General features: G+C 71.2%; 57 protein-coding genes and 1 tRNA gene (1 of these 58 running past the window's edge). 29 read left to right on the forward strand and 29 right to left on the reverse strand.

The window, feature by feature from the left end; translation table 11 throughout:
• Positions 1–66: 66 nt before the first annotated feature.
• Positions 67–888 carry a trehalose-phosphatase gene (gene otsB, locus PWG71_RS05270; protein ID WP_274808367.1) on the forward strand — a complete coding sequence of 274 codons (822 nt, stop codon included), beginning with the start codon at positions 67–69 and terminating at the stop codon, positions 886–888.
• A 16-nt stretch (positions 889–904) separates the two neighbouring features.
• On the opposite strand, the gene PWG71_RS05275 is transcribed toward otsB, so the two are convergent.
• Positions 905–1,936 (reverse strand): serine hydrolase domain-containing protein, encoded by a 1,032-nt coding sequence (locus PWG71_RS05275; RefSeq protein WP_274808368.1) that lies wholly within the window; start codon positions 1,934–1,936, stop codon positions 905–907.
• 171 nt (positions 1,937–2,107) lie between these two features.
• Here PWG71_RS05275 and argJ point away from each other — a divergent pair, with 171 nt between their 5' ends.
• A complete protein-coding gene (argJ, locus tag PWG71_RS05280) occupies positions 2,108–3,268 on the forward strand; it encodes a bifunctional glutamate N-acetyltransferase/amino-acid acetyltransferase ArgJ (RefSeq protein WP_274808369.1) in 1,161 nt (386 codons plus the stop codon).
• A gap of 49 nt (positions 3,269–3,317) precedes the next feature.
• Here argJ and PWG71_RS05285 read toward each other — a convergent pair whose 3' ends face one another.
• A complete protein-coding gene (locus tag PWG71_RS05285) occupies positions 3,318–4,895 on the reverse strand; it encodes an MFS transporter (protein WP_274808370.1) in 1,578 nt (525 codons plus the stop codon).
• Between the two features lie 163 nt (positions 4,896–5,058).
• Here PWG71_RS05285 and PWG71_RS05290 point away from each other — a divergent pair, with 163 nt between their 5' ends.
• Positions 5,059–5,742 (forward strand): TetR/AcrR family transcriptional regulator, encoded by a 684-nt coding sequence (locus PWG71_RS05290; protein WP_274808371.1) that lies wholly within the window; start codon positions 5,059–5,061, stop codon positions 5,740–5,742.
• Positions 5,743–5,776: 34 nt separating this feature from the next.
• Here the strand turns inward: PWG71_RS05290 and PWG71_RS05295 are convergent, their stop codons facing one another.
• Positions 5,777–7,000 carry an MFS transporter gene (locus PWG71_RS05295; protein WP_274808372.1) on the reverse strand — a complete coding sequence of 408 codons (1,224 nt, stop codon included), beginning with the start codon at positions 6,998–7,000 and terminating at the stop codon, positions 5,777–5,779.
• Positions 7,001–7,107: 107 nt separating this feature from the next.
• On the opposite strand from PWG71_RS05295, the gene PWG71_RS05300 reads away from it, so the two are divergent.
• Positions 7,108–7,746 (forward strand): TetR/AcrR family transcriptional regulator, encoded by a 639-nt coding sequence (locus PWG71_RS05300; protein WP_274808373.1) that lies wholly within the window; start codon positions 7,108–7,110, stop codon positions 7,744–7,746.
• Positions 7,743–8,621, forward strand: coding sequence for an alpha/beta fold hydrolase (locus PWG71_RS05305; protein ID WP_274808374.1), 879 nt, complete (start codon positions 7,743–7,745; stop codon positions 8,619–8,621). Before PWG71_RS05300 ends, PWG71_RS05305 begins: the two co-directional genes overlap by 4 nt.
• A gap of 132 nt (positions 8,622–8,753) precedes the next feature.
• On the opposite strand, the gene PWG71_RS05310 is transcribed toward PWG71_RS05305, so the two are convergent.
• Positions 8,754–9,569, reverse strand: coding sequence for an SAM-dependent methyltransferase (locus tag PWG71_RS05310; protein WP_274808375.1), 816 nt, complete (start codon positions 9,567–9,569; stop codon positions 8,754–8,756).
• A gap of 191 nt (positions 9,570–9,760) precedes the next feature.
• Between PWG71_RS05310 and PWG71_RS05315 the strand changes: the two genes are divergently transcribed.
• Positions 9,761–10,123 (forward strand): ArsR/SmtB family transcription factor, encoded by a 363-nt coding sequence (locus tag PWG71_RS05315; RefSeq protein WP_274808376.1) that lies wholly within the window; start codon positions 9,761–9,763, stop codon positions 10,121–10,123.
• A gap of 123 nt (positions 10,124–10,246) precedes the next feature.
• Positions 10,247–10,567: a DUF899 family protein gene (locus PWG71_RS05320; RefSeq protein WP_274808377.1), complete on the forward strand. Its 321-nt coding sequence runs from the start codon at positions 10,247–10,249 to the stop codon at positions 10,565–10,567.
• A gap of 145 nt (positions 10,568–10,712) precedes the next feature.
• On the opposite strand, the gene PWG71_RS05325 is transcribed toward PWG71_RS05320, so the two are convergent.
• From PWG71_RS05325 to PWG71_RS05340, 4 genes are all read right to left on the reverse strand, one after another.
• On the reverse strand, positions 10,713–10,961 hold the full coding sequence (locus tag PWG71_RS05325; protein WP_274808378.1) for a hypothetical protein: 249 nt from the start codon (positions 10,959–10,961) through the stop codon (positions 10,713–10,715).
• Between the two features lie 10 nt (positions 10,962–10,971).
• Positions 10,972–11,715, reverse strand: coding sequence for a class I SAM-dependent DNA methyltransferase (locus tag PWG71_RS05330; protein ID WP_274808379.1), 744 nt, complete (start codon positions 11,713–11,715; stop codon positions 10,972–10,974).
• 368 nt (positions 11,716–12,083) lie between these two features.
• Positions 12,084–12,326: a hypothetical protein gene (locus tag PWG71_RS05335; protein ID WP_274808380.1), complete on the reverse strand. Its 243-nt coding sequence runs from the start codon at positions 12,324–12,326 to the stop codon at positions 12,084–12,086.
• 119 nt (positions 12,327–12,445) lie between these two features.
• Entirely contained in the window at positions 12,446–12,838 is a 393-nt protein-coding gene (locus PWG71_RS05340; RefSeq protein ID WP_274808381.1) for a MerR family transcriptional regulator, read from the reverse strand.
• An 870-nt stretch (positions 12,839–13,708) separates the two neighbouring features.
• Between PWG71_RS05340 and PWG71_RS05345 the strand changes: the two genes are divergently transcribed.
• On the forward strand, positions 13,709–14,119 hold the full coding sequence (locus PWG71_RS05345) for a hypothetical protein (RefSeq protein ID WP_274808382.1): 411 nt from the start codon (positions 13,709–13,711) through the stop codon (positions 14,117–14,119).
• Positions 14,120–14,527: 408 nt separating this feature from the next.
• Here the strand turns inward: PWG71_RS05345 and ptsP are convergent, their stop codons facing one another.
• From ptsP to PWG71_RS05375, 6 genes are all read right to left on the reverse strand, one after another.
• Entirely contained in the window at positions 14,528–16,213 is a 1,686-nt protein-coding gene (gene ptsP / locus PWG71_RS05350) for a phosphoenolpyruvate--protein phosphotransferase (RefSeq protein WP_274808383.1), read from the reverse strand.
• Positions 16,214–16,301: 88 nt separating this feature from the next.
• On the reverse strand, positions 16,302–17,342 hold the full coding sequence (locus PWG71_RS05355; RefSeq protein ID WP_274808384.1) for a zinc-dependent dehydrogenase: 1,041 nt from the start codon (positions 17,340–17,342) through the stop codon (positions 16,302–16,304).
• 136 nt (positions 17,343–17,478) lie between these two features.
• The gene (locus PWG71_RS05360; protein ID WP_274808385.1) at positions 17,479–17,934 is read right to left on the reverse strand and encodes a PTS sugar transporter subunit IIA; all 456 of its coding nucleotides are present in this window, start codon (positions 17,932–17,934) and stop codon (positions 17,479–17,481) included.
• Positions 17,924–18,232, reverse strand: a complete 309-nt coding sequence (locus PWG71_RS05365; protein WP_274808386.1) for a PTS lactose transporter subunit IIB — start codon at positions 18,230–18,232, stop codon at positions 17,924–17,926. Before PWG71_RS05365 ends, PWG71_RS05360 begins: the two co-directional genes overlap by 11 nt.
• On the reverse strand, positions 18,229–19,344 hold the full coding sequence (mtlA, locus tag PWG71_RS05370) for a PTS mannitol transporter subunit IICB (protein WP_274808387.1): 1,116 nt from the start codon (positions 19,342–19,344) through the stop codon (positions 18,229–18,231). The genes PWG71_RS05365 and mtlA overlap by 4 nt, the downstream gene beginning before the upstream one ends.
• A gap of 133 nt (positions 19,345–19,477) precedes the next feature.
• Positions 19,478–20,239: a DeoR/GlpR family DNA-binding transcription regulator gene (locus tag PWG71_RS05375; protein WP_274808388.1), complete on the reverse strand. Its 762-nt coding sequence runs from the start codon at positions 20,237–20,239 to the stop codon at positions 19,478–19,480.
• Between the two features lie 319 nt (positions 20,240–20,558).
• Between PWG71_RS05375 and pfkB the strand changes: the two genes are divergently transcribed.
• Together pfkB and PWG71_RS05385 are read left to right on the forward strand one after the other, a co-directional pair.
• Entirely contained in the window at positions 20,559–21,512 is a 954-nt protein-coding gene (gene pfkB, locus PWG71_RS05380; protein ID WP_274808389.1) for a 1-phosphofructokinase, read from the forward strand.
• Positions 21,513–21,544: 32 nt separating this feature from the next.
• The gene (locus PWG71_RS05385) at positions 21,545–21,811 is read left to right on the forward strand and encodes an HPr family phosphocarrier protein (protein ID WP_274808390.1); all 267 of its coding nucleotides are present in this window, start codon (positions 21,545–21,547) and stop codon (positions 21,809–21,811) included.
• Between the two features lie 109 nt (positions 21,812–21,920).
• Here the strand turns inward: PWG71_RS05385 and PWG71_RS05390 are convergent, their stop codons facing one another.
• Positions 21,921–22,685: an SDR family NAD(P)-dependent oxidoreductase gene (locus tag PWG71_RS05390; RefSeq protein WP_274808391.1), complete on the reverse strand. Its 765-nt coding sequence runs from the start codon at positions 22,683–22,685 to the stop codon at positions 21,921–21,923.
• Between the two features lie 319 nt (positions 22,686–23,004).
• On the opposite strand from PWG71_RS05390, the gene PWG71_RS05395 reads away from it, so the two are divergent.
• The 3 genes from PWG71_RS05395 (at position 23,005) to PWG71_RS05405 (ending at position 26,065) form a co-directional block, all read left to right on the forward strand.
• Positions 23,005–23,487 carry a peptidase inhibitor family I36 protein gene (locus PWG71_RS05395; protein ID WP_274808392.1) on the forward strand — a complete coding sequence of 161 codons (483 nt, stop codon included), beginning with the start codon at positions 23,005–23,007 and terminating at the stop codon, positions 23,485–23,487.
• Between the two features lie 218 nt (positions 23,488–23,705).
• Positions 23,706–24,932 (forward strand): MFS transporter, encoded by a 1,227-nt coding sequence (locus PWG71_RS05400; RefSeq protein WP_274808393.1) that lies wholly within the window; start codon positions 23,706–23,708, stop codon positions 24,930–24,932.
• 95 nt (positions 24,933–25,027) lie between these two features.
• Complete coding sequence (locus tag PWG71_RS05405; protein ID WP_274808394.1) at positions 25,028–26,065, forward strand: nitronate monooxygenase; 1,038 nt, start codon at positions 25,028–25,030, stop codon at positions 26,063–26,065.
• Positions 26,066–26,198: 133 nt separating this feature from the next.
• On the opposite strand, the gene PWG71_RS05410 is transcribed toward PWG71_RS05405, so the two are convergent.
• Positions 26,199–26,645, reverse strand: coding sequence for a MarR family winged helix-turn-helix transcriptional regulator (locus PWG71_RS05410; RefSeq protein ID WP_274808395.1), 447 nt, complete (start codon positions 26,643–26,645; stop codon positions 26,199–26,201).
• A 492-nt stretch (positions 26,646–27,137) separates the two neighbouring features.
• Here PWG71_RS05410 and PWG71_RS05415 point away from each other — a divergent pair, with 492 nt between their 5' ends.
• A complete protein-coding gene (locus PWG71_RS05415; RefSeq protein WP_274808396.1) occupies positions 27,138–29,693 on the forward strand; it encodes a penicillin acylase family protein in 2,556 nt (851 codons plus the stop codon).
• 64 nt (positions 29,694–29,757) lie between these two features.
• Here PWG71_RS05415 and PWG71_RS05420 read toward each other — a convergent pair whose 3' ends face one another.
• Positions 29,758–30,633, reverse strand: coding sequence for an oxidoreductase (locus PWG71_RS05420; RefSeq protein ID WP_274808397.1), 876 nt, complete (start codon positions 30,631–30,633; stop codon positions 29,758–29,760).
• A gap of 80 nt (positions 30,634–30,713) precedes the next feature.
• On the opposite strand from PWG71_RS05420, the gene PWG71_RS05425 reads away from it, so the two are divergent.
• From PWG71_RS05425 to fusA, 3 genes are all read left to right on the forward strand, one after another.
• Positions 30,714–31,298: a TetR/AcrR family transcriptional regulator gene (locus tag PWG71_RS05425; protein ID WP_274808398.1), complete on the forward strand. Its 585-nt coding sequence runs from the start codon at positions 30,714–30,716 to the stop codon at positions 31,296–31,298.
• A 292-nt stretch (positions 31,299–31,590) separates the two neighbouring features.
• Positions 31,591–31,785, forward strand: a complete 195-nt coding sequence (locus PWG71_RS05430; RefSeq protein ID WP_274808399.1) for a DUF1918 domain-containing protein — start codon at positions 31,591–31,593, stop codon at positions 31,783–31,785.
• A gap of 191 nt (positions 31,786–31,976) precedes the next feature.
• On the forward strand, positions 31,977–34,085 hold the full coding sequence (fusA, locus tag PWG71_RS05435) for an elongation factor G (protein ID WP_274808400.1): 2,109 nt from the start codon (positions 31,977–31,979) through the stop codon (positions 34,083–34,085).
• Between the two features lie 95 nt (positions 34,086–34,180).
• Here the strand turns inward: fusA and PWG71_RS05440 are convergent, their stop codons facing one another.
• The 4 genes from PWG71_RS05440 to PWG71_RS05455 all read right to left on the reverse strand — a co-directional run bounded on the left by PWG71_RS05440 (position 34,181) and on the right by PWG71_RS05455 (position 36,377).
• Entirely contained in the window at positions 34,181–34,882 is a 702-nt protein-coding gene (locus PWG71_RS05440) for a hypothetical protein (RefSeq protein WP_274808401.1), read from the reverse strand.
• Positions 34,879–35,511 (reverse strand): TetR family transcriptional regulator C-terminal domain-containing protein, encoded by a 633-nt coding sequence (locus PWG71_RS05445; protein WP_274808402.1) that lies wholly within the window; start codon positions 35,509–35,511, stop codon positions 34,879–34,881. The genes PWG71_RS05440 and PWG71_RS05445 overlap by 4 nt, the downstream gene beginning before the upstream one ends.
• Before the next feature lie 356 nt (positions 35,512–35,867).
• Complete coding sequence (locus PWG71_RS05450) at positions 35,868–36,068, reverse strand: hypothetical protein (RefSeq protein WP_274808403.1); 201 nt, start codon at positions 36,066–36,068, stop codon at positions 35,868–35,870.
• 42 nt (positions 36,069–36,110) lie between these two features.
• Entirely contained in the window at positions 36,111–36,377 is a 267-nt protein-coding gene (locus PWG71_RS05455) for a hypothetical protein (protein WP_274808404.1), read from the reverse strand.
• A gap of 238 nt (positions 36,378–36,615) precedes the next feature.
• Here PWG71_RS05455 and PWG71_RS05460 point away from each other — a divergent pair, with 238 nt between their 5' ends.
• The 6 genes from PWG71_RS05460 (at position 36,616) to PWG71_RS05485 (ending at position 42,437) form a co-directional block, all read left to right on the forward strand.
• A complete protein-coding gene (locus PWG71_RS05460) occupies positions 36,616–37,482 on the forward strand; it encodes an LLM class F420-dependent oxidoreductase (RefSeq protein WP_274808405.1) in 867 nt (288 codons plus the stop codon).
• Between the two features lie 430 nt (positions 37,483–37,912).
• Entirely contained in the window at positions 37,913–38,767 is an 855-nt protein-coding gene (locus PWG71_RS05465) for a DMT family transporter (RefSeq protein WP_274808406.1), read from the forward strand.
• Between the two features lie 113 nt (positions 38,768–38,880).
• Positions 38,881–39,447, forward strand: coding sequence for a dihydrofolate reductase family protein (locus tag PWG71_RS05470; protein ID WP_274808407.1), 567 nt, complete (start codon positions 38,881–38,883; stop codon positions 39,445–39,447).
• A gap of 412 nt (positions 39,448–39,859) precedes the next feature.
• Entirely contained in the window at positions 39,860–40,540 is a 681-nt protein-coding gene (locus tag PWG71_RS05475) for a potassium channel family protein (protein WP_274808408.1), read from the forward strand.
• 716 nt (positions 40,541–41,256) lie between these two features.
• Complete coding sequence (locus PWG71_RS05480; protein ID WP_274808409.1) at positions 41,257–41,724, forward strand: hypothetical protein; 468 nt, start codon at positions 41,257–41,259, stop codon at positions 41,722–41,724.
• A 137-nt stretch (positions 41,725–41,861) separates the two neighbouring features.
• Positions 41,862–42,437: a class F sortase gene (locus PWG71_RS05485; protein ID WP_274808410.1), complete on the forward strand. Its 576-nt coding sequence runs from the start codon at positions 41,862–41,864 to the stop codon at positions 42,435–42,437.
• A gap of 396 nt (positions 42,438–42,833) precedes the next feature.
• Here PWG71_RS05485 and PWG71_RS05490 read toward each other — a convergent pair.
• A tRNA-Thr gene (locus PWG71_RS05490) sits at positions 42,834–42,906 on the reverse strand.
• Positions 42,907–43,225: 319 nt separating this feature from the next.
• Here PWG71_RS05490 and PWG71_RS05495 point away from each other — a divergent pair.
• The 3 genes from PWG71_RS05495 (at position 43,226) to PWG71_RS05505 (ending at position 44,705) form a co-directional block, all read left to right on the forward strand.
• The gene (locus tag PWG71_RS05495) at positions 43,226–43,558 is read left to right on the forward strand and encodes a PadR family transcriptional regulator (RefSeq protein WP_274808411.1); all 333 of its coding nucleotides are present in this window, start codon (positions 43,226–43,228) and stop codon (positions 43,556–43,558) included.
• A 167-nt stretch (positions 43,559–43,725) separates the two neighbouring features.
• Positions 43,726–44,253: a hypothetical protein gene (locus PWG71_RS05500; protein ID WP_274808412.1), complete on the forward strand. Its 528-nt coding sequence runs from the start codon at positions 43,726–43,728 to the stop codon at positions 44,251–44,253.
• A 239-nt stretch (positions 44,254–44,492) separates the two neighbouring features.
• On the forward strand, positions 44,493–44,705 hold the full coding sequence (locus PWG71_RS05505) for a hypothetical protein (protein ID WP_274808413.1): 213 nt from the start codon (positions 44,493–44,495) through the stop codon (positions 44,703–44,705).
• 51 nt (positions 44,706–44,756) lie between these two features.
• On the opposite strand, the gene rlmB is transcribed toward PWG71_RS05505, so the two are convergent.
• Positions 44,757–45,728 (reverse strand): 23S rRNA (guanosine(2251)-2'-O)-methyltransferase RlmB, encoded by a 972-nt coding sequence (rlmB, locus tag PWG71_RS05510; protein ID WP_274808487.1) that lies wholly within the window; start codon positions 45,726–45,728, stop codon positions 44,757–44,759.
• Positions 45,729–45,950: 222 nt separating this feature from the next.
• Positions 45,951–47,351: a cysteine--tRNA ligase gene (gene cysS / locus PWG71_RS05515; protein ID WP_274808414.1), complete on the reverse strand. Its 1,401-nt coding sequence runs from the start codon at positions 47,349–47,351 to the stop codon at positions 45,951–45,953.
• A gap of 425 nt (positions 47,352–47,776) precedes the next feature.
• Here cysS and PWG71_RS05520 point away from each other — a divergent pair, with 425 nt between their 5' ends.
• Complete coding sequence (locus PWG71_RS05520) at positions 47,777–49,897, forward strand: DUF2637 domain-containing protein (protein WP_274808415.1); 2,121 nt, start codon at positions 47,777–47,779, stop codon at positions 49,895–49,897.
• 577 nt (positions 49,898–50,474) lie between these two features.
• Here PWG71_RS05520 and ispF read toward each other — a convergent pair.
• The 3 genes from ispF to phoU all read right to left on the reverse strand — a co-directional run bounded on the left by ispF (position 50,475) and on the right by phoU (position 52,440).
• Positions 50,475–50,954, reverse strand: a complete 480-nt coding sequence (ispF, locus tag PWG71_RS05525) for a 2-C-methyl-D-erythritol 2,4-cyclodiphosphate synthase (protein WP_274808416.1) — start codon at positions 50,952–50,954, stop codon at positions 50,475–50,477.
• 26 nt (positions 50,955–50,980) lie between these two features.
• Positions 50,981–51,463, reverse strand: a complete 483-nt coding sequence (locus PWG71_RS05530) for a CarD family transcriptional regulator (protein ID WP_274808417.1) — start codon at positions 51,461–51,463, stop codon at positions 50,981–50,983.
• Positions 51,464–51,777: 314 nt separating this feature from the next.
• Positions 51,778–52,440, reverse strand: a complete 663-nt coding sequence (phoU, locus tag PWG71_RS05535; RefSeq protein WP_274808418.1) for a phosphate signaling complex protein PhoU — start codon at positions 52,438–52,440, stop codon at positions 51,778–51,780.
• Between the two features lie 124 nt (positions 52,441–52,564).
• Here phoU and PWG71_RS05540 point away from each other — a divergent pair, with 124 nt between their 5' ends.
• Positions 52,565–53,758 (forward strand): sensor histidine kinase, encoded by a 1,194-nt coding sequence (locus tag PWG71_RS05540; protein WP_274808419.1) that lies wholly within the window; start codon positions 52,565–52,567, stop codon positions 53,756–53,758.
• Entirely contained in the window at positions 53,755–54,459 is a 705-nt protein-coding gene (locus PWG71_RS05545; protein WP_274808420.1) for a response regulator transcription factor, read from the forward strand. The genes PWG71_RS05540 and PWG71_RS05545 overlap by 4 nt, the downstream gene beginning before the upstream one ends.
• 273 nt (positions 54,460–54,732) lie before the next feature.
• Here the strand turns inward: PWG71_RS05545 and dtd are convergent, their stop codons facing one another.
• Both dtd and PWG71_RS05555 read right to left on the reverse strand, forming a co-directional pair.
• The gene (dtd, locus tag PWG71_RS05550; RefSeq protein WP_274808421.1) at positions 54,733–55,158 is read right to left on the reverse strand and encodes a D-aminoacyl-tRNA deacylase; all 426 of its coding nucleotides are present in this window, start codon (positions 55,156–55,158) and stop codon (positions 54,733–54,735) included.
• Positions 55,159–55,171: 13 nt separating this feature from the next.
• Positions 55,172–55,640: the final stretch of a DUF2207 domain-containing protein gene (locus PWG71_RS05555; protein ID WP_274808422.1), read on the reverse strand. The gene runs 1,385 nt beyond the window's last position; the window shows 469 of its 1,854 coding nt (coding positions 1,386–1,854); its start codon lies off the right edge, out of view; its stop codon occupies positions 55,172–55,174.

Raw genomic sequence — 55,640 nt, forward strand, 5'->3', positions numbered from 1 at the left:
CCACCCCCCGTTCACCGGTCCCGGCTAGGTTGGAAGACCGGAAGAGCCCGCCCGGAAAGGTCCGCCATGCCGCTGCCCGTACCGAGCACGCACGAGGGGCGCGCCGCGCTCGACGCCGTGCTGACCGATCCCGCCAAGGCCCTGGCCGCCTTCGACTTCGACGGGACCCTCGCGCCCATCGTCGACGATCCACGCACCTCGGCCCCCTACCCGGGGATCGTGGACCGGCTCGTCGACCTGGCCGGACGGCTCGGCACGATCGCCGTCGTCACCGGTCGTCCGGCCGACACCGCCCTCCGCCTGGGCGGCCTGGACCGGGTCCCGGGCATCATCGTGCTGGGCCACTACGGCGCCGAGCGCTGGATGGACGGCCGGGTCGTCGCGGCCGACCCGCCGCCCGGGGTGGCCCTGGTCCGGAGTGAACTGCCGGTCCTCATCGACTCCCTGGACGCCCCCGAGGGCACCTGGATCGAGGACAAGGGCCGCTCGCTGGCCGTGCACACCCGGCGCACCGCCGACCCCGAGGCGGCGTTGACCCTGCTCGCCCCGCACCTGTCCGCACTGGCCGAGCGGGCGGGGTTGCGGGTGGAGCCGGGGCGGATGGTCATCGAACTCCGTCCACAGGGTGTGGACAAGGGCGGGGCCCTCTCCGCGCTGGTGGACGAACGCGCCGCCGGGGCGGTCCTGTACGCCGGTGACGACCTGGGCGACCTGCCCGCGTTCGCGGCCGTGACGCGGCTGCGCACGACCGGCGTCCCCGGCCTGACCGTGTGCTCCTCCTCCAGTGAGGTGACCGAGGTCGCCGAGGCCGCCGACCTGGTGGTTCCGGGTCCGGGCGGGCTGGCGGAGTTCCTCGGCGACGTGGCCGACGCCCTGAACCGGCGCTGATCCGAGCGATCCCGGCTCACGGGGTCGAGTCGTGCGCCTGGGGCGAGACGGCCGATCGGGCCGCCGATCTCAGGTCCGCCAGGCCGGTGCGGTCCCGGCCGTAGTGCACGGCGTTGGTCAGCACGCCCACGTAGCGGCCGCTGGTCGGGTGCATGAACAGACTCGTCCCGGTGAAACCGTTGTGGTACACCACTCCCTCCGGTGTGACCAGCCAGCCCAGCCCGCGTGACAGCCGTTGACCGGCGTCCACGTGCGGCCGCCAGCTCGCCTTCACGAAGGACGACGGAACCGGGCCCTCGCCGCCGTCGTGGATGCGCAGCATCTCCCGGGCGAAGGCGCCCAGGTCGATGGCGGTCGTGAACGCCCCCGCGTGCCCGGCCACCCCGCCCATGAGCGCCGCGGCCTCGTCGTGCACCACGCCCCAGGCGGGCGCCGCCCCCGGCAGCCGTCGTTCGGTGGGCGCCACCCCCGGCGATCGGGCCAACGGGCCGAACGACGTGGACCGCAGGCCCAGCTCGTCCCACAGGTCGGCGGCCAACCGTTCCAGACCGGTGCCGTACAGGCGCTCCAGCAGCAGGCCGAGCAGGATGAACCCGCGGTCGACGTACCGGTGCCCGGGTTCCTCCAGCGGATCGGCCAGGATCGCCTCCGACAGGTCCTGTTCGGTGCCGACGTACCTCTCCAACCAGGTCACCGGGTTGAGCCGGCTGGTGTGGGTGAGGATCTGCCGGGCGGTGATGCCCGCCCCGGGCAGGTCGTCCACGAGCAGGTATTCGGACATCGGGGCGTCCAGATCCAGCATGCCCTCGGCGACCGCCTGGCCGACCAGCGGCCATGTCGCCATCATCTTCGTCAGGCTCGCCACGTCGTAGGCGACGTCCGGAGCGGTGTCGCTCTCCTCGTTGATCCGGCCGACCGCGACGAACTCCCACATCCCCCCGGTTCCGATGACGGCGGCGCCGCCGGGCAGCCAGCCCGCGTCCACCATCACCTTCAGGACACCGCGGATCCGTGCCCCCGTCTCCGTGAGCCAGTCCCCATCACGCACCACACGCCTCCCCCGGATGTTGTCGACTCACTCGGCGGATACCCCGTCATCCACCTGTTGTCACACCGTGCCGGAGTCCGCACAGGACGAAACCCTCGCAGGTCAGGGCCGTAATCAGGGCACCGTCGCCGACCGGAGTAGTCTGGCGCCCACGAGTTCCGAGGAGGACGATTGAGCAGCAACACCCCCGTTCCCGCCGGTTTCCGCGGTGTCGCCGGGAACATCGGGATCAAGGATCCCAACGACGACTTCTTCGCGGTGGTCTCCGAGGTGCCCGCGCACGTGTCGGCCGTGTTCACCCGATCCCGGTTCGCGGGTCCGAGCGTGCTGCTCAGCCGACGCGCGGCGGCCGACGGCCTGGCCCGGGGCGTCACCGTGATCGCCCGCAACGCCAACGTGGCGACCGGGGGCACGGGAGAGGAGAACGCCCGCGAGCTCCAGGAGCGGGTGGCCGAGGCGGCGGGGGTCGGATCGGACGAGATCCTGGTCGCCTCGACCGGCGTGATCGGCCGCCCCTACCCGATGGACAAGGTCCGCGCCCACCTGGACGCGCTGCCCGAGGAGTTCCCGCCGGCCGATCTGGACCGGGCGGCGGCGGCGATGATGACCACCGACACCCATCCCAAGATCGCCTCGGCGAAGGTGGGGAACGCGACCCTGACCGGGATCGCCAAGGGCGTGGGCATGATCGAGCCGGACATGGCGACGATGCTGGCGTGGTTCTTCACCGACGCCGACATCGAGCAGCCGCTGTTGGACGAGGTGTTCCGCCGGGTCGTGGACCGCACCTTCAACGCGCTGAGCATCGACGGCGACACCTCCACCAGCGACTCGGCGGCGATCTTCGCCAACGGTCTGGCCGGGGCCGTGGACACGGTCGGGTTCGAGGCGGCGCTGTTCGAGGTGGCGCTGGCGCTGGTGCGGATGATCGCCTCCGACGGCGAGGGCGCGAGCAAGCTGCTGGAGGTGCGCGTGACGGGTGCGCGTGACGACCTCCAGGCCAAGCGGGTGGCCAAGGCGATCGTGAACTCCCCGCTGGTGAAGACGGCGGTGCACGGCGCCGACCCCAACTGGGGACGGGTGGCGATGGCGGTCGGCAAGTGCTCGGAGGAGACCGACATCCTGCCGGAGAGGACCCGGATCCTCTTCGGCGACGTGGAGACCTACCCGGCGGAGAACACCGACGAGGTGCTGGCGCGGGCGGCGGAGCACATGAAGGGCGACGAGGTCGTGATCTCGGTGGACCTGGGCATCTCCGAAGGGGGGTTCACCGCGTACGGGTGCGACCTGACCGAGGGCTACATCCGCATCAACGCCGACTACACCACCTGAGCACGGACGGGGGCGGGCCCGACGCCCGCCCCCGTCCTCCTGCCAGGGGTCAGACGTGCATGCCGGGAGCGTCGTCCCGCATCCTTCCCGAGCGCATGAACAGCGCCAGGATCGCCCCGGCCACGAGCACGGCGGCGGCGATGAGGAAGGCCAACCGCAGGCCCTCCAGGAAGGCGAGGTTGCTCGCCCGCGTGATGGCGTCGGCGACCTCGGCGGCGGACCCCTCGGGGATCACCGCACCGCCTTGGGCGACCGTGCTCTGCGTCGAGGCGAGCTCGGCGGCGGAGGGCGCGTCCTGTCCGGCCGCGGTGAGGTGACCGGGCAGGGTCGTGACGATGGTGCCCGACATCACCGCGCCCAGCACGGCCGTGCCCAGGGAACCGCCGAGCTGCATCGCGGCCTGCTGGAGCGCGGAGGCGACGCCGGCCAGCCGCACCGGGGCGTTGCCGATGATCGCGGCGGTCGCGCCGGTCATCACCAGGCTCAGGCCTGCGCCCAGCAGCACGAACGCGATGGACGTGTACACCGCCCCGGTGACACCGTTCAGTCCGGCGAGCATGAACATGCCGATCGCCGCCGACAGCAGGCCCGCCGTGGTGGGGGCCTTGGCCCCGACCCGGTCCAGCAGGCGGCCCGCCAGCGGCGAGGTGATCGCCATGGTGGCGGTCATGGCGATGATCTGGAGGCCGGTCTGCGCGGGGCTCATCCCGCGCACGCCCTGGAGATAGAAGGCGACGAAGAACAAGGAGCCCATGAGGCTCACGGCCATCGCCACGGTGAGCAGGACGCCGATGGACACCGACCGGTCGGCGAAGAGGGCGAGCGGCAGGAGCGGCTGTTCGGGACGACGTTCCCACAGCACGAACGCCAGGCCGAAGACCAGCGCGGCCCCCAGGGAGGCCAGGGTGACCGGGTGTGTCCAGCCCACGGCCGGCGCTTCGACCAGCGCCCACACCAGGGCGAAGATGGCGACGCTGATGAGCACGATGCCGGGAAGGTCCATGCGGCTGCCGGGATCGGTGGCCTTGTTGGGCGCGATCAGCCACAGGCCCAGGCCCAGGGCGACGGCGCCGACCGGCACGTTGATGTAGAAGACGGCCTCCCAGCCCAGGGTGCCGACGAGCAGCCCGCCGACGATGGGTCCGGCGGCCGTCGAGGCGCCGATGAGGCTGCCGAACACACCGAAGGCCCGTCCGAGCCGGCTCGGCGGGAAGACCGAGCGCAGCAGGCCCATCGCCGAGGGCAGGAGCAGGGCGCCGAAAATCCCTTGTGCGATGCGGAAGGCCACCAGCATGATGACGCCCGAGGACAGGGCGATGGCCACCGAGGCGGCGACGAAGCCGACCACGCCCGTGAGGTAGACCCGGCGGTGGCCGAACCGGTCACCGAGCTTGCCCGCGGTGATGAGGAAGACCGCCAGGCCCAGCAGGTAGCCGTGGGTGACCCACTGGAGCTGGGCCAGGGAGGCTCCCAGGGACGCGCCGATGGCGGGGTTGGCCACCGCCACGATCGTGCCGTCCAGGGCCACCATCATCACTCCGAACGCGATGGCGACGAGTGTCGCCCAGGGGCCGCGCGTCCAGCCGGGCGTCTCCCGCGCCGGTGGTGCCGTGGTCCGTGTCGTCATGGGTCCCCCTGAGCGTTCGTTCGGATTCTCCAAGATTATGACAGCCACTGACACTTGTCAGCCACTGACTTTTTGCAGTGACTGTCACCACAGTCCCCTGGGGATATCCTCCGGTCAGGAGCGACCGCACCGGGCGGGCGCGGAACAGGCGGGAGGCACGTCCATGAGCACGACGAGCCCCGATCCCCTCGGGGCGGTCTCCGGGGACGACCGTCCCGGACTGCGCGAGTTCAAGAAGGCCCGTACGCGCAGAACGCTCATCGAGACGGGGCTGCGCCTGTTCCACGAACAGGGCTTCGAGCGCACCACCACGGAGGAGATCGCCTCCCGCGCCGGGGTCTCACAGCGCACGCTCTTCCGGTACTTCGCCACCAAGGAGGACCTGGTCCTGGAGGCGCTGGAGAGCGTCGACCTGCTGCTCATCGAGCACCTGCTCGCCCGCCCCGCCGACGAGCCGCCCTTCCGCGCCCTGTGCAACGCGATGCGCGACCACTGGGAGTACGTGGAACGCGAGTCGATGCACCACATCAAGGGCAGCGCGGCCGAGCTGATCACCCAGAGCCCGGAGCTGATCCGGACCAACGTGAACTACTGTCGGCGCCGGCAGGCCCGGCTGACCGAGGCGATCGCCGAGCGCACCGGCGCGGACCCGGTCGACCCCCGGCCCGCACTGGTGGCGGCGGTGTTCTTCGCAGCGCTCAACAACGGCCACGGGGAGTGGGAGCTCTCGGGGAGCACCGATGTCGAGGGCCTGCTGCGCTGCTTCCTGCGCCACCTCGACCTGGTGCCCGAGGCCCTCGGTGACGGCTGGGGCACCCCGGCCCCGGACCGACGCGCCGAGCGCTGACCGGCCCGTCGGCGGGCAGCGCGCACCACCCGGGTCAGGCCCGGGAGAGCCGACCGGGACGCCACAGGAGGGCCGCCGCGGTTCCGCACGCCCCGACCGCGAGCGCCGAGCCGGCGAAGGCCACCACGGGGTCCAGGCCTCCGGCCAGACCGGCCAGGGGATAGGTGACGAGGAACCAGGCGTGGGAGAGGGCGAAGCGAGCGGCCATCACCCCCGCCAGGCCGCCCTCGGGGGCGGCGTCGCGCAGCACCCGACCGGCGGGGGCGGCGATCAGGGAGCAGCCCGCCCCCAGCGCCGCCCAGCCGGCTCCGAGCACGACCGGGCCGGGGACCAGTGCCCACCCGACCGCCGTGAGCGCCGTCCCGCCGGTGAGCACGACGGGGCCGGCGAGCATGAGCGCACGGGTGCCGAACCGGTCCACCAGCCGGCCCAGGGCGAAGGCGATCACCACGGAGCCGACCCCGAAACTGGCCAGGGCCAGCGCCACACCGGTGTCGGTGCCGCCCAGGTGGGCGCGGACCAGGACCACGGTGTCCACCAGGACCAGGGCGGTGACCACGGCCACCGCCAGGTCGAGGAGGATCACGGCCCGCAACCGGCGGTCGGTGACGAAGACCCGCCACGTCGCGGCGGCCCGTCGGGGGTCACCGGTGCGCGGGGGAAGCCCGGTGGTGAGCACCAAGACCCCGGAGACGACGAAGGCGGCCGCGGTGAGCGCGAACAGGACGTGGAACGGCAGCACGGTGAGCAGGACGGCGGCCAGCAGGGGCGAGGCCAGGGCTTCGACGTCGTAGGCCAGGCGTGAGAGGGCCAGCGCCGAGGTGTAGCCGGAATCGTCGACCAGTTCGGGGATGATCGCCTGGAAGGCGGGGGTGAAGACCGCCGAGGCGCATTGGAGCACCGCGATCAGGACGTACACGTGCCACACCTGGTCGGCCCAGGGAAGGACGCCCACCGCGAGCGCGCGCACCGCGTCGGCTCCGACCAGCACGCCCCGGCGGGGTACGCGGTACAGCAGGGCGGTGAGCAGGGGTCCGGCACCGACATAGGCGAGCATCTTGATGGTGAGCGCGGTGGCGAGCACCGCGCCGGCACGGTCACCGGCCAGGTCGTAGGCGAGCAGGCCGAGGGCGACGGTCGCCAGGCCGGTACCGCCCAGCGCCACCACCTGGGCCGTGAACATCCGCCGATACGAGGGGGAGTCCGCGAGAACGCGCCACATCAGGATCACCACCGTGGAGAAGAGGGGCCGACGCATCGCATCATACATATGCGCAAGTACGCACATATTGATGGATGGAGACCCGACAAGTCCGGGTAAGCTGAATGACCAAATGCAACTTCCTAGTCATTAAGGTCATCAATATGGTCCGCCCCAGCGTCGATACCGCCGTGATCCTCGAAGCCGCGGCGAACGTGCTCGCCCGGCACGGCCCGACACGCACCACGATGGAGGAGATCGCCGCGCGCGCCGGAGTGGCGAAAGGGGTCCTCTACCTGCGTTTCCGCGGCAAGGAGGCCCTTCTGCGAGCGGTCATCGACCGCGAGATGGGACTCGCCCTGAACGTCACGCGCGAGGCGGTCGCCACCGACCCTCGCGGTGGCCTGCTGTCACGACTGTTCGCGCACTCCCTCAAGGCGATGCACGACCGCCCCTTCCTGGTCTCGCTCTACCAGGGCTCCCGATCTCCCGGAGGGTTCGGCACCGACGGCCCCGCCCTCCATCGCTCCCGTGGCGTCCTGGGCGTCGACTTCCTCCGGGAGTTGTCCGAGGCCGGCATGCTGCGCGCCGACATCGACGCCTCGGCACTCGCGGTGAACCTGGCGGTGTGGAACGTGGGCCTGGCCGCCACCGCACCGCACGAGGACGTGGACGCCCTCATCCTGTCCATGGGAACGCTGGTCGCCCGTTCCGCCGACGCCGACGTCGAGGACACCGACCCGGGCAAGGAGTGCTTCGCGCGCCTGGCGGACCGGCTGGCCGAGACCTGGGGGCACCGATGACACGGCTCGTACCCCCCGGCGCCGAGGTCGGCTTCATCGAGGTGGACGGCGGCCGTGTCCGGGCCCTGACCGCCGGAGAGCCGACCGCACCGCCGATCGTGCTGATCCACGGTGGCGGCACCGACAACGCGGCCATCTCCTGGTACCGACTCATCGAACCCCTGGGAAGGACGCATCGGGTCATCGCGGTGGACCTGCCCGGTTTCGGAGGGACCACCGGGATCCCCCCGGTCGGAGGCCCCTGGGAACAGGCCGATCTCGTCGCGCGGACGATGGCGGCCATCGGCGTCGAGGGCGCGGTCGTGTTCGGTGTGTCCATGGGCGGGGACGTGGCGCTGCGGCTGGCGCTACGGCACCCCGGAGTCGTCGACGGCCTGGTGCTCATCGCACCCGGCGGCCTCGTGCCGATCCTGCGCGACCGTTTCGCGCACGGTACCGCGTGGCTGACGACCCGGTTGCCCGAGCGCCTGCTCGTCGCACTCGGCGGATTCACCGGGCGGTTCACCCGCCCGTTGGTGCGCGCCGTCGTCCACGACATCGCCACGTTGCCCGAACCGGTGGTCGAGGAGTTCGCACGCGAGGCGATCGCGCCGGGGGCCTCCCTGGCCTTCGTCCGTTACAACCTCGCCACCATCGGGCGGAGGACCATGCTCAACTACGCGATGGACGAGGTCGCGTCCATCACGGCCCCCACCCTTTTCTTCCATGGTGAGAAGGACCCGATGGTGCCGATCGACGGTTCCCGTCGGGCCGCCGCGCTGATGCCGGACGCCCGCGTGGTCAGCGTGCCCGAGTGCGGCCACTGGGCCCAGTTGGAGGCCCACGACCGGTTCTTGAGCGAGGTGATCCGGTTCCTGGACGGGATCCGGCGCTGACCGGGCCGTGCGTGTCGGGAGACCCGTACGGCCCGGTCGGCCGGTCCGGTGGACGCCCGCCGTTCCCGTTCGGTGGCGGTGAACGGCGGCGCGCCTCCGGCTCCGACCATCTCGGCGCCCCTCGTCACGGCGTCAGGGCTTGCGCGCCACGCCGCCGTACTGGTCGAGCCCGCGACGGGTGCCGACCTCGATGGGCGCGGGGCGCCACAGGGGGCAGGGGACGACGCCGGGTTCCAGCAGTTCCAGTCCCTCGAAGCGGGCCGCGATGAACTCCGGGCTGCGCAGCAGGTACGGGACGTCGCCCTGCTTGTTCCCGACCTCGATGGCCGCGTTGTAGGCCTCGCTGGTGTCGGCGCCGTCGTAGCTCGCCAGGTGGCTGCCCGAGGGCAGGGCGTCCAGCAGGCGGCGGACGATCGGCTGGACCTCGTCCTCGGGGACGTGGCCCAGGATCCCCATGAGCATGAGCGCGATGGGCCGATCGAAGTCCAGCGTCTCGGCGGCCCGCTCCAGGATGGTGTCGGGGTCGCGCAGGTCGGCGTCGATGTAGTCGGTGGCCCCCTCGGGAGAGCCGACCAGCAGGGCGCGCGCGTGTGCGAGCACGAGGGGGTCGTTGTCCACGTAGACGACACGACTCTCGGGGGCGATCGACTGGGCGACCTCGTGCGTGTTGTTGGCGGTGGGCATCCCGGTGCCGATGTCGAGGAACTGGCGGATCCCCACGTCGCGCGTCAGGTGGGTCACGACGCGGATCAGGAACTCCCGGCTGGTCCGGGCCAGGTCCACGATCTCCGGGAATCCCTCGGCCACCGCGTCGCCCGCCAGTCGGTCGATCGGGTAATGGTCCTTGCCGCCCATCCAGTAGTTCCAGATACGGGCCGAGTGGGTCCGGGTGGTGTCGATCTGCGGAGAGCGGTCGGAGCCCGCGGGCGCGGGCCTGTCGTCGGTCATGGGGGTGTCCACCTCGATGCACAGGGGGTCCGCGTCTCAGGGTGGAGAGTCCGACGCCGAAACGCCGAAAGGCCCGCCCACGGCGGAGGTTTGAGTCGGATCAACGATAGACGACACCACCGCCGTCGCGCGGCCGCGCGACGTTCGGGCCCCGCACCGGCGGAGGGCCCGCGCGGACCTAGACTGCGCGTATGCGGACCAGCGACGACCGGCGGACGACCCCGAGCCTCTCCCACCCCGCACCCCTCGATCCGGATCGGATCGCCGTGGCGGCCGGGGTCTTCGCCCTGTTGTCCGACCCCACCCGCCTGCACCTGCTGTGGCTCCTCGCCGAGGACGAGGCCGACGTCGGCCGCCTCACCGAGGCCTGCGGCGCCTCGCGCACCGCCGTCTCCCAGCACCTGGCCAAACTGCGTCTCGCCGGACTCGTGGAATCGCGACGCCACTCGCGCCATGTCATCTACCGGCTCACCGACGGCCACCTGCGCAGGCTGGTGTTGGAGGCCCTCAACCACGCCGACCACGTCGTCACGGGAGAGCCCTTCCACGAGTGACCGCCACGGCCGTCCCCGGGAGGGAGACAACGACGCCCGCACCGCGCCGGGACACCGCCGCCCGAGGCGGTCGACCCTCCCACCGGACCTCGGCGGAAGAGGGCCGACGAACCCTTCGACCGGGTGCCCCCGCTCCCGCGCGAGGCCGTGGTCCGTGCGACCCCGACCGAGAACACCTCCTGCCGCGATGAGTTCCGGCCGGGTCGCGGCACCGAGCCGGCCAACGGATCCGTCAGCCTGCTCGACATGACGCCCTACGGCCGCGGCGAGGCGTGGGAGGACAAGCCCGAGGGCCGGCCCGAGGGGCGCGACGCGTGCTGGTTCTGGCGCTCGGACGCGGACGGCAACGCCACCCCGGGCCCGACCGGCCGCCCCGTACCGCAGTGGACCCGCCCCGGCGCGACCCCCGTGGCGACCCTCGGTCGGAACGGCCACTGCCACTGACGCCCCTTCGCCGACGGCGTCGGTGGGTGTCGGAGGCCGGGCGGAACCCCCGCACGACGCGAACGGTCCGCGCCGGTGGGCGGTTCCGTCCGAAAGGTGGAGGACTCCCGGTGGAAGAGGGCCCGGTCCGGGTCCGCCGGCCCGCTCAGGGGTCCGGGACGAAGACGCTCAGGCGGTACCACGTGTCCTGTTCCAGGCGGCCGCACAGGACGTCGAGGCGCAGGTCGTCCACGCGGTACCGCGCCAGGCGGTCCCGTTCCCGAGCCCGGTGGGCACGCATCTCCGCCGGGTCGGTGGTCTCGAAGAGGATCTCCCACCGCCCTGAGGCGTGCCGGGCCGACCGCTCCCGTGACCACCGCCGTTCGCGTTCACGACGCGCGCGCTCACCCGGCACGGCCCCTCCTTCAGTCGGCGGCCCTCTCCCACACCGAGACGTGCTTCTCGCTCTCATCACCGAAAGGCGACCGGTCCCAGTCCTCCCAGCGGTCCACCAGGCGCATTCCCGCGATCCTCGCCATGAGGTCGAGTTCCGCCGGCCATACGTAGCGGAAGGGGATGGACCGGAAGCTCCCGCGTCCGTCCGCGACCTTGACGTAGTTGGAACTGGAACGCTGCGTCGCGGGCTCGTAGAGGTCGAACGCCCAGTCGCCCTCGCCCACGTGGAACGGCACCATGCTCTGCCCCTTGGGCAATCGGCGCAGTTCCGGCACCTCCACCTCGACCACGAACCGCCCACCCGGCTCCAGGTGCGCCGCCGCGTTGACGAAACAGTCCACCTGCTCGTCCTGGGTGGTCACGTTCATGATCGTGTTGTAGACCAGGTAGACCACCGCGAAGGTGCCCGGTACCCGGGTCGCGGTGAAGTCCCCGATGGCGACCTCGATGGCATCGCCGCCCGGTTTGTCCCGCATCCGCTTCACCATGGCGGGCGAGAGGTCGATGCCGTGCACGGGAACCCCTCGCGCGGCGAGCGGTAGCGCGATGCGCCCCGTGCCGATGGCGAACTCCAGGGCCCGCCCCTCCCCCGCGAGTCCGGCCAGCAGGTCGACCACGGGGTCCACCTTCTCCGGGGCGAACATGCCGTCCGGGGTGTCGTAGTCCCGCGCAACGTCCTCGTCGAAGTGGTTCGGCTTGGCCTGATCTCTCATGCCCGCGACGCTAGCCCGCCCTCAGGGGTGTCGCACATGGTTTTTCCGGTCCGCCTCGGACTCCGGCCGTGGCGGGTGAGGCCTGTTTCTCGAAACGCTCTGGCCGCCCACGGGGTTCTGGAGGCCGGCGGAGGAGGCGTCCGAGGAACGAGGACGTCGACGCAGCGGCCGAAGGTTCGCGTTCTCCAGGCGGCCTCGCACGAACCGAAGCGCAACGGAGGTTCACAAGAGGCACGGCCGAGGTCTCCGGGGGCGGCACCGGGACCGTGCCGAACGCGCCCGGGTCCCCGCCGACGGGTCGGACCTCCACCCGGACCCGACGCACCGCGCGGGACGGGACACGGGTGGGGATCGAGGCCGACCGCGCCTCAGGCGCCCTGGTCCTGATCGGACATCCGGTCGCGCGCCTCGGACAGGGTCGCGATCAGCTTGTCCAGGTAGGGGCGGTCCCTGCTGTCGTCGTGCAGGTGGAGGGTCACCCCGGGAGCCAGGTCGATCAGGGCCAACGCCAGGAGTTCGGGGTTGTCCTCCTGCCAGAACACCTTGACGTCCTCGACGTCGGGCTGGCTGATGGAGATCTGCACGTTCGTGGTGATCGAGGTCGTGGTCACGGGGCCTCCTCAGGGTTCGATGCGGGACCGGGCCGGTCGGAGGGCCCGACGGCCGGCCGCGAGAAGCGCGGCCCCCGGTCACGACGGCCATGACCCGGTCGGTACGCCCGCTCACGGCCTCAACCTACCCGCGGATCGGAGCGATCTCCCTTCCCCGTGGACCTCGCCGGCGCCTCAGCCGGGGTCGCGGGTCCGGGGGAGGCCCCGGAGGCGCGGAGCTCCTCGTTGATCCGCTGCGCCTCCTCCAGTTGGTCCTCCAGGATGATGATCCTGCACGCGGCCTCGATCGGGGTCCCGGCGTCCACGAGTTCGCGGGCCCGAGAGGCGATCCTCAACTGGTAACGGGAGTAACGGCGGTGGCCGCCCGCCGAACGCAGGGGCTCGATCAGGCGGGCCTCACCCAGGGCACGCAGGAAGGCCGGCGTGGTGCCGATCATCTCCGCGGCACGGCCCATGGTGTAGGCGGGATAGTCGTCGTCATCGAATCGGTCTTCTGCTCCGGGACGGGGCAAGCGTTTCTCTTTCTCTCCTCAGCCCACACCGAGGGCCCCGACGCCGTTAGGCGTCGGGGCCCGAGAGTTCAATACCATCTACCGGCCGCTGCCGGTCTTCCGCTTCCCAAGGACGAGCCGATACGGGATAACGGGGATCGCGGTTGTGTGACCGTGGACCACCTTCTTCCGAATCCGGGGCCTGCGGTACCCGAGTGGAGCCACCTCACACCCGGGCGATCCTGATGGCATCTGCTCCTCTCGATCTCACTTCGTGCATGACTTCCTGCCGCGGTTCCCCCGTACGGGCGGGATACCGATGTAACGGTCCTACCGGCTCCCGACGCCGTCCAACACTCGCGCGCCGGTCGAGCCCTACCGCGTACTGCTCTCCTGCTCCGGTATCCCCTGTACCGCGGGATGCCGGTCCTGCCGTACACCGGCGTATCCGGTGGTCGATCAGTGGATCTCTGTTCCTACGAGAGAAAAGGTACCAGGACCACAGACCAATATCTACTGTGGAGAGAAGAGATTTTGTCGTGTCCTTCCGGCAGGGTCCGCGGCGCCCCGAGGGACGGATCCGGGCCCCGCGCGCACGGGGCCCGACGGGGGCGCGCCGAGAGCCTCTCCGCACGGGTGGGGTGTGCGGGGTCCGGGCGCACACCCGTGGGGACGGCCCCGGCCCGGGGCCGGAGTCGCCGCACCGACCCCACCGGAGTGACCGCTGCCGGACCCCCTCACCAGACCGTTCGGAACGACCCTCGGCGTGGCGATCCCCTACGCGACGGGATCGGGGAGGGGTGACGTCACGGGTGCGATCCCGGGGAGGCGCGGCCGGGTTCCGGGCCGCCCGCACCCGCGAATCCGAGAAGCCGGAAGAAGGCCCTCCACATGGCGTGGGCGCATGGCCCCCTGCTCCCCTCCACCCGCACCGGGGCGAACGGCCTGCGTCCCCGCACGCGCTCACGCCTGATCATGGGGACGATCACCCTCGCCGCAGTCCTGACCGCCGCCTGGGCGGGGTCGATCGCCCTGTTGGCGGCCGACCCGGTCTCCTGTCTCCTCGTCTCCGAGGACATGGCGTCGATGCGGTGCGGCCGGATCGCCGAGCGCTTCGAGGACCTCGCCCCCTTCGCCGCCCTCGCCCTTCTGGTCCCGTTGATCGCGGGGGTGGGCCTCGGGTGGTGGCCGTTCGTGGCCGGGGCCGCCGTCGCGGTACTGGGAACCCTGCCGGTGTGCGCGCTGCTCTGGTCGTTCCTGATGGGCGCGCTCTCCCCGGGGGGAATCGCCCCGGGCCTCTGAGGCCGGGGACGGGCCCGGTGCCGCTCGGGTACGGTCGGCGGGTTCCGGCGCTCCTCGACGAGCCGACGCGGCTCCTCTTCTCCGGGCCGTCCCGCACCTTCCAGGACCTGGGGGGAGCGAGTGCTCCGACGACCCCGCCGTCGCGGGTCGACGACCCTGGAGACATCCGTGTCGGCGCCGTCGAGGGCCTGGGAGGGGTGGGCACGGACGGAAACGGTCATGTCCCGACGCGATCAGAGGTCATCGTGTACACGATGACCTCTGATCGTCCGCGACCCGTGAGGGCGCGGGGGCGAGCCCGCAGAACCCGCCCCCGCGTGGAGACGTCGTGCGGTCAGGCGAACGACGCCTCCGGTCGTGGCCGGGTATCCGCTGCGGTCCCACGGCGACGGAGTCCGACCACGACGGTCATAGGGCGGCGACCTCTGGCCGCGCGGCCGCGCGGACGGCCGCGCGGGCCCGCTCGGCGCTGTGCGCGGCGAGGGCGAGCTGGGCCAACCGGAGGCATTCGCTCCGGGTGTGGTTGGCCAGGGCGTGGCGCACCCCCGGTAGAGCCGGAGCGGACATGGACAGGCTCGTCGCCCCCAGTCCCACCAGGACCAGGGCCAGCAGCGGGTCGGCGGCGGCCTCTCCGCAGACGCCCACCGGGGTGCGCAGGTGCTCACCGGCGGATCCCACGGTCCCGATGAGGGACAGCAGCGATGGCTGCCACGGATCGAGCAGGTCCGGGAGGGAGCCCAGGGTGCGGTCGGTGGCCATCGTGTACTGGGCGAGGTCGTTGGTGCCGATCGACACGAAGTCCACCTTGGCCAGCAACCGGTCGGCGAGCAGGGCCGCCCCCGGCACCTCGATCATCACCCCGACCCGGGTCACCCCTTGGGCGCGGGCGAGATCGGCGAACTCCTCGGCCTCCCCCGGCGTGGACACCATGGGCGCCATCACCCGGACGTCGGCGCCGGTCTCCTCGGTGGCCGCCGCGATGGCGGCGAGCTGGTCGACGAGCAGGTCCCGGTGCAGACGGGCGGTACGGTAACCGCGCACCCCCAGGGCCGGGTTGTCCTCCTCCCCGACCGGGACGAACGCCAGCGGCTTGTCGGAGCCCGCGTCGAGGGTGCGCACGGTGAGCGGGCGCCCGGCGAACGCCGTGAACAGTCGGGCGTAGGCAACGGTCTGCTCTTCGCGGGTCGGTGGCTCGGTGCGCTCCAGGAAGAGGAACTCGGTGCGCAGCAGGCCCACGCCCTCGCTGTCGTGGGCGGCGGCCGTCTCGGGGTCGCCCTCCCCGACGTTGAGCAGCAGGGGGATCGGTACCCCGTCCGCGGTCGCCCCCGGGCCGGTGGACGAGCTCAGCAGGGAGCGGCGCAGTTCGGCGCGTCGGCGGATCCGCCGGCCGGTGTCCTCGTCGGGTTCGACGATGACGAGCCCCTCATCGCCGTCGATCGCCACCGTCGCCCCGTCCTCAAGGGAGTCGGCGTCCGCGCAGCCGACGACCGCGGGCAACCCGAGGCCCCGGGCGAGGATGACGGTGTGGCTGGTGGGTCCGCCGTACCGGGTGACGATCCCCAGGACCGTGGCCGGGTCGAGCCGGACGGTGTCGGCGGGCGCGAGGTCCTCGGCGACCAGTACGTGCGGAACGCCCGGATCGGGCAGCCCCGGCATGGGCAGGTCGAGCAGCGCGGCCACCGCCCGATCGCGGATGTCCGCCAGGTCGGCGGCGCGTTCGGCGAGGTACCCCCCGGCGGCCAGGAGGAGTTCGCGGTAGGTCTCGCAGGCGTTGTGCACCGCCCAGGCCGCGGGGTCGCCGGCGGCGGTGCGCTCACCGATCCGGCGGCCGAGCTCGGGGTCGCGGGCCATGAGGGCCTGGGCCCCGAGCACCGCCGCGGCGTCCCCGCCGAGTTCGGCGGCCTGGGCGTCGAGGCGGGCGGCGACCCCGTCGAGGGACCGTCGGGCGGCCGCGGCCTCGGTGTCCGGGTCGCCGGCGGCGGGACGGTGGTCGGGCAGGCGCGGTGGCGGCGCCATGCGCGCCACCGGACCGACCGCCGCCCCCGGGGCCGCCGGGATGCCGTTGAGGTGGGAGGGGGGCCGGGTGTGCGCCATGATCACTCCGTGGGTCGGTGTTCCCGTGATCTCAGGGAACATCAGGAGGGCGGGTCGTGGTAGCCCCGTTTCCGGGGCTGTGGGGGAGTCAGGGCTGGATGGTCACCTTGATGGCGGTGCCGGAGGCGACCGTCTCGATGGCCTTGTGCACGTCGGCCAGCGCCATCCGCTCGGTGATGAGGTCGGCGACGGGCACCGCGCCCGTGGCGATCAGTTCCAGGGCGCGCTTGTTGTGCTCGGGGCTGGAACCGTTGGCGCCGAAGATCGAGATCTCCCGGTAGTGGACGATGTTGGAGTCCAGGGCGATGATCGGGTTGTCCTTGGGCAGGCCGCCGAAGAAGCTGATCCGGCCGCTGCGGGCGACCATCCTCAGCGCGTCCTCCTGGGCGCGTCCGGCGGCGGCCGCGGTGATGACCACGTCGGCGCCGCGTCCGTCGGTGAGGCGCAGCACCTCTTCCACCGCGTCCACCTCCTCGCCGCAGATCGCGGCGTCGGGCTCGACGATCCGGGCGGACATGTCGAGGCGGCCCCGGTTGACGTCCACGAGGAAGACCTTCTTCGCACCCTTGGCGCGGGCCAGTCGCACGTGCAGGCAGCCGATGGGACCTGCGCCCATCACCACGACGACGTCGCCCTCGCCGACCCCGGCGATCTCCTGGCCGTTGAGGACGCAGGCGAGCGGTTCGGCGACGGAGGCCTCGGCGTAGTCGAGGCCTTCGGGGATGCGGTTGACCCCGTCGACGGCCAGGACGGACTCGGGGATGATCATGTACTCGGCGAACCCGCCGTCGTAGTGGTAGCCCATGGACTCCTGGCGCGAGCACACCGTGAACCGGCCGTCGGAGCACTCCGTGCAGGTGCCGCACGGGATGGCGGCGATGACCTGGACGGCGTCGCCCTCGGCCCAGCCCTCCACCCCGTCGCCGACCTCGACGACGCGGCCGGCGATCTCGTGGCCGATGACCCGGGGCGGATCGATGTGGTGGTGTCCGTGACGGAAGATCTTCACGTCGGTGCCGCAGGTGGAGCAGTTGGCGACGGCGATCTTGAGCTGGCCGGGACCGGCGGTGGGTTCGGGTGCCTGTTCCAGTCGGATGTCACCGGGGGCGTAGAAGCGGGCGACGAGCATGTTCGGCCTTTCGTGTTGCGGCCCGAAGGCGGGGATTGTCCCGCTCGGGCGGTGGTCCCCCGCCCGCCGGTCCGGGGAGTGAGCGGACGGCGGGCGGGGCGGTGAGGACGACCGGGCCGTGTGACGGCCACCGGGGTCAGTCGTCCGAGGGTCCGGGATTCAGCAGTGCCACCACGTCGGCCGGGGTCGCGGCGGTGCGCAACCGGGCGGCCTTGTCGGGGTCGGTGAGGACCCCGGCCAGTGCGGTGAGGATGCCCAGGTGCTCCTCACCGGAGGCGGCGATGCCGATGGCGACGTGGACGGTGGGGCCGCCCCAGTCGACCCCGTCGGGGAACTGGATCACGGCCAGCCCGGTCCTCCTGACGAACACCCGGGACGGGTCGGTCCCGTGCGGGATGGCCACCCCCTCCCCGAGGAAGGTGGGTACCGAGGCCTCCCGTTCGTGCATCGCGGTCAGGTATCCGGGTTCGACGGCACCGAGTTCCAGCAGGAGTTCCCCGCACTGGTCGATGGCGTCGGCCCGGTCCTTCGCGACGCGGCCCAGGCGGACGGCGTCCTCGGTGAGGACCAGTCGGGCCGATTCAGCCGGCAAGGGTGCCCCCGTCCCGGATGGCCTTCTCGACCTCGGCGAACACGGGGTCGCCGAGGAACATCCGGAAACCGATCACGACCGTGTCCGGCACCCGGGTGCGGGCGCGCGCGGCCAGGCCCTCCTGGACCAGGACCAGGTCGGCGTCCTCGGGGATCCGGTCCACCGGCGAGTGCTCGACGTTCACGCCGTACTTGCCGAGGCTGCCCTTGAGCTGGGTGGTGAGCAGGACGCTGCTGCCCATACCGGCGTCGCAGGCCACGACGACCTTCTTGATCTCGGACCCTTGGATGCTGCTCATACGGCGCTCTCCTCGTTCTTCTCGGAGTTCTGCTGGGTCGCGGCCTCTTCGCGGGCGGCCTTGCGCTCGGCCCGGCCGAAGCCGAGCAGGAGCGAGGCGACCACGAAGGAGACCACGGTGGCCACGGTGACACCGGCCAGGACGGACAGGTGACCACCGGGCGGGGTGACGGCCATGAGGGCGATGATGCTGCCGGGCGAGGCCGCGGAGACGAGGCCGGCGTCCAGGACCATGAAGGTGGCCACACCGGACATGCCGCCGGCGATGACGGCCAGGATCAGCTTCGGCTGGGCGAGGATGTACGGGAAGTAGATCTCGTGGATGCCGCCGAAGAAGTGGATGACGATGGCGCCGGGCGCGGTGGCGCGGCTGATCCGGGGGCCGAAGAGCATGCAGGCGATGAGCACGCCGAGGCCGGGGCCGGGGTTCGTCTCGATGAGGAACTCGATGGCGCGGCCGTCTTCGAGGGCGCGGGCCGTGCCCAGCGGGGTGAACACGCCGTGGTTGATGGCGTTGTTGAGGAACAGCACCTTGGCGGGCTCGACGATGATCGAGACCAGCGGCAGCAGGCTGTTGTCGATGAGGAACTGCACCCCGGCGCCGAGGCCGTTGGCGATGCGGCTGACGATCGGTCCGACGGCGTAGGCGCCCAGGATCGCCATGAGCGCGGCGAGGATGCCGGCGCTGAAGTTGTTGACCAGCATCTCGAAGCCGGACTTGATGCGCGGCTGCACGACGCGGTCGAAGTGCTTCATGAGGTACGCGGCGAGCGGACCCATGACCATGGCGCCGAGGAACATCGGGATCTCGGCGGAGACGATCACACCCATGGTGGCGGCCGCGCCGACCACACCACCGCGCTGCCCGTGCACCATGGTGCCGCCGGTGTAGGCGATGAGCAGGGGCAGCAGGTAGGTGATCATCGGCCCGACGAGCTGGGCCAGGTACTCGTTGGGCCACCAGCCGTCGGGGATGAAGAGGGCGGTGATCAGGCCCCAGGCGATGAACGCGCCGATGTTGGGCATGACCATGCCGGCGAGGAACCCGCCGAAGCGTTGGATTCCCGAGCGCGCCGAGGCGAGCGCCGTGTTCTGCTGCTGTGCGGTGGACATGTGGGGGACCTCCTGGGAGGTGCGGCCGACGTGGGAGCCGGGCCGTAGAGGTGGGTGGTGAGTGGGCACCCGTCCGGTTGGACGGACGGTGTTCGGACGGGGAAGCACCGCCCCGAACGGGTGCCGGTCCTGGTCAGACCGCCCGGACGCGGGGTCCGGTGGCCTCCAGTTCGTCGGCGAGGCCGCTGGCCAACCCCTGGTCGGTGATGATCAGGTCCAGGTCCTCGACGGAGGCGAAACGGGCGAAATGGTCGTTGCCGACCTTGGTGTGGTCGGCGAGGAGGACGGCTCGTCTGGCCGAGGCGATCATGGCGCGCTTGACCTCGGCCTCCGCCGGATCGGGCGTGGTGAGCCCGCGTTCGACGGAGATGCCGTTGGTGGCCATGAAGGCGACGTCCACGAAGGATTCGGCCAGCGACCTCAGCGCCCAGGCGTCGACCGCGGCCTGGGTCCGGGTGCGCAGACGACCGCCGAGCAGCATCAGGTTGATGTTGGTGCGCGGCGTGAGCGTGAGAGCGATGGAAAGGGAGTTGGTGACGACGGTGAACTCCCGGTCGACGGGCAACTGCTCGGCGAGCCGGCCGATGGTGGAGCCGGCGTCGAGCAGGATGGCGCCCTCGGCGGGGAGTTCGTCCAGGGCCGCCTTGGCGATCCGCTCCTTCTCCTGGGTCATGACGGAATCGCGCACGTTGAGCGCGGGCTCGAAGCCCAGTCGCTCGACGGGGATCGCGCCACCGTGGACCCGCCGCAGGACCCCGTGGCGTTCCAGCGCCGTGAGGTCTCGTCGGATGGTCTCGTAGGTGACGTCGAACTCCGCGGCGAGCCCCGTGACGTCGACCCGGCCGTCCCGGCGGGCGCGTCCGAGGATCGCCTGCTGGCGCTCTTCCGCGTACATGTTGGATCACCTGTGTTTCGGTGTGGTTTTCGGTGAGTTTAATCGTGTTGCCTGGGACACACAAGGGGTACCTTCATCCAATATCCCAGCAAGACCACCCGGGGACCGTATCTCGCGCCACCCGGCATGAACATCGCCGTGAACATGGGAGGAAGCATCCACGGGACCCGCCCCGGCAAGCCGGACGGCACCCCTACGGTGTTCCAGGGAACCGGAAACCAGGGGGCAACAGTATTGACACACACAGATGAACACACATAATCAAAGGCAGTCCAACATCCGGACCGGGCCGGGCGCAGCGACCGCGAAAAGAGCTTCCATGATCCTGACCCTCACCCCCAACCCGAGCGTGGACCACACCCTGGAGGTGGACCGCCTCATCCGAGGCGAGGTCCTGCGGGTGGGTTCCACGCGTGCCCAGCCGGGCGGCAAGGGCGTCAACGTCGCCCGGGCCCTGCACCTGGCCGGGGCGGACACCCGGGCGATCCTGCCCGTGGGCGGGGGCGGCGGCGCCGAACTCACCACCCTGCTCGGCGACCTGCCCCGCCTCACCGTCCCCATCGAGGGCGAGACCCGGGCCAACGTCGCCGTCACCGAGACCGACGGCACCACCACCAAGCTCAACGCGCCCGGACCCCACCTGTCCCCCGCCGAGACCGACTCCCTCCTGGCCGCGCTGGAGGACGAACTGTCCGAGCGCCCCGCCTGGGTGGTCGCCAGCGGCAGCCTCCCCGCCGGGGCCGGCGACGACCTGTACGTGCGCGTGGCCGAACTGGCCGCCGCCCACGGCGTCGCCCTGGCCCTGGACACCTCCGGCAAACCCCTGGAGGCGGCGGTGAACGCCGGTTCGGTCGCGCTCGTCAAACCCAACCTGGAGGAGCTCTCGGAGCTGAGCGGCCGGCCTCTCACCGACGTCGGCGAGGTCACCGCGGCCGCCCGGGAACTCATCGCCCTCGGCAACGGATCGGTCCTCGTGACGCTGGGTGGGCACGGTGCCATACTCGTGGGGCCCGAACACGTGTGGTGGGCGCGCGGTCCCCGGGTGCGCACCCGCAGCACCGTGGGCGCCGGCGATTGCGCCCTCGCCGGGTTCCTGATCCCCGCCGACTCCCCCGTCGAACGCCTGCGCCACGCGGTCGCCTGGGGGACCGCCGCGGTGTCCCTGCCCGGAACGACCATCCCCTCACCCGACGACGTGAACGTCGACGCCGTCGAGGTGGTCCCCGATCCCGATCCGACCTGGCCGATCGACTCCCTCGTCGACCGCCCGTGACCAGGTCAACGGACCCTCCCAAGGAGCAACAGATGTCCCAGCGCACCGTCGCCGTCGGTTCCGTCCTCGGACTGCACGCCCGTCCCGCCACCCTGTTCGTGCAGGCCGTCAACGCCACCGGCCTGCCCGTCACCGTCGCCGGCGAGGGACAGGACCCGGTGGACGCCCGCAGCCTGCTCGCCGTGATGTCCCTGGGCGTCAAGCACGGCGAGGAGGTCACCCTCGCCACGGAGGGCGAGAACGCCGACGAGGCCTTGGACTCCCTGGCCGAACTCCTCGCCTCCGACCTGGACTCCTGATCCCCGGGGCCGTGGGTCCCGACGAACACGAACGCCCGCGCCGCCGATCATCGGATCGGTGACGCGGGCGTTGACGTGTTCCGCGTGTTCGGGCGGGCCGCCGGAGCGGTCAGTCCCGGTCGGGGGCGACCCGGTGGATCCTGTGCTGGGCGGCCTGGGCACGGGGGCGGACCACCATCAGGTCGATGTTGACGTGCGCGGGCCGGGTGATCGCCCACACGATGGTGTCGGCGACGTCCTCCGCGCTGAGCGGGTCGGGCACGCCCGCGTAGACGGCCTCGGCCGCGTCGGAGTTCCCGCGCAGCCGGTTGAGGGAGAACTCCTCGGTCTTGACCATGCCCGGGGCGATCTCCAGGACCCGGACGGGCTCTCCGCACAGTTCCAGGCGCAGGGTCGCGGCCAGGGTGTGCGCGCCGTGCTTGGCCGCGACGTACCCGCCGCCGCCCTCGTAGACGACGTGCCCGGCGACGGAGCTGACCACCAGGACCGTGCCGGCCCCGCTCTCGACGAGCGCGGGCAGCAGGGCCTGCGTCATGTTGAGCACGCCCAGCACGTTGACCTCGTACATCGCCCGCCAGTCGGCGGGGTCGGCGGTGGCGACGGATTCGGTGCCGATGGCGCCGCCGGCGTTGTTGACCAGCACGTCGCAGGACGGCAGGGACGCGGCGAAGGCGTCGACGGCGTCCCGGTCGGTGACGTCCAGGACCTCGGCACGGGCGTTGTGGCCGGCCTTCACGAGTTCGGCCGCGAGTTCCTCGACCCGGTCGGCGCGGCGGGCCACGAGGACCACGTCGTACCCCTCGGCGGCCAGACCCCGGGCGGTGGCGGCGCCGATACCGCTGCTGGCGCCGGTGACGACGGCGGTCGCTGTCATGGTGGTTCCCCTCCTGCAAGGTCGTTGTCGCGCCGAGCGTATCCGGGGGACGCCCGGGACGGTCCGGTCGCCCCCGGGCGCCTCGGTGCGCGCGTCGTCGACGGCGGCGTGCGCGCCTGGTCCGGGGCGAGGCGCGCCCCGGACCAGCAGAAATGCCACCGGGAAAACCGACCGATTTTCAGAAGGCCATGACAATACAACCTTGACAGGAAGAATCAAAAGCAGATCTGGCCGAATTCGGCCACCCACTTGCAGCAAGTCGATTCGCTTTATAACGTTCACCGGGACCGAACGCAGTCGACCCGAGGAAAAAATGAAGTTGACGTTGTCTTTCACCTCCCTGGCCGCCGCCGTGATCACCGGCGCCGCCCTTCTCGCGACACCCGCCCAGGCGGCCGAGGTCCCGACCCTCCCCCAGAGCGCACCCGTGGGGATCGAGGCCCACGTGGTCTCCAGCGAGACCGAGCCGACCGGGACCACGGTCGTCCACCTCTCGGACGGCGCGGTCCTGCGCGACGCGCCCTCCGGGTCGGTGGAGGCGGCGAACAAGTCGTGCGCCGCCAAGGAGGTGTGCCTGTGGAGCGGCACCAACTACACCGGGCGGAAATTCAGCTACTCGGCGGGGAGCGCCTGCTGGAACATGTTCAGTCCGATGGTCGTCAGGTCCCTGAAGACGGGGTCCCAGCGCGTCCTGCCCGCCATCTGGACGAAGAAGGACTGCAAGGGGACGCCCTCCAACAGCTACCGGCAGGGGGTCGGCATCCCCTCGATGAGCCACTACGCCGCGTCGGTGCGCTTCTGATGTGACGGGACCGCGAGAGCGGGAACGACGGGCGTCGCCCCCGGTGGGATCCCACCGGGGGCGACGCCCGTTCGGGGAAACCGATGGCCGGAAAAAGGCGTTCGTGTTAGCGTGAACCGATCCGGCATTCACGTGCGTTATATACGTTCTCTTTTCCATTCCCCTCGATTCCCGGGAGGTAGGAACTGCACCCCGAGGAGATTCCGGCGCGACCGGCTTTGCTTCGCAGATACGTCCTTTTCTCCCTCGGTTCCACCACCGCGGACTTCGCTTTCGGCGCGGTGTTCGTGACCGTTCTGCTCGCCCGGGGGATCGACCCCTTGCAGCTGGGCACGCTGCTGGCGGCGTCCGCCGTGTTCGGTCTGGCCGCGGAGGCGCCCAGCGGCGCGCTCGGCGACCGGTACGGGCACCGTCGGCTGCTCGCCTCGGGACTGGTGGTCTGGGGCGTCGGTTTCGTGCTGTTCGGCTGGGCCGACGGCGTCCCCGTGACCCTCCTCGGGACGGTGCTGTGGGCGGTGGGCTTCCACCTGCACTCGGGCGCGCTCACCGCGCTGGTGGTCAACCGGATCGGGACGCGCGACCGCGCCGTCCGGATCGCCCGGGTGGTGCGCTGGGGACAGATCGGCTCCCGGTTCGGCGGGGTGCTCGGCGGCGTGACGGTGATGCTCGGCGGCACCTGGCTGTCGGGGGACGCGCTGATCCTGGTCGCCGGAGCGATGCTGGTCGCGCTGGGTCTCGCGGTCCCCCTGTCGTTCCCCATGAGCCCGGGGCGCCGCGGGGTGTCGGTGGGCGCCCTGGTCCGGGAGTCCGTGACGACGCTGGCGGGGCGGCGGTTCGCGCCGCTGGTCGTCCTGGTCGTCGGGCTGACCGTCGTCAAGGCGGTACTGGTCATGAGCTGGCAGCCCCTGGTGACGGCGCGGTACGGCGACGACGTCCGGATCAACGGGATGGTCCTGCTCGTGATGACCTTCGCGCTGGCCCTCGGAGCGGCCTGCTCCCGGTTCCTCGGGCATCGGAATCCCCACCTGTGGGGTTCGGCGTGTGTGATCGCCACCGGGGTGCCGCTGTTCCTGGTGGCCTGGGACCTCCTGCCGCCGGTGGTCGCTCTGATCCTCGCCGAGTTCCTGCTCGGCGTGTCGCAGGCGCTGTTCGTGGTGTGGGAGCACCTGATGTACAGCGACGCCGCGCGCAACGCCCTGTTCTCGACGATGTCCTTCGTCGCGTTGGCCGTGCTCTCCATGACCCACGTGCTGTTCGGTTGGGCCTGGGACGGATACGGTCTCGAAACGGCGATGACGGTCGTTCTCGTCGTGTCCGTCGTCGCCGCCGCCGCGACGGCGCCCCTGGCCTTCGCCTTCCCCGAGTCCCGCCGTTTCTTCGACCCCGGGGGAAGGGCGGAGAGGGGTGCCCCGGGTGACTCCGAGGAGAGCGACGTGAGGGAGTGATCCGGGGCGGCCCCTCCCCCCGGGTCACTCCCGGGGCCCCGGATCCGGGTCGGATAACCTGCCCGTGCACGTTCGGGGAGGAATGCGGGGGAATCATGAGCCACCTGTCGGAGCTGCTGCGGGATCGGCCGATCGTCCAAGCGCCCATGGCCGGCGGGGGTTCCACTCCCGAGCTGGTGGACGCGGTGTGGCGGGGCGGGGGAACGGGTTTCCTCGCCGCCGGGTACCTGGCCCCCGAGAAGGTCGAGGAACAGGTCGCGTCGGTGCGGGCGCGGGGCGTGGCCGCGTTCGGGGTGAACGTGTTCGTGCCCGGACCGCCCGCCGACCCCGCCGTGGTGGCGGCCTACCGCGAGGAACTGATCGCCGAGGCCGAACGCCACGGCACGGAGGTGGGCCGACCGGTCCACGACGACGATGCCTGGGACGCCAAGATCGACCTGTTGGAGCGGCTCGCCGTCCCGGTCGTGAGCTTCACGTTCGGTTGCCCCGACGGCAACGTGCTGCGCCGCCTCCAAGAGGCGGGGTCGGCGATCGTCGTCACCGCCACCACGGTGGACGAGGCGCTGATGGCGGTGGCGCGCGGCGCCGACGGCGTGTGCGTCCAGGGTGTGGAGGCCGGTGGCCACCGGGCGTCGTTCGACCCGACCCGGGGCGCGGACCGGCCCACCCTGGAGCTGGTCGCCGCCGTCGCCTCGGCGGTCGAGGTGCCGGTGATCGGCGCGGGCGGGATCATGAGGGGCCGGGACGTGGCGGCCGTACTGGAGGCGGGCGCGTCGGCCGCGCAGCTGGGCACGGCGTTCCTGCGCTGCCCCGAGAGCGGGGCCCGCCTCGACCACAAGCTGGCCCTGGTCGACCCCGACTTCACCGAGACGGCGTTGACGTGGGCGTTCACCGGCCGTCCCGCGCGCGGTCTGGTCAACCGGTTCATCACCGAGCACCCGAAGGCCCCGCACGCCTACCCGGAGGTGCACCACATGACCCGGCCGCTGCGGGCGGCCGCGGCACAGTCCGCCGACACGGGCGGCATGGCCCTGTGGGCGGGCGAGGGGTTCCGCGAGGCCACCGACGATCCGGCGACCGAGGTCGTGACCCGGCTGCGCCGCGAGGCGGTGGCGGCCGGTGCCCGGATCTGAGCGGTCCGGGGACGTCGCTGCCGGGGACGCGTTCCCTGCGGGTGTGGGCACCCGTTCGAGGCGAACGGTGCGTTCGAGGCGGGGGGATCGTGCGGGTCCGCGCGGCGGCCCTTCCGTGAGCGGTGCGGCCGTCTCAGGGGGTGGCCTCCACCAGGGACAGCAGGCGGAACAGGTCGGCGACCTGGTCGTCGGTCAGGCCGCTCACCAGCGGTGAGCGGGCGGCGAGTCCCGCGCCGATGGCGTCGACGATCCGTGTCCCCTCCGTCGTCGGGCGGGCCACCCTCATGCGCCGGTCGCCGACCGAGGCGACCTTGCTCACCAGCCCACGCCCCTCCAGTTCGCGGGTGACGATCGACACCCGCGAGGCCGTGCAGCCGAGCCGGCGGGCGAGCGCGCCCTGTGAGGAGATCTCGTGCAGGGCGCGCAGCGTCCTGGCCTGGAACGCGGTGAGTCCGTGTTCGCCGGCCAGGTCGGTGAACAGCCCTTCCAGGCGTTGGGCGACGCGCAGGAGCACCTCGCCCGCGTCGGGCGTCGAGGGTGTGCCGGGGGTGTCCGCCCCGACGGGTGACGACGATGTCATCCGTCCCTCATCTCCACCGCATCGAAATCAAGGGCAGCCATACCTCACGATGCTTGTCGTGAAGCAAGCAACTTTCCCGCACAGCCTAGCCGCCGACCCCGTCCCGACCATCGCCCTCGGTGCCCGCGGGGCCGGAGGGGAGCCCCCCGTCGGCACCGCGCGGGACGCGGCAGCGGAGGAGACCCGTACCGCCACCCGCCTCTACGGTGAGACCGGGATCCCCGGAGCTGGCCGAGGACCGCCCGGAGACGGCCCCCGACCTGGGGAGCCCGGAGTCGTGGAAGGACGGCCGGGGGTTCCTCACGGGACCGACGCCCGACGGCCGCCGGAGGCGTCGACCCACTCCGTGTTCACGGCCGTGGCGGTGTCCGCGACCGTGTTCCCGTCGGCCCGGACCCGGCTCCCATGAGCGGTTTTACCCACAGGTAACAATTGGATTCCCTCACCACGCGGCCCTAGAGAGTGTGAGCCGTGACACCCTAAGGTTCCGACATGGGTGTATTGCGTAAACGTGTCCTCTTTCGTGTATTTCTGGGCGTTCTGTCGACTTTTGTGGTGCTCGCCCTGGTCGGCGCGCTCCTCGGGGTGTGGACCGTGCGCAGGTCGTTCCCGCAAACGTCCGGTGATCTCGCCCTTCCCGGCCTGAACGCCCCGGTCACGGTACTGCGCGACGGGTACGGCGTCCCCCACGTCTACGCCGACGACGCGCACGACCTGTTCATGGCGCAGGGCTTCGTCCACGCCCAGGACCGGTTCTGGGAGATGGACTTCCGCCGCCACGTGACGGCCGGGCGGACCGCCGAGCTCTTCGGCGAAGGACAGGTGGACACCGACGTCTACCTGCGCACCATGGGCTGGCGTCACGTCGCCGAGCAGGAGTACGACCTGCTGGCCCCCGAGAGCCGGGGGTACCTCGACGCCTACGCCGCAGGCGTCAACGCCTGGCTGGACGAGAACGACGGGGCCGAGGCGAGCCTGGAGTACGCCCTGCTGAACGCGCTCAACGGCGGCCACACCATCGAACCGTGGGACCCCGTGGACAGCCTGGCCTGGCTCAAGGCCATGGCCTGGGACCTGGGCGGCAACATGCGCGAGGAGACGGAGCGGGCGCGGCTGCTCGCCGCCGGCCTCACCGAGGAGCGGATCGCCGAACTGTACCCGGAGTACCCCTACGAGGAGCACCTGCCGATCACCGACACCGACGAGCTGCTGGGCGCCGAGGCCGACCTGCGCGGGGAGGCCGACGAACGGCGGGCCCCGGACACAGACCGCCCCGCGCTGCCCGAGGAGGCCGTGGCCGCCGTCGACGACGTGTACGCCCGCGCTCTGGCGCTGCCCGAGATGCTCGGCCCCAAGAGCAGCCCCGACCTGGGCTCCAACTCGTGGGTCGTCGGCGGTGAGCACACCGCGTCGGGTCTGCCCCTGCTGGCCAACGACCCCCACCTGGGCGCGGCGATGCCCTCCACCTGGCACCAGGTCGGGCTGCACTGCACCGAGTTGACCGAGGCCTGCCCGTTCGACGTCGCCGGGTTCGGCTTCTCCGGGCTGCCCGGCGTGGTCATCGGCCAGAACGAGTCGATCGCCTGGGGATTCACCAACCTCAACCCCGACGTGATGGATCTGTTCGTCGAACGCGTCGAGGGCGACTCCTACATCGTCGACGGCGAGGCCCGTCCCCTGGAGATCCGGACCGAGACCGTCGAGGTCGCCGACGGCGAGGACGTGGAGATCACCGTCCGCTCGACCCACCACGGCCCGCTGCTGTCGGACACCGCCGCCGGTGAGGACCTGGCCGGTATCGCCGAGGAGCCGACGCTGGAGGGCGCCGAGGAGGGGGCCGAGTACGCGGTGGCCCTCCAGTGGACCGCGCTCACGCCCGGCACCACCGGCGACGCCCTGTTCGTCATGAACCGCGCCCGCGACTGGGAGGACTTCCGGGTGGCGGCCAGCGGGTTCGACGTACCCGCCCAGAACCTCGTCTACGCCGACGACGAGGGCAACATCGGCTACCAGGCCCCCGGCGTCGTTCCGGTCCGCGGCAAGGGCGACGGCCGTTACCCGGCCCCCGGCTGGGACTCCGACTACGACTGGAAGGAGTTCATCCCCTTCGAGGAGCTCCCCAGCGTCCACAACCCCGCGTCCGGGTTCATCGTCACGGCCAACCAGTCCGGGGTGGACGCCGACTACCCGCACCTGCTCACCGACGACTGGGACTACGGCTACCGCTCCCAGCGCATCAACGACCTGCTGGAGGAGGCGATCGCCGAGGGCCCGGTGGACGGGGAGGACATGTCGCGCATCCACATGGACTCGTACCACGGCGGCGCCGTCGCCATCGTTCCCCACCTGGTGGACGTCGAGGTCGAGGGCACGGCCGCGCGGGCGCGGGAGCTGTTGGTCGACTGGGACCTGTACACCGAGCCGGACTCCGCCGGCGCGGCGTTCTACCAGGCCACCTGGCGGCATCTGCTGCCGTTGCTGTTCGACGAGCTGGAGCCGGTCGCCATGACCGGCAACTCACGCGGCATGTACGTGGTGGCCGACCTGTTGGAGGACCCCGACTCCGAGTGGTGGGAGGGCGAGGAGGCGAGCGGCCGCGACGAGGTGCTGGCCGCCGCGATGGAGGCCGCCGCCGAGGAGCTGACCGGGCTGCTCGGGGACGACCCCGCCGACTGGCGGTGGGGCGACCTGCACATCCTGACCGCGACCCACCAGTCGTTCGGCACGTCGGGCATCGGGCCCGTCGAGTGGCTGTTCAACCGGGGTCCGGTGGAGAGCTCGGGCGGCTCGGCGATCGTCAACGCCACCGGCTGGGACGACAAGGAGGGGTACGCGATCACGGCGGTGCCGTCGATGCGCATGGTCGTCGACCTGTCCGATCGTGACGCCTCCACCTGGGTCCACCTGACCGGCAACTCCGGGCACGCCTTCCATCCCCACTACGACGACCAGTTGGAGCCGTGGGGTCGTGGGGAGACGATGCCGTTCGCGTTCACCGAGGACGCGGTGCGCGCGGCGGCGGTGGACGAGTTGACCCTCGTCCCCTGACCGCGCGTTGAACGGAGGAGGGCCCGTCGACGCGGGCCCTCCTCGCGTGTGCGGGGCCGAGGGCTCAGGCCTTGATCGGAAAGGTGACCCCGGTGCGCTCCTCCGACAGCTCCCACAGCCGGCGGGCGGCGCCCCCGTCCTTGGCCGCCGGGCTGCGCCCGCACAGGGTGGGGGCGCCGCGCATACCGCCCCGGGGGCCGGCGAACCCGGCCGGAGGCATCCGCTGAGTGGCGGCGTAGATCGTGGGCAGGGCGCCGGCGGCGGCACTCTGCGCGAACAGCCTGTTGCCGATGGCGGTGAACGCCCGCGACAACGGGTTGGCTGCCTGTCCCTGGAGGTTGGTGGCGGCGTAGCCGGGGTGGGCGGCCACCGACAGCACCGGGGAGCCGACCTCGGTGAGGCGGCGCTGGAGTTCGAGGGTGAAGAGCAGGTTGGCCAGCTTGGACCGACCGTAGGCGCGATAGGGGGTGTAGCCGCGCTCGAAGTCGACGTCGTCGAAGTCGATGCCCGGCACCGAGGCGTGCAGCCCCGAGGAGATGGTGACCACCCGGCCGGTCACCTGGCCCAGGAGCAGGTTGGTGAGGGCGAAGTGGCCGAAGTGGTTGACCCCGAACTGGAGCTCGAAGCCGTCGACCGTCCGCGCCTTGGGGACGGCCATGATGCCGGCGTTGTTGACGAGGAGGTGGATGTCATCGGTCCAGCCCGCGGCGAAGGTCCGCACGGAGGCCAGGTCGGCCAGGTCCAGGCGGCGCACCTCGGTCTCTCCGCGGATGCCTTCGGCGGCGGCGCGCCCCTTGGCCTCGTCACGCACGGCCATGACGACACGGGCGCCGGCCCCGGCCAGGATCCGCGTGGTCTCCAGGCCCAGACCGCTGTTGGCTCCGGTGACGATCGCCGTACGTCCGGTGAGGTCGGGAAGGGCGACGGGTGTGGTGTCCATTCCCTCACGGTAGACAACCCGGAGCGAAGTTGTCAATGACAACAATGTTGACGCCGTAAACATCCGTTTATGCTGGACCCATGACCGGTCGTCCCTACCACCACGGAGACCTGCGCGCGGCCCTGCTCGCCGGTGCCGAGCGCACCCTGGCCGAGCGCGGACCGAACGCGCTGTCCCTACGCGAACTCGCACGTGAGGCGGGGGTGAGCCACGCCGCCCCCAGTCGTCACTTCCGTGACAAGACCGCCCTGCTGGACGCACTGGCCCTCAGCGGTTTCGAGCGCCTCACCGAGCGACTGGACGCCGCGGCCTCCGAATCCGGGGACACCCGCAGCGGACTGCTCGCCATGGGCCGTGTGTACGTCGCGTTCGCCCTGGGCAACACCGCCCTGCTCGACCTCATGTACGCGCGCAAACACGCGCCCGACTCCCCCGAGGAACTCACGGCGGCGATCGGCCACCTGCTGGAGACCGTGCTGGGCATGATCGCCGAGGGTCAGCGGGCGGGGGAGGTCGCCGCGGGCGACCCGGAGTCCATCGCGTTCACGGTGGCCGCGACCCTGCACGGGTTCGCGGTCCTCAACTCGACCACCCCGCCCGACGAGATCGACCGGTCGCTGCCCCGCATCATCGACGTCCTGGTCACCGGTCTCATCCCCCGCTGAAGCCCACCGCCGCGACCCGTCGCCCCGCTCCCCGGTGGTCTCCCCGGAATCCACGCGACCCCGCCGGGCACACCGGGGCACGGCACCGGCACCGGCACCGGCACCGGCACTTCGGGGAGGATCCTCGGCGCACCCGTTCCGGGGGCGTACGGACGGACGACGGGGACCTCTCGGGGCCCGACGGCGTTCGTACGGCCGGCCGCGTGCACGGCTCCGGGCCGGTTCGGTCCGGAGCGGGGACGGGTAGAGCCGGAGTACGGGCCGGTCGAGGGCCGGCCGGAACGGGGGGAACATGCGCGCGAACGTCGGCGACCACGTCCACACGCACGGGGTCACCAGCAGCGACGGTCAGGACGTCGGGGAGATCATCGAGGTGCGCGGCGCCCGGAACGGGCCGCCCTACCTGGTGCGCTTTCCCGACGGCGAGGAACGGCTCATCCACCCGGGGCCGAACACCGTGGTGGAGCCCCGGCGCCCGGTGGAGTGACGGGGCGTCGAGAAGGGCGACGGGTCGCGGACCCGCCGCCCTTCTCGTGCCGTGAAGCCCGAAAACCGTTGGCCCGTCGGGGATCGCGAACCCTACCCTCCCAGAAGGCGGCAGGCCGTACCCACGGCCGCACAGGCATGCGCGCACCGCCCTTGGTCGCCCCGACGACACCGGAGAGGAACGGGCACCCCATGGCCACCACACGGATGGAACAGGCCGCGGTCCGCAACATCGGGATCATGGCCCACATCGACGCGGGCAAGACGACCACCACCGAGCGCATCCTGTACTACACCGGCTCCTCCCACAAGGTCGGCGAGGTCCACGACGGCACCACCGCCACCGACTTCCTGCCGGAGGAGCGCGAGCACGGCATCACCATCGCCTCGGCGGCGGTGACCTGCCGCTGGGCGGTCGACGGCACGGTCCACACCGTGAACCTCATCGACACCCCGGGCCACATCGACTTCACGGTCGAGGTGGAGCGGTGCCTGCGCGTCCTGGACGGCGCGGTCGCGGTGTTCGACGCGGTGGCCGGTGTCGAGCCGCAGTCCGAGACGGTGTGGCGTCAGGCCGACCGGTACGGCGTCCCCCGGATCTGTTTCGTCAACAAGATGGACCGGGTCGGCGCCGACATGGCGCGCTGCGTCGAGATGATCGGCGACCGTCTGGGCGCCGTGCCGCTGGTGCTGCACCTGCCGATCGGCGCGGAGGCGGGCTTCCGTGGCGTGATCGACCTGGTCGGCATGCGCGCCCTGACGTGGTCGGCCGATACCGACCTGGGCGAGGCCCATGACGTCGTCGCCGTCCCCGACCACCTGGTCGGTGAGGCGCGACGGTGGCGGGACCGCCTGGTGGAGGCCGTCGCCGAGCACGACGACGCGCTGATGGAACCGTACGTCCGAGGCGAGGAACCCGACGAGGAGGCGCTGCACGCGGCGATCCGGCGGGTCACCGTCGGCTCGGTCGGCGGTCCCCTCACCGTGACGCCGGTGCTGTGCGGCACCGCGTTCAAGAACAAGGGCGTGCAACCGCTGCTGGACGCCGTGGTCCGCTATCTGCCCTCCCCGCTCGACGCGGGGGAGGTGGCGGGGGTCCACCCGAGGGATCCGGCGGCGGCGGTACGACGCCCTCCGTCCGAGGACGCGCCGCTGGCGGCGTTGGCCTTCAAGATCACGAGCGACCCGCACCTGGGCCGGCTCACGTTCGTCCGCCTGTACTCCGGTCGGTTGACCACCGGTGAACGGGTGCACAATCCGCTGCGAGGGGACAAGGAGAGGATCGGCAAGATCTATCGCGTGCACGCCGCGACCCGTGAGGAGATCGCCTCGGCGGTCGCCGGTGACATCGTCGCCGTCATGGGGCTGCGCCGGACCACCACCGGCGAGACCCTGTGCGACGCGGCGGATCCGATCGTGCTGGACTCCATGGACTTCCCCGACCCGGTCATCGAGGTCGCGGTGGAGCCCCGGTCCCGCGCCGACCGGGACCGGCTCTCCGAGGCCATCGTCCGACTGGCCGAGGAGGATCCGTCCCTTCGGGTGCGCACCGACGCCGAGAGCGGCCAGACGATCCTGGGCGGCATGGGCGAGCTGCATCTGGAGATCCAGATCGCCCGGCTGCTGCGGGAGTTCCGGGTGGACGCCCGGGTGGGGCGGCCCCGGGTCGCCTACCGGGAGACGATCCGGCGGGTCGTGGAGTCGCTCGACCACACGCACCGGAAGCAGACCGGTGGCAAGGGTCGGTTCGCACGGGTGCGGATCACCGTGGAGCCGTTCGAGGGCGGATACGCGTTCGTCAGCGAGGTCACCGGTGGTCGGGTGCCCCGGGAGTTCGTCCCCGCGGTGGACCAGGGGTGTCGGGACGCGCTGCGGATCGGCGTCCTGGCCGGCCATGAGGTGACCGGAGTGCGGGTGCGCCTGTTGGACGGCGCGTTCCACACCGAGGACTCCTCCGAGCAGGCGTTCCGGACCGCGGGGCTCGACGCGATGAAGGCGGCGCTGGCCCTGGCCGATCCGGTGTTGCTGGAGCCGGTGATGGCCGTCGAGGCGACCACGCCCGAGGAGTGCCTGGGCGATGTGATCGGCGACCTCAACGCCCGGCGCGGTCGGGTCCGGTCGTTGACGGAGCGGCGCGGTGCCCGGGTCGTGTCCGCGGTGGTGCCGTTGGCGGAGATGTTCGGCTACGTGGGCGATCTGCGGAGCCGGACCTCGGGTCGGGCGTCCTTCACGATGGAGTTCGACTCCTACGCGCAGGCGCCGACTCCGGTCGCCGCGGCGGTGATCGGCGACGGCCGCTGACGTGAACGCGTGCGGGCCCGTCCCCCTCGGGGGCGGGCCCGTGCGCGTGGCCGGTACGGGGGTCCGGGATCGTGGGAGGCGGGGGTCGTGGGGGCTCAGCGCGGGCTGACGGTGCCGCGCAGGAGCACGAGTTGATCATGGGTGTCGAGGATGGCCTCGGCCAGGCCGAGATCGACGTCCTCGATCTCCTTGAAGAGGAGTTCGAGGTGGGGCAGCAGCGTGAGCAGCCAGACGACCACCTGGGGATGACGCAGCGTCGGCGAGGTGGCCACGATGGTGCCCGCGGTGTCGGCGAACTGACGCACGGCCGGGTGGTGGTCGGCCCACCGGTGCAGCCGGGCGGTCCAGGCGTCCAGGAACGGGGCCAGATCGTCGAAGGCGGTCGCGAGCGTGTCCAGGAGCAGGACGGCGGGGCGTTCCTCGGGTTCGCGATCGAGGGTGCGCCGCCACAGGGCGGCGAAGCAGGCGCGGACGGCGTCGCGTTCGTCCATCGGCCATTCCCACCAGCGGGCCAGGTCCAGTTTCGCGGCGACGGTGTCGATCTCGATGACGCCACCGCCGGGCAGGGCGAGGTCGAGGATGCGCGGCAGGAAGTGGCGCAGGTCGTCGACGTTCCCCCAGGTGGTGATGGCCTTGGCGACGAACCGGCTCAGGTCGGCCTCGCCGAGTTCGCGCAGGGGGGACCGGCGCAGCAGGTGTTCGTCCTCGTCGGTGACGCAGTGCGGGCAGCCATCGATGCGCGCCGCCAGACGATGGCGTGCGAACACCGTGTACAACCGCTCGACCGCTTCCCTCACCGCTCCTCCACCTTCTCGTGCCCGGAGGGATCGGCCCCGGTCAGGCGGCCGATGGCGTGGGACGCGGTGGCGGCCCCGTCGACGGCGTCGGGACGCGGCGGCCCCTGCACCCGGAGTCCGTCCATGACGGCGATGATCGAGGCGGCGGTCCGCCCGGTGTCGAGGTCGGCGGCGATCTCGCCGTCGTCGCGGGACTCCGCCGAAGCGTCGGCGACCATACGGCGCAGTCCGCCGTAGCGGCCCTGGACGTACTCACGGGCGGGGTGATCGTCGGTGACGCTCTCCGAGGAGGGCGCCGTGTGGAGACGGACGGTGCCCTGGCACTCGGTGTCGGCACGGATGGTCCGGACGAGGTGGCGCGGGAACGCGCGTCCGCGCGGGCGGTCGGCGCCGTGTTCGGCGGTGGCGTCGCGCAGGTCCGGGACCCCGGTGAGCGGGTCCGCCTCGCACGGGAGGTGGTGGAGGGCCCCGACCCGGGTGAGGCCGACGCGGTCGGAGATCTCGGCGAGGGAGGCCTTGTCGTGACCGCGCGCCGCGGAGACCTCCATCGCGATCCGCGGGATCCCGTCCCGCCGACGGTCACGATCGCCCCGCGTCACCCGGCGTCCTCCCGGGCTCGTATTCCTCACGCCTAGGAGTCTAGGGTCCCGCGCGGCCGGAAAGATCCACATCCCTTTGTCCTGGGGCTTTTCCGTTACCCACCGAGCAGTCGGTGGACGACGTGGAGGGGTTCGGCCGAACGCTCATCGAGCGTTCTCCCCCACACCGGCGGCTCCGCGCGGTCTCCCGGTGCGCGGGCCACATCCGCTCCACGTGGAGACCCCTCGGCGCTCCCGAGGGGGTACCGCCGTTCCGTTCGCGGCCGGGGCCGAACGGACGTTCTGTCCGACCGGCGGTGACGGGCATCGGCCGCGCACACCGCCGACCCACGCAGCCCCGTCCGTGTGGGACCCGCGGGAGCGGACCGGGCCGGAGCCGCCCCGGTTCACTCCGGCCGCGAGCGACCGGAGAAGCGCTGGACGGCGACGAGGATCAGCAGCCCCAGGGCGATGGCGGTGCCGAAGGAGGCCAGGGTCGCGACGAGACCGGGGCCGAGCAGGTCGGCGTACGGGTCCCGGGTGAGGGCGCGGGTCAACGCGAAGACCGCCACGAAGAGCACCCAGGAGACGATCGAGGAGGTGTTCACCGGTGGGGCCTCCGGGGCGCGGGAAGGGACATGCCGGGCATCCTAACCGAGGAGGGTCCCGATGAGCCTCACCAGGGAGTACAGGGTGACCAGGGCGAGGAACACGAAGAAGCCCACCATCCAGTACTTGTTGAACCGGTGCCCGCGGCTCTTCAGGTACTCCTCCTCGTCGGTGCCCAGGACCGGGAGCACGCGGGACATCAGGCGCATCTGCATCCGGTCGAAGTGCCGCCAGAAGACCCATGCGAGGAGGGAGAAGAGCAGGGTGAGCCCGATACCGGAGAGGAACCCGATCACGTGATCGCTCATGGGGTCCCGGGGCGGGTCGGGGGGATCGGTCGCACGGGAGTACGTCCTGTCGTCATGGAGGGGCACGGCCTGCACGGATCCCACGGAACCCGCACGGCTCCCTGACCGGCGGGACCGCCGGAGTGCGACGGCGGGTTCTCCACAGACCCCGAAAGACACTGGAGTCGACCGGCTCCAGGGGTGAGACTGGAATCCGGCCGGAGGACCCCGGCCTGATCCTTCCCCCTCTGGAGGGCCTATGGAACTCGGGTTGCACGTCGCCGACTTCACCTGGGACGGCGGTGTCCCCGAACTCGGCGGGCGGCTCGCCGACACGGCCCGGCACGCCGAGGCCTCGGGGATCGCCCGGATCACGGTGATGGACCATTACCGGCAACTGGGCGGTGATCTCGGTCCGGCGGAGAACGCCATGTTGGAGGCCTACACCACGCTGGGTTTCCTGGCCGCGCACACCGAGCGGGTGTTGCTGCACACGCTGGTCACCGGTGTCGTCTACCACCGACCGGGGGTGCTGGCCAAGCAGATCAGCACCCTGGACGTGCTCTCCGGCGGCCGGGCCGGGCTCGGCATCGGCGCGGCCTGGTACGAGGCGGAGGCCCGCGGTCTGGGCCTGCCCTTCCCCCCGGTGGCCGAACGGTTCGAGCGGCTGGAGGAGACCCTGCGGATCTGCCTGCGGATGTGGGGCGGGGAGGGCGGGCCCTTCGAGGGGGAGCACTACCGGCTGGAGAACCTGCTCGACTCCCCGCGCGGGCCGTCCGAGCCACGCCCCTACCTGATGATCGGCGGGATGGGCGAGCGCAAGACCCTGCGGTTGGTGGCCGAGTACGCGGACGCCTGCAACCTGTTCGGCGGGCCGGAGGTGCCGCACAAACTCGACGTGCTCGCGCGCCACTGCGAGGAGGTGGGACGCCCCTACGAGGAGATCGAGAAGACGGCGACCATCTCCCTCACCCCGGGGGTCGACCGCGACGAACTGGTCAAACGACTCCTGGAGCTGCGCGGGTCGGGCATCACCGTGGTCTACGTCTTCGGGCAGGGGTTCGCCGACCCGCGCACGACGGTGGACCGGCTGGCCGCCGCGCTTCCGGAGGTCGCCGACGCCTGACCGCGATCCGGGCACCGATCCCCACCGGGGTCGGCCACGGATGAGCCGGCGAGGCCACCGACGCACGAACGCCCAGGGGACCCGAAGGACCCGTTCGACCGCCCGAGGAGGCCGCGTACCGAAGCGGCCCTGATATCGACGGTGACAACGCAACGGCCTCATCTGATGTCGTCTTCGACGACATCAGGAGTGCGCCCACGGTCCGCCGAGCCTCCACCGCCCCTTCCTCCCATGACGGTCCCCGACCCGCCCCCGGCCTCGGGGGTACGCCTCGGTGCGCCGGACCGTGCTCGTCGACGCGTTCCCCGAGACCGTCCGCTTCCCCGAGACCGTCCGCCGCTGGAACGAGGGGCGTTCCCCTACCGAAGACGGCCGCGCTCATCCTCCGGTATGACGACACGGACCCGGCCCGCGCGAAAGGGTCCATGGCATGGATCCCTTCGTGTGGCTCGGCGCCTTCCTGGGCACCCTCTCCTGCGTCGCCTACGCCGCGGCCGCAGTGTCCCAGTGGAGGCTGGCGGTGCTGCTCCCGGGACCGCTCACCGAACGCCGCCCCCTGACCGCCCTGTTGACCCGCCCCCTGTGGTGGTCATCGGTCCTCCTCAACGGGGCCAGAGCCGTCTTCCAGGTGGGCGCCCTGGCCTTCGCCCCGCTCACCGTGGTGCAGCCGCTGGGCGTCCTGACCCTGGTCATCGCGATCCCCTGGGCCGCGCGGCTCGGCGGACACCGGCTGACCCCACGGGAACGTCTGGGCGCCTTCCTCGCCGTCCTCTCCGTGACGGCGCTGCTGGCCCTGGCCATGACCGACGGCCGCAGTGAACCCCTGACCGCCACCGACGGGCTCATCGTCACCGTCGGCACCCTCGCCCTGCTCATCTCGGGCGCCTGGGTGGCGGGCCGTTGCCCGCCCCTCTGGCGCAGCCACCTGCTCGCCGCCGCGGCGGGCATCGCCTTCGGTGTCTCCTCCGCGCTCGCCAAGACCACCATCACCGTCGTCGGCACCGACGGAACAGGCGCGCTCCTGCACCCGGCGGCCATCGGCACCGCCGTCGTCGCCGTCCTGGGCCTGTTCCTCGCCCAGGCCGCCTACCAGGGCATGGAACTCGGTTCGCCCCTGGGCGTGACCACCGTCGTCAACCCGATCGCGGCGTCCGTCGTCGGCATCGCCTTCATGGGCGAGTCCTTCCTCGGCGGCCCCCTCGGGCTCGTCCCGGCGGTCCTGGCCGCCTGTCTGTGCGCCTACGGCATCTCCCTCCTCAGCACCCGGCTCCCCACCCCGCGCTGACCCCGTACGGCGACCCCGACCGGATCCGGAAAAAATTTCTCGCGCGGTGTCGAATCCCGCGCGGCCCGTTCGACGGGAGAGTGTAAGAGCGAACGAGAAGTGAGGAACACACCATGCGCACCCTGATCGTCACCGCGTTCACCTCCCTCGACGGCGTCATGGAGGCCCCTGGCGGCGAACCCGGCTACCGCAACACCGGCTGGACCTTCAAGGCCGTCGAGTTCGACGAGGCCGCCTACGAGATCAAGGGCCGCGAGCAGGCCGAGGCGGACGCCCTGCTGCTGGGCCGCCTCAGCTACGAGGCGTTCGCTCCGGTGTGGCCCACGATGACCGAGGAGTTCGCGGGCTACAACGCGATGCCCCGCTACGTCGTGTCCACCACCCTGACCGAGCAGGACGAGCGCTGGCCCGCCACGATCCTGCGGTCGCTCGACGACGTCGCCGCCCTCAAGGAGACCGAGGGCGGGCCGATCATCGTCAACGGCAGCTCCACCCTGGCCCGCGGCCTCGCCGACGCGAACCTGGTCGACCGCTACCACCTGCTCGTCTTCCCCCTGCTCCTGGGCGCGGGCAAGCGCCTGTTCAGCGACACCGACAAGGACCTCACCAAGCTCGAACTCGTGGAGCACGAGGCGTACTCCAACGGCGTTCAGAAGCAGGTCTTCGACGTCGTCCGCTGACCCGGGAACGGACCCCGCGATCCGGTGGGAGGTCGAGGCGGCCGGGCGCCGGCCTCACCTCGACCTCCCCTTCGGGATCGCCGACCGCGGCGGGTGCCCGCGGCCAGGACGCGGCGGCCGTCCTGCTCCCCTCCTGGAAGAACCCCTTCCGGGCGGCGGGACGCGCCATCGTGCTCGTACGAGGGAACCTCCACCCGGATCACCGGACGGAGGCCTCCGGCATGATCCATCGGCCACCCCCGCTCACCGACCCGACTGCGGCGCCCGTGGGCTCCTTGGCGTATCCTCCCAAGTCAGCGGGGCCACAAGTGACCCTTTCGCCCCGCATGCCCGTGGTCGCACCCCGAGCCCCACGCACCTCGGCGGTCCAAGCGGCCCGTGACCGTGACCCCGCGCGAAGATCGGTGCCTTCATGGCCGAGCAGGACGCCCCCACCCCGAAGAACGAACACGGCGAGCGCGTGGCCCGATGGGAACGCAGGTCGGAGATTCCGATGCTGCTACTGGCCGGAGCGTTCCTCGTCGCCTACGCCTGGCCCGTCATCGACCCCGACCTGGAACCGGACCTGTACACCGTGCTGGAGACGCTGTCGTGGACGGTCTGGCTGTCCTTCGGCGCCGACTTCGTCATCCGGGTCCACCTCAGCGAGCACCGGTTGAAGTACGCCCTGCGCCACTGGTACGACGTCCTCCTGATCCTGATGCCCGTGTTCCGGACCCTGCGCCTGCTGCGGCTGTTCGCGCTCATGCGCATGCTGAACCGCTCCGCGCAGGGAGGCTCCCTGGAGGGCAAGGCCTCCCTCTACGTCGGCGGCGCGGCAACGCTCACCATCTTCCTGGGGGCGGTGACCGTGCTCGACATCGAACGGGGGGCGCCCGACGCGAACATCACCGAACTCGGGGACGCCCTGTGGTGGGCGCTGGTGACGGCCACGACGGTCGGGTACGGGGATTACTACCCGGTCACGCTCGAAGGACGGCTGGTGGCCGTCGTGCTGATGATCATGGGCATCGGCCTGATGGGCGTCGTCACGGCGGCGGCCGCGTCGTGGTTCCTGAGAAGCGCGGCGAAGAACGTCTCCTCCGCTCCGTGATCCCCGACCGGCCGCCTTCGAGGCGACCGTCCCCCGCGCGGTCGCGCATCGGCGGAGAGGCGTTCTCCCGAGGCTTCTCGTACCGGTGCCCGATCATCCTCACCGAGAACGGCCCGGCCGGGGCGGCGGATCCCACCGGCCACGGTCCGGCGCTTCGGCTGATCGCCGTTCTCGGTCCTGTGGGAGTGCCCCCGGTCCCAGGGCCCGCAGTCGGCACGACGCGGTCCCTGCACCGCGAAGGTCCGTCGGCAGGCGAACGGCAGGGGCCGCGCCACCGCCCGTCCCCACCGCGAACGGCCCGGGGGGACACCACGGGCCCGATGCGGTTCACGTGTGCTCCCCGGCACGACCCTTGTGCGTCCCAGGCATCCCAGGCGTCCCGGCGTCCCGTCTCCCGGAACAACCGAGTTCGGTGGAGACGCCCTTGCCGGTGACCGCTCGGTGCGGCGAGAACAGCCGATAGCAGCATTTCCCGCTCCTATCAGAGACCGTGATGCCGCCGGTGACACGTGACCAAGGCACATCGTTCCACCACGCGAGTGAGATCGCCGGTCGCGAAGTCCGGACCAATGTCGACAAAGTTTGGCTTTTTGGCAGCACGGGCACAAGCAATTTCCCCCAGTTTATTGCTTTATGTCGGATTCGATGACCGAATCGGGGGCCGGTGCGCACAAAGCGCGCGACGTCGAGCCCCCTCGGGAGCACAAGGGGAACACATGGACATGACGCGTACCGTGACGGCCGCTACCGCGACCCTGGTCTTCGGCACCGCACTCGCTCTGGGTGCGGCCGCACCAGCGCTCGCCGAGGACCCGGTCCCGCCACCGCCGCCGGATGTGGACTGCTCGGACATCCCAGAGCGCAACTTCGAGGTCAGCCCCGGAGACCCGCACAACTTCGACGCCGACGGTGACGGCATCGGCTGCGAGGAGGACGACGGCATGGGGTCGGAGTCCGACGACACCACGGACGAGACCACAGATGACACCACGGACGAGACCGATGACACGACCGAGGAGGACTCGAACGGGGACGAGGAGATGCCGGTCGGCGGTGTCGACACCGGTGCCGGGGGGACCGCCGACGGCGGATCGAACCTCTGGCTGCTCACCAGCGGCGGAGTCCTCGTCGCGGCCGCTGCGGGCGGACTCATCCTGACTCGCAAGCCTGGGCACGACGGCTGATGGGCCGTCACACGAGTCCCGACCGCCGCAGCGATTCCAGCGCTGTGGCGGTCACGGCCGTGTACGCGGGAATCGGCGTCGCGCTCCTGACCGTAGGGCTGGGTCAGGCTTTCGCTCCGCCTCCGCCGTCCTTCGAAGTGAGCGCACCGGGTTCCGTGCGCACCGCCGAGCCGAGCGTCCCGGCCGTGGCCGGGGAACCCGCCGCACTGGGGCGTTCCGCCCCGATGACGCTGACCGCTCCGTCGATCGGCCTGCGTACCTCACACATGGTCGAACTCGGTCTGAGCCACGACCGTCGTCTCGAAGCTCCGAAAGAGTGGGAGGACGTCGGGTGGTACTCAGGGGGTGCCGCGCCCGGTCAGAAGGGACCCGCCGTCCTGGCGGGCCACCTGGACTCCCCGACCGGACCGGCCGTCTTCCACCAGCTGGGAAAGCTGCGGGACCAGGACACCGTCTCGATCGAGCGCGCCGACGGCGCCGTGGTGGACTTCACCGTCTACGCGGTGGAACGTCACGCCAAGCACGACTTCCCGACAGAGGAGGTCTACGGCGACACCGAGCGCCCTGAGCTGCGGCTCATCACCTGCGGTGGTGGCTTCGATGCCTCCACCGGGCACTACACGGACAACATCGTCGTCTTCGCGGCCCTTGTGGAAGCCCCTGGAACTTCTGAGGCCCCCGAAGTGACCACAGCGGTCCCAGACCCGGGATGACGGCGCGGCGGTCCGCGATGGACACCTCGCCCATACGCAGTCCGGCGATCTCCTGACGGCGCAGGCCGGTGTCCTTGAGCGGTCGCAGGGGGCGCTGTCACGGAGCTTACAGACGTCCACGCGGCGGTCGGTGTCAGTGGGCCGACCGCCGGCCGGCAGGTGCTCGGCCGCGAACCAGGAGGCGGCCTGCGAGTCAAGCGTGATGGTCTTGCGACTCCTGCCCTCGGCCAGCAGGTAGAGGACGAAGGAGTCGATGTGCGGCTTCAACGGTCCGGCGGCCAGGTCGCGCGGTCTCCGGCGGAGGTGGCGAAGAGCCATGAGCGGTGGCTCTCCACGCGATCACACACGTGCAGTGATGTGGACCGCCCGGAGATGCCCCAGGTCAGACCATGTGAGAGCCGGCGAGGGGACTTGAACCCCTAACCTGCCGCTTACAAGGCGGCTGCTCTGCCAATTGAGCTACGCCGGCGGGTCGTTCGGCTCCGGGAGGGAGCCGCGTCCTCCCGAATGGTACCGGGTGAGGCACCTTTCGGCCTACTCGGATCGCTCGCCCTCCCTCGGGCCCGCCTCACCCGTGCCAGGCAGGCGGAAGCACACTTGACACGATTTTTCTTGATCTGGCGGTTTTCATCATCCTCGGACATCGCTTCGCCTGTGCCGTACGTTTCCCGCACACGAATCATGGCCCCGAAAAGGCCCAAGCGAGGGATCCGCGCCCCCCTCAGGGCATCCGGCGGACCACAGGAGCCTCGGGGGCTATATAGAGTTCTCCTATGCCCCCTCCGAGGATGACCTTGCAGACCCAGCTCGTTCTGCGTGTACTGCTGAGCGATCCGACCCAAACCGTCTACGGCCTACAACTGTGCGAGGCCACCGGCCTCGCCGCCGGTACCGTCTACCCGATCCTGACCAGGCTGGTGAACTGCGGCTGGGTCGATTCACGGTGGGAGACCCCGGATGAGCAGGCCGACGCCGGGCGACCGAGACGGAAGTACTATCGCCTGACCGGAGAGGGCGCCCGTGAGGCCGGCATGGCCCTGGCGGAGGCCCACCAGCAGAGCGCGGCTGTTCGGCGCTGGTGGGAACAGGGCCTCATTGAAGAAGGACCCGCCAACGCATGAGATCGTTCCGCCCCCCGAGAACCCCGCTGCCGCAGCGCCCTCCTCTGAACGAGGAGCGCTTGCGGAACATCCAGTCCGAGCGATCTTCTCCCGTTTTCGTCGCTCGAAGGACATTGGGACTGCTGCAAACCGTTCACGAACTGCTTCCACGGGCGCTGGAAACACCCGTGTCACGCCCACCGACACCGGGTCTCGACACCGTGAACATCATCTGTCGGGCGTTGGAGGCGGCGCTGTCACTCCATGACTTCATCGCCTCCTCGAAGCAGGCTCCGGAAGGCTTGGAGGAGAGCCGCCAACGGTGTTCGGTCCTGTGGGAGCACTGCCGGCTCCTCGCCCGAGAACACGGGCCCGAGCGGGTGGCGGCCGTCATAGAGGCCGAGTCGAGGCTCGGATCGGCGCGAGAGGTTCTGGAGGAGATCGCCTCGGGGCGGCACGAGGTGACGGGCCATGGCGTCATCCCCCAGCCGCTGGCCGAACGCGGCCCGCTCCCCTCCCTGTTCGTCCTGCGTCGGGTCGTCCGTGCCTTGGCCCGGGTCCTACCGAGCAGTCATCGCGACGATTGGCTCGAAGAGCGGATGAGCGACCTCCACTCCCTTCCGGGAGGGCGGCGCTTCCTCTACGTCATACAGATGGCACGAGCCGCCCCGTTGCAGGCCGTTCTCATCCGACGCAACGGTCGTACGGCGGCCTAGCGGCAGCGGGTCGGCGCCCAGGGCGCCGAAAGGGATGGCCGGTCACAGGCGACCACCGGCCATCGCGTGAACGTCTTCCCCACCCGGGCGTCCAGCCCACCGATCACCCATGTCCCCGCCGCGGAAAGACATGCGAAGAACGCCCTCGGTCCTCGCGAGCCGTGCTCCCGCCCGCGCCACGTGCCTTCATCGTATGAGCGTGCGGTCATCTCGGGTGCGACCAGAAAGAGGAGCACATCGTGAAAGACCCGAAGCGAACGTCATCGGCGGAGCCGGACGATTCCATCCACGTCAGCACGCGTTTCGCCGTGATCGCCCTCTGGAGCCTCGTCTGCTCCGCCATGGTGGGCACCGCGACCGCGTGGTCCGGAGCCCCTACGGGAACGGCGTTACTGGCCGCCCTCGGAGTCCTGGGGGGAGCGTTCTTCACCTTGGCGAAGATCATCCGTTGACCTGTGGGAGATCGATCCCGGCCCCCTGTCGGGGACCGGGGGTGGGCACGATCAGGAGTTCTGGGCGGCGCGCAGGCGGGCGACCTCGTAGAGGGAGACGCCGGCGGCGACGGAGGCGTTGAGCGACTCGGCGTTGCCGATCGGGATGCTCGCGACCACGTCGCAGGATTCGCGCACCAGGCGGGACAGGCCCTTGCCCTCGGAGCCGACCACGACGACCAGCGGTCCGCCGGCCAGGTCCAGGTCCGTGATGAGGGCGTCGCCGTCGGCGTCGAGGCCGACGACGAACAGGCCCGCCTTCTTGAAGGTCTCCAGGGCGCGGGTGAGGTTGGTGGCCTGCGCGATGGGCAGGCGGGCCAGGGTGCCCGCGGAGGTCTTCCACACGGTGGCGGTCACACCCGCGGCGCGACGCTCCGGGATGAGCAGGCCGTCGGCGTTGAACGCGGCGGCCGAACGGGCGATCGCACCGAGGTTGTGCGGGTCGGTGACACCGTCGAGCGCGACGATGAGCGGAGGCGCGTCGGAGCCCAGCGACCGCTCCAACAGTTCCTCGGGCAGCTGGTAGCGGTAGGGGCGCACACGCAGGACCATGCCCTGGTGGACGGCGCCGGGCTGGCCGCTGCTCTCACAGCGACGGTCGAGTTCGGCGCGGGTGACCTCCAGGACCTCGACGTTCTGCTCACCGGCGAGGCGGGCCGCCTCGTTGACGCGATCGTCGGAGTCGAGGCTGTTGGACAGGAAGAGGCGGCTGGCGGGCATCCCGGCGCGGAGCGCCTCCAGGACGGGGTTGCGGCCCACGAGCAGGTCGGAGTCGATCCGACGGCGGTCGGTGTCCGTGTGAGAGGAACGCCCCTGGGTGCCGGAGCCCTCGGCCGTGGCGCGGCGGATCGCCTTGGAACGCTGCTTACCGTCGTACCAGTGCCGCTGCTCGGCGGGCAGGGTGCCCTTCTTCGCCTCCAGGGAACGACGGCCCTTGCCGCCGCTGCCCTTCGTGGGGCCCTTCTTGCTCTTCTTCGCCGGCATGATCGCCGTCCCTCCGTCAAGTATCGCGAGCATGCCGGAAGAGTCCTCCGGCGCATGGGGTGCCGCTTCGCCGATGGCGGCGGCAAATCCCCAGACTACCGCCGGGCCGGCACCGAACGTGTTGTCCACGGGCACGCGAACGCACCCGGCGGCCGATGCGGGGGCGGCCCACCGTGGAAATCGGGGGGCCGCCCCGCTCCGGACACCGCACGCCGTCCGTGTTCAGCCCCTCCGCAGGTCCCAGCGCGGCCCCTGCGGGGTGTCCTCCACCACCACGCCCGCCGCGGCGAGGCCGTCGCGGATGGCGTCGGCGGCCGCGTAGTCCTTGCGGGCGCGGGCGGCCTGGCGCTGTTCGAGGGCGACCGCGACGAGGCCGTCGACGACCTCGCGCAGCCCGTGGTCCCCGGAGGACCACTGTTCGCTCAGCGGGTCCAGGCCCAGGACGTCGAGCATGGCGCGCAGTTCCCCGGCGAGCTCGGCGGCCTTCTCCTTGCCGCCGGCGGCCAGGGCGCTGTTGCCCTCGCGGACGTGCCCGTGCACGACGGCGAGGGCCTGGGACACGCCCAGGTCGTCGTCGAGCGCGGCGGCGAACTCGGCGGGCACCCGGGCCGCGGGCGCGACCTCGCCCAGGACCTCGACGGCGCGGGTGAGGAAGCCCTCGATCCGCTGGTAGGCGACGGCCGCCTCACGGAGGGCCTCGTCGGAGTAGTCGATGGTGGAGCGGTAGTGGGCCTGGCCGAGGTAGTAGCGCAGTTCGACGGCGCGGACCTTCTCCAGCATCTGCGGGATCCGCATGGAGTTGCCGAGCGACTTGGCCATCTTCTCGCCGCCGATCTTGAGCAGACCGTTGTGCAGCCAGTACTGCGCGAAGGCGTCACCGGCGGCGCGGGACTGGGCCATCTCGTTCTCGTGGTGCGGGAAGACCAGGTCCAGGCCGCCGCCGTGGATGTCGAAGGACGGGCCGAGGTACTTGGTGGCCATCGCCGAGCACTCCAGGTGCCAGCCGGGGCGGCCGCGTCCCCACGGGGTGGGCCAGGTGGGCTCCCCGGGCTTGGCGCCCTTCCACAGGGCGAAGTCGCGGGGGTCGCGCTTGTCCCGGTCGGGGTCGGAGTCGGCCGCGGCCTGCACCTGCTCCAACCGCTGGTTGGAGAGTTCCCCGTAGGGCGGGAAGGAGCGCACGTCGAAGTAGACGTCACCGGAACCGTCGTCGGCGGCGTAGGCGTGCCCGGCGTCGATGAGCCGTTGCATGAGCTCGATCATCTCCGGCACGTGGCCGGTGGCGCGCGGCTCGACGGTGGGCGGCAGGCAGCCCAGGACGTCGTAGGCGTGGGTGAAGGCGCGCTGGTTGCGCTCGCTGATCCGCCACCAGGGCACGTCCTCGGCGCACGCGACGTTGATGATCTTGTCGTCGATGTCCGTGACGTTGCGGCAGAAGGTGACCTCGTAACCCGAGTGGGTCAGCCAACGGCGCAGGATGTCGAAGTTCACCCCGGATCGGATGTGACCGATGTGCGGAGGTGCCTGCACCGTGGCACCACACAGGTACAGGGAGGCGTGTCCCTCACGCAGGGGGACGAAGTCTCGGACCTGTCGGGCACTGGTGTCGTAGAAGCGCAGACTCACGTTGTCAAGCCTATCCTCTTTCCCCTCACATCCGCGTCACAAACCGACGACTCCGACCCGGGCGAACGTGGTGACGGGTGGGTCACGGTGCCCCTGTTTCCACTCTCGGACATCCCGAAGCACCTATATATGAAGAACCGTATTCGGACCTTCGCCGTGTGAGATACCCCGGGACAGAGGCCTCGCGGCCAGGAACGGCGGGTCACGAGATACTGCATATTCCGACATAACGCCATGGAACGCCCGTAGTTCGCACGGCCTGGAAGGCACCGGAATCGGACGGAATCTCGTGTTAACGCCATCACCTCGACTACGCTGCGAAAGCGATGGCCCCTTACAACGATTCCCTCGGAACAGGAACACGGAACGGTAGGCCCACGGGTCGCGGAGCGGGAACCGGTGCGCTCGCCGGTGGCGCCCTCTTCGTGGGGCTGATCGCGCTGTGTGCCCTCGTCATCTCCTACAACGGCGTCTTCCGGCTCGCCGAGCACGGTGGCCACGAGGGTCACCCCCTCGCCCACGTGTTCCCGGTGATGTACACGTTGTTGCTGATCATGGCCTGCTGGGTCAGCTACCTGCTGCGCGAGGCCCCACCACGACGGCGTTCGTGGATCGACCTGGGATTGATCCCGCTGCTGGTGCTGTTCGCCGCCGTGATCATGGTGCTCAACAACCTGGAGCTGATCGAGCGGATCCCCCAGCGCGTCGCCAGCGTGATCGTGGCGGTCGCGCCGCTGGTGGCGCTCCTGATCGCGCTCCTGCTGTGGATGGCGGTCCGCGCCCACCTGCGCCGCCGTCGCCGCACGGGCGGATCCCGGCCCGGACCGGCGAACGATCGGACCATGGTGCTGCACGGCCGCGCGGTGATGCCCGACGACCGGGACACCGAGGACACGGACGAGGGACCGTCCTTGGAGGAGCGCCTGCTGGCGTTCGGCGGCGGGTTAGAGCCGCGTACGGCCCCGGAGCCGCAGGCTCCGGACACCCGCGTGCTCCCCGAAGCCGAGATGCCCGAACCCGAGCCGCCGGGCTCCCCGGACCCCGGACCCGAACCGTCCGCGATCCGTACCGGGTCCTCCGCGTCCTCCGCGCCGACGCCGGTGGCCGGTCCCACCGAGGACGAGGACGAGGGGCCGGAGGCGTCAGTGCCCACCGTCCCGCTGCCGCGCCGCTCCCGGAGCGGGGACAACCCCATCAAGCAGGCCGCCGATCACCCGCCGCTGGCGCCCATCGCCTCCGCCGAACCCGAACCCGAGCCGGAACCCGAACCGGCACCGGTCGCCGTGTCGGCGATGCCCGGAGCGCCGGAGGAGGTGGACGAGGGCTTCGAACACGATCCGTTGCCGGGCGACCCGGTCACCGACGAGGCGGAGGCGCCCGTGATCACGGCCTCGGCGGCCTCACCGAAGGACGAGGAGCCCGTCGGCCCCTCCGCCGCCGAGACCACCGAGACCGCCGACGAGGGACCGGCACGAGAGGCCTGGGAACCCGGGGAGACCGGCGGGGCCGCGCTCCCCGGCCACGGGGACGCCCTCGGATCCGAGGCCGCTCTCGACGAGGGGCCCTCCCCCGACGCCCTCTGGGAACCGCCGACGGACGACGACACCGGTACCTGGGCGCGCACCGACTACGTCCCCCCGGTCTGGACTCCCCCCGAGGACGACGACTCGACGGTCGACGCCCCGGTCGAGGTCCCCGCCCCCGCCCTGGACCACGACACCGGCCCCGCCGTGCGCGCGGCCTTCCGCATCCCCGACGATCCGATGGCCGCTTCCCGATCGGCGCTGTCGGACGATCTGCCCGACGACTCCCCCGTGTGGACGCCTCCCGTGGCCGAGGTGCGCCCGGCGGGCCCCGTCCTCCCGGAACCGACCGAGGCCGGTCCTCGGCCCGACCGTCCCGCATGGGCCATGTCGTCCGGACCGTCCGGGCCGTCCGGTACCGGCCCCGACGACACCGCGGCACCTTCCGCGAGGCCAGGGCGCCCCGCCGACAGCGGTCCCGCCGAGGCCGTCCCGGCCGCACCCGAGGAACCGGCGTCCCCCTGGGACGGCAACGGCGGCAGCCGGAACACCGCCGAGGCGCACCCCCGCTCGGGCGGCATCCGCGCCGCCGAACACACCGGCCCGGCCACGCCCGAAGAACCCGTGGAACCGGTGGATCCGATCCGCTCCGCGCGCGCCGAAGACGTCGGGGGCACCGGTGACGCCGACGAGGACACCCCCACCGGCTCCGGGCGCACCCGGCGCACGGCCTTCGTCGCCCCCGCCGTGCCGCCGGGCGCCGCACGACCGCGGGAGGACGACGCCGAACCGGTCCGGGGTCCCGTCCCGGACCCCGTCGAGGACCGCCGATCGCGACGTCCGTCGCCCTCTCCGGCACCATGGGCGCCCGCCGATCCGGAGGCCGTCACCGAGCGCCTGCGCAGGACCCCGGTGGAGAAGCGGCCGATGGTGCTCAAACCGCCCCGGCCGCCGATGCCCGATTTCTCCTCCGGGCCGCCTTCACGGCGTGTGCGCAGCGAACCGCTCCGCCCCGACGAGTGACCTGACGGGCGGTCCCGAGAACGGACCGTGCGCGGGCCCGCGACCGGGCGGCGGGTACGTGGTCGCCGCCCGTGGTCGGCGGCGACCACGCTTCGACGGGTGTGGCCCCCTCGGGTGTCGACCGGGCGCGCGGGGACGATGAGGCGTCGGCCCCGGGCCCACGGCGCACTCGCGCGGAGTGGCCCGGTGCGTCTCCGAGGCCTTCGCAGCCCTCCCGCTGTTCCCGGGTCACCTCTTCGGGGGCCACGGGGGTCGAGGGGACGGCCACCGCGAGGGCGGGCGCCGCCACGACGGAGCCGCACCACCGGCGGGTCTTCGCCCACCGTGTTCCTCTCGCTCTTCGCCCGTGTCCTCCCCGGGCCCCCGTCCCCGTTCGGGGTCCGGCGGCACGTCCTCCGCGCCCGGAGGGACGCCGTTCACGTCCGTCGTGTCGCCCCGTGTCCGTCGACCGCCGTGAGGCTCGTGTCCGGCCCAGGAGGGCGACGGGGAAGGAAGGTCGGCCGCGCCATGACGAGAACGCCCCACGGCATCGGCCGTGGGGCGTTCTGGTTCTGGGGTCCCGGGTTCTCCGGGCCCGTCACCCGGTGGGGACGCACAGGGCCGTGGCGATGGCCGCGATGCCCTCGCCCCGCCCGGTGAGACCCAGACCGTCGGTGGTGGTGGCCGACACGGTCACCGGGGCACCGACGATCGCCGTCAGCGTCTTCTCGGCCTCATCGCGCCGTGGCGCGAACTTGGGCCGGTTGCTGATGACCTGCACCGCGACGTTGCCGATCTCGAATCCGGCCGCGCGCACGCGGGCGACCGTCTCGGTGAGCAGCTCGGCGCCCGAGGCGCCCTTCCACCGTGGTTCCGAGGTGCCGAAGTTGGACCCCAGGTCGCCCAGGCCGCACGCGGAGAACAACGCGTCGCAGGCGGCGTGAGCGGCGACATCACCATCGGAATGTCCGCTGACGCCTTCCTCCCCCGGCCATTCCAGACCGGCGAGAAAAAGTGTCCGTCCAGGAGAAAACGGGTGGACGTCCGTCCCGACGCCCACCCGAGGAATTTTCGTCATGAATTATGTGATTCCGCGACCGTGCTTCAGTTCGTGAGAACCTCGTCGAGGAGGGCTTCCGCCTTGTCCTCGTTGGTCTTTTCCGCAAGGGCCAGTTCGCTGACGAGAATCTGGCGCGCCTTGGCGAGCATGCGCTTCTCACCGGCGGAGAGCCCGCGCTCCTTGTCCCGGCGCCACAGGTCGCGAACGACCTCGGCGACCTTGTTGACATCGCCGGAGGCGAGCTTCTCCAGGTTGGCCTTGTAGCGCCTGGACCAGTTGGTGGGCTCTTCGGTGTGCGGCGCGCGCAGCACCTCGAAGACCTTGTCCAGGCCCTCCTGCCCCACCACGTCGCGAACGCCGACGTCCTCGGCGTTCGCGGCCGGCACGCGCACCGTCAGATCGCCCTTGTCGACCCTCAGAACGAGGTAGGCTCTGTCCTCGCCCTTAATGGTTCGAGTCTCGATCGCTTCAATACGAGCAGCCCCATGATGGGGGTAGACAACAGTGTCGCCGACCTTGAAAGCCATGTGACAGGTACCCCTTCCGCTACCACAAGGATACCATGAATCTGTGACTTAACGTACCTATTAGGTTTGCGAACACGCAGGTCAAGCCCCACTTTTTAGGGCTTGACAAAGTCTACCCGACGATGCAGGAGCAGCCGATCGGCGCAGGTCCGAGAGCCCTTCCGGCCCTTTAGCGGAAGGCGTTCGCGGCCTCTCCGCGGGGGCGGGACGAGGCACCCCCGGGCACGACGGAGGCACCCGCGAAGAGATTCGCATCACCATACCCGGGCACTCGATGGACCCTCCCGTCACCGGTGGCGGGGTCGCCTCGCGGATCACCCCTCCGGCTCGTAGTCCTCTCGTCGTTCCCCCGTCACCATGTAGACGAGGTTGTCCGCGACGTGCACGGCGTGGTCACCGAAACGCTCGTAGAACCGCCCCACCAAAGTGACGTCCATGGTGGCCTCCACCCCGTGCTCCCACCCCGGGGCGAGGATGCGCTGCAACAGCTTGCGGCGCAGCCGGTCCATCCTGTCATCGTCCTTGTCCAGCTCCAGGGCCGTGTCGGGGTCGCGCTCGGTGATGACCTCTCCGGCCTTGGTCACCAGCATCTCCGCCTGGTGGCCCATCTCCAGCACGATCGAACGGAGCGGCTCGGGGATCGCCGAGTCGGGGTGCCTGCGGCGGGCGATCTTGGCCAGGTGAACGGCGTGGTCGCCCATCCGCTCCAGGTCACCGCGCATGTACAGCGAACTGATGATGGTGCGCAGGTCGGAGGCGACCGGCTGCTGCCGGGCCATCAGGCTGAACGCGGTCTCCTCGATCTCCTGGTCGAGTCGGTTGATCTTCTCGTCACCGGAGATGACCTCCTGGGCGGCGTCCAGGTCGCTGTCGAGCAAGGCCGTGGTCGCCCGGGCGACGGCGTGTCTGGCCAGTCTGGTCATCTCGACGAGGCGCTCACTCAGGCTGTCGAGATCCTCGTGGTACGTATCGCGCATGCTGTCAATGCTCCCAGTGGTTTTCTGAAGAGTCGGCCAAGAGTCGGTGAACGCTGAAAGAACCTAGCCCATGACACACACCCTGACCGGGTAAAGGTCCAGCCCGCACGTTTACGATCGAAACGTGCAAGGGGAACTTCTCGCCGCTCTGACCGGCATCATCGGACTCGTCACCGGCGTCGTCGTAGGCGTCCTCGCGGGCTCCTTCTTCCGAGCCGGAGCCGTGGAACGGCCGACGCCCGTTCCACAACGCAACGACGGCACCACACTGCCGCCGGGCATCGCCGAGGTCCTGTCCGCCCTCCCCTCGTCGGCCGTGGTCCTGGACTCCGCCGACCGGGTGCTGCGCGCCTCCTCGGCCGCCCGGGCCTTCGGGATCGTCCGCGGCGAGGAGTTGGTCATAGACGAACTCCTCGCGCTCGCCCGCCAGGTACGACGGGACGGTGTCATCCGCGAGACCGAGATCGAGGTGGCCGTGCGCAAGTTCGGCCCCGACGCGACGTCCTTCGCCGTGCGGGTGGCACCGCTGGGCGGCACCGGGTTGGTACTGGTGCTGGCGGAGGACCAGACCGAGCACCGGCGAGTGGAGGCGGTGCGCCGGGATTTCGTGGCCAACATCTCCCACGAACTCAAAACGCCGGTCGGTGCGTTGTCACTCTTGGCCGAAACCGTACAGGACGCCAGTGACGATCCCGAGGCCGTGCGACGGTTCACCGACCGTATGCAGACCGAGGCGTCGCGGCTGACCGCGCTCATCCAGGACCTCATCACGCTCTCGCGCATCCAGGGCGCGGAGCCGATGGCCGAGCCCACCCGGGTGGAACTGGGCGGGGTGGTCGAGGAGGCCCTGGACGCGTTGCGCATGCCCGCCGACGCCAAGGGCATCGAACTGGTGGGCAGCGGTGGCGAGGACGTCACCGTCCTGGGCGACGAGGGGCTGTTGGGCACCGCGCTGCGCAATCTCATCGCCAACGCCGTCTCCTACAGTCCCAAGAACACCCGGGTCGCCGTATCGGTCGCGTTGACGCGCAACACCATCGACATCAGCGTCACCGACCAGGGGATCGGCATCCCCCAGCAGGACCTGGAAAGGATCTTCGAGCGGTTCTACCGTGTGGACGCCGCTCGGAGCCGGGCCACCGGAGGTACCGGTCTCGGCCTGGCGATCGTCAAGCACATCATGACCCACCACCGTGGAGAAGTGACCGTGTGGAGCAAGGAGGGGTCGGGGTCGACGTTCACTCTTCGTCTGCCCAGACCCGAGGACCGGGGGCAGGACGCCGCCCGGAACAACGACCGTCAGGAGGCGGCACAGTGACTCGTGTACTCGTGGTCGAGGACGAGGAGTCCTACAGCGACGCCCTGTCCTACATGCTGCGCAAGGAGGGCTTCGAGGTCGCCGTGGCGCCCACCGGCACCGTGGCCCTGGAGACCTTCGACCGCACCGGCGCGGACCTGGTCCTGCTGGACCTGATGCTGCCGGGTCTGTCGGGCACCGAGGTGTGCCGGAGTCTGCGACAGAAGTCCAGCGTCCCCGTGATCATGCTGACCGCCAAGGACTCCGAGATCGACAAGGTCGTCGGTCTGGAGCTGGGCGCCGACGACTACGTGACCAAGCCCTTCTCCTCCCGTGAACTGGTCGCCCGGATCCGCGCCGTACTGCGCCGCCGGGGCGGCGAGGCCGGGGAGGACCCGGTGCTGCCCGCCGCCCTGGAGGCCGGTCCCGTCCGCATGGACGTGGAGCGGCACGTGGTGACGGTGCGCGGGGAGAACGTGCAGCTGCCCCTCAAGGAGTTCGAGCTGCTGGAGGTGCTACTGCGCAACGCGGGGCGGGTGCTGACCCGGATGCAGCTCATCGACCGCGTGTGGGGCGCCGACTACGTGGGCGACACCAAGACCCTCGACGTGCACGTCAAGCGGCTGCGCGCGAAGATCGAGGACGACCCGAGCAGCCCGAAGTACATCGTCACCGTGCGGGGGCTGGGCTACAAGTTCGAGCCGGTCACCGCCGACGTCTGAGTCCTCCGAGGACCCCGCCCCTCCTGTCCCGATCCACGGACCCACGCGGTCCGCGGGTCGGGACCTCGCCGTCCCCGGCGGGCGTGGTCGACGCGGACGGGGGCCGACCCGCGCCCGTCGTCCCCGGCGGGCGTGCCGGGGCGGGAACGGCTCGGGCGAACGGCGCCGGGAAGTCCGCCGGACCGGTGCGGTGACCGGTCGGGCGTCGACCGATGACGTGGCGGGGCCGTCCCCGGTGTCGTGGTGATGCGCCGCGAGGCCGTGTGAGGCGGCTCAGACCTCCACGAGGACGGTGAAGGGCCCCTCGTTGGTGAGGCCCACCGACATCTTCGCGCCGAAGACGCCCGTGGCGACGGTGGCGCCCAGGTCGCGCAGCTCCTTGACGACGGTGTCCACGAGGGGCTCGGCGACGGGTCCGGACGCCGCCGCCTGCCAGGTGGGGCGGCGGCCCTTGCGGGCGTCGCCGTAGAGCGTGAACTGGCTGACGACCAGCAGGGGCGCGCCGATGTCGGAGCACGATCGCTCGTCCTCCAGGATGCGCAGCGTCCACAGTTTGCGGGCCAGCCTGGCGGCGTCCGCCTCCGTGTCGGTGTGGGTCACGCCGACCAGGGCCATCAGCCCGGGCTCGGTGATCTCCCCGACCACCGCGCCGTCCACCGTCACCGACGCGTGCGATACCCGCTGCACGACCGAGCGCATGGGCCGTTCCTCCTTACCGACGTTCCGAACGCTGGAACTGGTTGAGCACCCGCAACCGGCGGGTGTTGGTGATGATGCCGGTCAGCGACACCACGAACGCGCTGATGGAGTCGGAGAAGTCCTGGATCCGCCATTCGCGGGGACCGGTGTACCAGTGCAGGCCGTCTCCGGTCAGTTCCTCGGGGGTCAGATCGGTGAGGGCCGCCGAGGCCAGGAGGTCCGACCAGCGGTCGACGTCGTCGAAGATGACGGCGTAGGGCAGGTAGCGCGAGTACAGCTCGACGCGCTGGCCGGGCGGCGCGGTCTCGGCGCGCGGGCTGAGCAGGTAGTCCCTGAAGCCCATGGTGTGGGCGTAGACCGAGCTGCCCAGTTTGGTCTTGGCGGGCATGTACTGGGCGCCGGCCGTGATGGCGGCACCGGCGATGACGACGGCCAGGCCGGTGAAGGCGGCCGTGGTGAACACCGCCAGCAGGATGGTGAGG

The sequence above is a fragment of the Nocardiopsis sp. N85 genome (assembly GCF_028882275.1).
GTDB lineage: Bacteria > Actinomycetota > Actinomycetes > Streptosporangiales > Streptosporangiaceae > Nocardiopsis > Nocardiopsis lambiniae.

Bases quoted from the DNA above. Each gene is read 5' to 3' on its own strand.
- PWG71_RS05315 (WP_274808376.1), top strand. From the start codon at position 9,761: ATGCGGACCAGCGACGACCGGCGGACGACCCCGAGCCTCTCCCACCCC.
- PWG71_RS05410 (WP_274808395.1), bottom strand. From the start codon at position 26,645: ATGACATCGTCGTCACCCGTCGGGGCGGACACCCCCGGCACACCCTCG.
- phoU (WP_274808418.1), bottom strand. From the start codon at position 52,440: ATGCGCGATACGTACCACGAGGATCTCGACAGCCTGAGTGAGCGCCTC.
- rlmB (WP_274808487.1), bottom strand. From the start codon at position 45,728: ATGCCGGCGAAGAAGAGCAAGAAGGGCCCCACGAAGGGCAGCGGCGGC.
- PWG71_RS05365 (WP_274808386.1), bottom strand. From the start codon at position 18,232: ATGAGCAGCATCCAAGGGTCCGAGATCAAGAAGGTCGTCGTGGCCTGC.
- mtlA (WP_274808387.1), bottom strand. From the start codon at position 19,344: ATGTCCACCGCACAGCAGCAGAACACGGCGCTCGCCTCGGCGCGCTCG.
- PWG71_RS05375 (WP_274808388.1), bottom strand. From the start codon at position 20,239: ATGTACGCGGAAGAGCGCCAGCAGGCGATCCTCGGACGCGCCCGCCGG.
- PWG71_RS05285 (WP_274808370.1), bottom strand. From the start codon at position 4,895: ATGACGACACGGACCACGGCACCACCGGCGCGGGAGACGCCCGGCTGG.
- PWG71_RS05390 (WP_274808391.1), bottom strand. From the start codon at position 22,685: ATGACAGCGACCGCCGTCGTCACCGGCGCCAGCAGCGGTATCGGCGCC.
- PWG71_RS05415 (WP_274808396.1), top strand. From the start codon at position 27,138: ATGGGTGTATTGCGTAAACGTGTCCTCTTTCGTGTATTTCTGGGCGTT.
- PWG71_RS05430 (WP_274808399.1), top strand. From the start codon at position 31,591: ATGCGCGCGAACGTCGGCGACCACGTCCACACGCACGGGGTCACCAGC.
- PWG71_RS05385 (WP_274808390.1), top strand. From the start codon at position 21,545: ATGTCCCAGCGCACCGTCGCCGTCGGTTCCGTCCTCGGACTGCACGCC.
- PWG71_RS05330 (WP_274808379.1), bottom strand. From the start codon at position 11,715: ATGAGAGATCAGGCCAAGCCGAACCACTTCGACGAGGACGTTGCGCGG.
- ptsP (WP_274808383.1), bottom strand. From the start codon at position 16,213: ATGGCGCACACCCGGCCCCCCTCCCACCTCAACGGCATCCCGGCGGCC.
- PWG71_RS05345 (WP_274808382.1), top strand. From the start codon at position 13,709: ATGGCGTGGGCGCATGGCCCCCTGCTCCCCTCCACCCGCACCGGGGCG.
- PWG71_RS05405 (WP_274808394.1), top strand. From the start codon at position 25,028: ATGAGCCACCTGTCGGAGCTGCTGCGGGATCGGCCGATCGTCCAAGCG.
- PWG71_RS05295 (WP_274808372.1), bottom strand. From the start codon at position 7,000: ATGCGTCGGCCCCTCTTCTCCACGGTGGTGATCCTGATGTGGCGCGTT.
- PWG71_RS05425 (WP_274808398.1), top strand. From the start codon at position 30,714: ATGACCGGTCGTCCCTACCACCACGGAGACCTGCGCGCGGCCCTGCTC.
- PWG71_RS05420 (WP_274808397.1), bottom strand. From the start codon at position 30,633: ATGGACACCACACCCGTCGCCCTTCCCGACCTCACCGGACGTACGGCG.
- PWG71_RS05470 (WP_274808407.1), top strand. From the start codon at position 38,881: ATGCGCACCCTGATCGTCACCGCGTTCACCTCCCTCGACGGCGTCATG.
- PWG71_RS05355 (WP_274808384.1), bottom strand. From the start codon at position 17,342: ATGCTCGTCGCCCGCTTCTACGCCCCCGGTGACATCCGACTGGAACAG.
- PWG71_RS05530 (WP_274808417.1), bottom strand. From the start codon at position 51,463: ATGGCTTTCAAGGTCGGCGACACTGTTGTCTACCCCCATCATGGGGCT.
- otsB (WP_274808367.1), top strand. From the start codon at position 67: ATGCCGCTGCCCGTACCGAGCACGCACGAGGGGCGCGCCGCGCTCGAC.
- ispF (WP_274808416.1), bottom strand. From the start codon at position 50,954: ATGACGAAAATTCCTCGGGTGGGCGTCGGGACGGACGTCCACCCGTTT.
- PWG71_RS05475 (WP_274808408.1), top strand. From the start codon at position 39,860: ATGGCCGAGCAGGACGCCCCCACCCCGAAGAACGAACACGGCGAGCGC.
- PWG71_RS05300 (WP_274808373.1), top strand. From the start codon at position 7,108: ATGGTCCGCCCCAGCGTCGATACCGCCGTGATCCTCGAAGCCGCGGCG.
- dtd (WP_274808421.1), bottom strand. From the start codon at position 55,158: ATGCGCTCGGTCGTGCAGCGGGTATCGCACGCGTCGGTGACGGTGGAC.
- PWG71_RS05455 (WP_274808404.1), bottom strand. From the start codon at position 36,377: ATGAGCGATCACGTGATCGGGTTCCTCTCCGGTATCGGGCTCACCCTG.
- PWG71_RS05310 (WP_274808375.1), bottom strand. From the start codon at position 9,569: ATGACCGACGACAGGCCCGCGCCCGCGGGCTCCGACCGCTCTCCGCAG.
- PWG71_RS05290 (WP_274808371.1), top strand. From the start codon at position 5,059: ATGAGCACGACGAGCCCCGATCCCCTCGGGGCGGTCTCCGGGGACGAC.
- PWG71_RS05460 (WP_274808405.1), top strand. From the start codon at position 36,616: ATGGAACTCGGGTTGCACGTCGCCGACTTCACCTGGGACGGCGGTGTC.
- PWG71_RS05305 (WP_274808374.1), top strand. From the start codon at position 7,743: ATGACACGGCTCGTACCCCCCGGCGCCGAGGTCGGCTTCATCGAGGTG.
- PWG71_RS05465 (WP_274808406.1), top strand. From the start codon at position 37,913: ATGGATCCCTTCGTGTGGCTCGGCGCCTTCCTGGGCACCCTCTCCTGC.
- pfkB (WP_274808389.1), top strand. From the start codon at position 20,559: ATGATCCTGACCCTCACCCCCAACCCGAGCGTGGACCACACCCTGGAG.
- PWG71_RS05480 (WP_274808409.1), top strand. From the start codon at position 41,257: ATGGACATGACGCGTACCGTGACGGCCGCTACCGCGACCCTGGTCTTC.
- fusA (WP_274808400.1), top strand. From the start codon at position 31,977: ATGGCCACCACACGGATGGAACAGGCCGCGGTCCGCAACATCGGGATC.
- PWG71_RS05495 (WP_274808411.1), top strand. From the start codon at position 43,226: ATGACCTTGCAGACCCAGCTCGTTCTGCGTGTACTGCTGAGCGATCCG.